This window comes from Massilia sp. MS-15 (assembly GCF_020176695.1).
Lineage (GTDB): Bacteria > Pseudomonadota > Gammaproteobacteria > Burkholderiales > Burkholderiaceae_D > Telluria > Telluria hydrophila.
In genome coordinates this window covers 1-57,525 of record NZ_JAIWIA010000025.1, presented here as the reverse complement: position 1 = coordinate 57,525, position 57,525 = coordinate 1, and the positions used below count along the sequence as shown (strand labels likewise).

Annotated in this window: 49 protein-coding genes (1 of these 49 only partly in view); 26 read left to right on the top strand and 23 right to left on the bottom strand. The window is 67.4% G+C overall.

All coding sequences use genetic code 11. The features are described from left to right. The 10 genes from LCI23_RS11155 to crtB all read left to right on the top strand — a co-directional run. A protein-coding gene (locus LCI23_RS11155; protein WP_224946536.1) for a nitronate monooxygenase crosses the window boundary here: on the top strand, positions 1–834 show its 3' portion. 435 nt of this gene lie to the left of the window's left edge; the window shows 834 of its 1,269 coding nt (coding positions 436–1,269); the start codon falls outside the window, past its left edge; its stop codon occupies positions 832–834. A gap of 141 nt (positions 835–975) precedes the next feature. Continuing rightward, entirely contained in the window at positions 976–3,345 is a 2,370-nt protein-coding gene (locus LCI23_RS11150; RefSeq protein WP_224946535.1) for an EAL domain-containing protein, read from the top strand. A 211-nt stretch (positions 3,346–3,556) separates the two neighbouring features. Beyond that, a complete protein-coding gene (locus LCI23_RS11145; RefSeq protein WP_224946534.1) occupies positions 3,557–4,843 on the top strand; it encodes a sensor histidine kinase in 1,287 nt (428 codons plus the stop codon). A gap of 79 nt (positions 4,844–4,922) precedes the next feature. Next, on the top strand, positions 4,923–5,696 hold the full coding sequence (locus LCI23_RS11140) for a LytTR family DNA-binding domain-containing protein (RefSeq protein WP_224946533.1): 774 nt from the start codon (positions 4,923–4,925) through the stop codon (positions 5,694–5,696). A 187-nt stretch (positions 5,697–5,883) separates the two neighbouring features. Continuing rightward, positions 5,884–7,092, top strand: coding sequence for a histidine kinase (locus LCI23_RS11135; protein ID WP_224946532.1), 1,209 nt, complete (start codon positions 5,884–5,886; stop codon positions 7,090–7,092). A 267-nt stretch (positions 7,093–7,359) separates the two neighbouring features. Next, on the top strand, positions 7,360–8,418 hold the full coding sequence (locus tag LCI23_RS11130) for a polyprenyl synthetase family protein (protein WP_224946531.1): 1,059 nt from the start codon (positions 7,360–7,362) through the stop codon (positions 8,416–8,418). Positions 8,419–8,428: 10 nt separating this feature from the next. Then, complete coding sequence (locus tag LCI23_RS11125) at positions 8,429–9,745, top strand: glycosyltransferase (protein WP_224946530.1); 1,317 nt, start codon at positions 8,429–8,431, stop codon at positions 9,743–9,745. A gap of 4 nt (positions 9,746–9,749) precedes the next feature. Further along, positions 9,750–10,919 carry a lycopene beta-cyclase CrtY gene (crtY, locus tag LCI23_RS11120; RefSeq protein WP_224946529.1) on the top strand — a complete coding sequence of 390 codons (1,170 nt, stop codon included), beginning with the start codon at positions 9,750–9,752 and terminating at the stop codon, positions 10,917–10,919. After that, positions 10,916–12,457, top strand: a complete 1,542-nt coding sequence (locus tag LCI23_RS11115; protein ID WP_224946528.1) for a phytoene desaturase — start codon at positions 10,916–10,918, stop codon at positions 12,455–12,457. The genes crtY and LCI23_RS11115 overlap by 4 nt, the downstream gene beginning before the upstream one ends. Then, on the top strand, positions 12,454–13,434 hold the full coding sequence (gene crtB, locus LCI23_RS11110) for a 15-cis-phytoene synthase CrtB (protein WP_224946527.1): 981 nt from the start codon (positions 12,454–12,456) through the stop codon (positions 13,432–13,434). The genes LCI23_RS11115 and crtB overlap by 4 nt, the downstream gene beginning before the upstream one ends. Here crtB and LCI23_RS11105 read toward each other — a convergent pair. Then, positions 13,331–13,864, bottom strand: a complete 534-nt coding sequence (locus LCI23_RS11105) for a sterol desaturase family protein (protein ID WP_224946526.1) — start codon at positions 13,862–13,864, stop codon at positions 13,331–13,333. The genes crtB and LCI23_RS11105 overlap by 104 nt on opposite strands. Before the next feature lie 138 nt (positions 13,865–14,002). Between LCI23_RS11105 and LCI23_RS11100 the strand changes: the two genes are divergently transcribed. The 3 genes from LCI23_RS11100 to nhaA all read left to right on the top strand — a co-directional run bounded on the left by LCI23_RS11100 (position 14,003) and on the right by nhaA (position 17,491). Next, the gene (locus tag LCI23_RS11100; protein WP_224946525.1) at positions 14,003–14,416 is read left to right on the top strand and encodes a DUF2141 domain-containing protein; all 414 of its coding nucleotides are present in this window, start codon (positions 14,003–14,005) and stop codon (positions 14,414–14,416) included. A 211-nt stretch (positions 14,417–14,627) separates the two neighbouring features. Beyond that, a complete protein-coding gene (locus LCI23_RS11095; RefSeq protein WP_224946524.1) occupies positions 14,628–16,115 on the top strand; it encodes a sodium:alanine symporter family protein in 1,488 nt (495 codons plus the stop codon). Between the two features lie 149 nt (positions 16,116–16,264). Next, positions 16,265–17,491, top strand: a complete 1,227-nt coding sequence (nhaA, locus tag LCI23_RS11090; protein ID WP_224946523.1) for a Na+/H+ antiporter NhaA — start codon at positions 16,265–16,267, stop codon at positions 17,489–17,491. Between the two features lies 1 nt (position 17,492). Here the strand turns inward: nhaA and LCI23_RS11085 are convergent, their stop codons facing one another. The 4 genes from LCI23_RS11085 to LCI23_RS11070 all read right to left on the bottom strand — a co-directional run bounded on the left by LCI23_RS11085 (position 17,493) and on the right by LCI23_RS11070 (position 20,429). Continuing rightward, positions 17,493–17,999: a hypothetical protein gene (locus LCI23_RS11085; protein WP_224946522.1), complete on the bottom strand. Its 507-nt coding sequence runs from the start codon at positions 17,997–17,999 to the stop codon at positions 17,493–17,495. A gap of 184 nt (positions 18,000–18,183) precedes the next feature. Continuing rightward, positions 18,184–18,723 (bottom strand): hypothetical protein, encoded by a 540-nt coding sequence (locus tag LCI23_RS11080; protein ID WP_224946521.1) that lies wholly within the window; start codon positions 18,721–18,723, stop codon positions 18,184–18,186. A gap of 67 nt (positions 18,724–18,790) precedes the next feature. Then, positions 18,791–19,474 carry a class I SAM-dependent methyltransferase gene (locus LCI23_RS11075; protein WP_224946520.1) on the bottom strand — a complete coding sequence of 228 codons (684 nt, stop codon included), beginning with the start codon at positions 19,472–19,474 and terminating at the stop codon, positions 18,791–18,793. 16 nt (positions 19,475–19,490) lie between these two features. Continuing rightward, complete coding sequence (locus tag LCI23_RS11070; RefSeq protein WP_224946519.1) at positions 19,491–20,429, bottom strand: CysB family HTH-type transcriptional regulator; 939 nt, start codon at positions 20,427–20,429, stop codon at positions 19,491–19,493. A 187-nt stretch (positions 20,430–20,616) separates the two neighbouring features. Here LCI23_RS11070 and LCI23_RS11065 point away from each other — a divergent pair, with 187 nt between their 5' ends. The 6 genes from LCI23_RS11065 to cobA are packed head-to-tail and all read left to right on the top strand — an operon-like array spanning position 20,617 to position 26,616. After that, a complete protein-coding gene (locus tag LCI23_RS11065; protein WP_224946518.1) occupies positions 20,617–22,305 on the top strand; it encodes a nitrite/sulfite reductase in 1,689 nt (562 codons plus the stop codon). Further along, positions 22,298–22,855, top strand: a complete 558-nt coding sequence (locus LCI23_RS11060) for a DUF934 domain-containing protein (protein ID WP_224946517.1) — start codon at positions 22,298–22,300, stop codon at positions 22,853–22,855. The genes LCI23_RS11065 and LCI23_RS11060 overlap by 8 nt, the downstream gene beginning before the upstream one ends. Before the next feature lie 10 nt (positions 22,856–22,865). Further along, the gene (locus tag LCI23_RS11055) at positions 22,866–23,597 is read left to right on the top strand and encodes a phosphoadenylyl-sulfate reductase (protein WP_224946516.1); all 732 of its coding nucleotides are present in this window, start codon (positions 22,866–22,868) and stop codon (positions 23,595–23,597) included. Positions 23,598–23,607: 10 nt separating this feature from the next. Next, entirely contained in the window at positions 23,608–24,546 is a 939-nt protein-coding gene (gene cysD, locus LCI23_RS11050; protein WP_224946515.1) for a sulfate adenylyltransferase subunit CysD, read from the top strand. Next, a complete protein-coding gene (locus LCI23_RS11045) occupies positions 24,546–25,886 on the top strand; it encodes a sulfate adenylyltransferase subunit 1 (RefSeq protein WP_224946514.1) in 1,341 nt (446 codons plus the stop codon). Before cysD ends, LCI23_RS11045 begins: the two co-directional genes overlap by 1 nt. 13 nt (positions 25,887–25,899) lie before the next feature. Then, entirely contained in the window at positions 25,900–26,616 is a 717-nt protein-coding gene (gene cobA, locus LCI23_RS11040) for a uroporphyrinogen-III C-methyltransferase (RefSeq protein ID WP_224946513.1), read from the top strand. 28 nt (positions 26,617–26,644) lie between these two features. On the opposite strand, the gene LCI23_RS11035 is transcribed toward cobA, so the two are convergent. From LCI23_RS11035 to lptF, 3 genes are read right to left on the bottom strand one after another with little or no spacing between them, the layout of a single operon-like run. Beyond that, positions 26,645–27,022 (bottom strand): sirohydrochlorin chelatase, encoded by a 378-nt coding sequence (locus tag LCI23_RS11035; protein WP_224946512.1) that lies wholly within the window; start codon positions 27,020–27,022, stop codon positions 26,645–26,647. A gap of 11 nt (positions 27,023–27,033) precedes the next feature. Next, complete coding sequence (gene lptG / locus LCI23_RS11030) at positions 27,034–28,218, bottom strand: LPS export ABC transporter permease LptG (RefSeq protein WP_224946511.1); 1,185 nt, start codon at positions 28,216–28,218, stop codon at positions 27,034–27,036. Continuing rightward, positions 28,215–29,390, bottom strand: coding sequence for an LPS export ABC transporter permease LptF (lptF, locus tag LCI23_RS11025; protein ID WP_224946510.1), 1,176 nt, complete (start codon positions 29,388–29,390; stop codon positions 28,215–28,217). The genes lptG and lptF overlap by 4 nt, the downstream gene beginning before the upstream one ends. 89 nt (positions 29,391–29,479) lie before the next feature. Here lptF and LCI23_RS11020 point away from each other — a divergent pair, with 89 nt between their 5' ends. Beyond that, positions 29,480–30,982, top strand: coding sequence for a leucyl aminopeptidase (locus LCI23_RS11020; RefSeq protein ID WP_224946509.1), 1,503 nt, complete (start codon positions 29,480–29,482; stop codon positions 30,980–30,982). Positions 30,983–31,076: 94 nt separating this feature from the next. Here the strand turns inward: LCI23_RS11020 and LCI23_RS11015 are convergent, their stop codons facing one another. Genes LCI23_RS11015 through LCI23_RS11005 form a run of 3 tightly spaced genes read right to left on the bottom strand, consistent with a single transcriptional unit; the run spans position 31,077 to position 32,179 of the window. Next, positions 31,077–31,562 carry a hypothetical protein gene (locus LCI23_RS11015; protein WP_224946508.1) on the bottom strand — a complete coding sequence of 162 codons (486 nt, stop codon included), beginning with the start codon at positions 31,560–31,562 and terminating at the stop codon, positions 31,077–31,079. A 48-nt stretch (positions 31,563–31,610) separates the two neighbouring features. Further along, positions 31,611–31,826: a DUF1653 domain-containing protein gene (locus LCI23_RS11010; RefSeq protein ID WP_224946507.1), complete on the bottom strand. Its 216-nt coding sequence runs from the start codon at positions 31,824–31,826 to the stop codon at positions 31,611–31,613. Between the two features lie 2 nt (positions 31,827–31,828). After that, complete coding sequence (locus LCI23_RS11005) at positions 31,829–32,179, bottom strand: hypothetical protein (protein ID WP_224946506.1); 351 nt, start codon at positions 32,177–32,179, stop codon at positions 31,829–31,831. A 500-nt stretch (positions 32,180–32,679) separates the two neighbouring features. Here LCI23_RS11005 and xth point away from each other — a divergent pair, with 500 nt between their 5' ends. Next, on the top strand, positions 32,680–33,465 hold the full coding sequence (xth, locus tag LCI23_RS11000) for an exodeoxyribonuclease III (RefSeq protein WP_224946505.1): 786 nt from the start codon (positions 32,680–32,682) through the stop codon (positions 33,463–33,465). Here xth and LCI23_RS10995 read toward each other — a convergent pair. The 7 genes from LCI23_RS10995 to LCI23_RS10965 all read right to left on the bottom strand — a co-directional run bounded on the left by LCI23_RS10995 (position 33,442) and on the right by LCI23_RS10965 (position 44,545). Further along, positions 33,442–36,123: an EAL domain-containing protein gene (locus tag LCI23_RS10995; RefSeq protein WP_224946504.1), complete on the bottom strand. Its 2,682-nt coding sequence runs from the start codon at positions 36,121–36,123 to the stop codon at positions 33,442–33,444. The genes xth and LCI23_RS10995 overlap by 24 nt on opposite strands. A 136-nt stretch (positions 36,124–36,259) precedes the next feature. After that, positions 36,260–37,462 carry a 2-methylaconitate cis-trans isomerase PrpF gene (prpF, locus tag LCI23_RS10990; RefSeq protein WP_224946503.1) on the bottom strand — a complete coding sequence of 401 codons (1,203 nt, stop codon included), beginning with the start codon at positions 37,460–37,462 and terminating at the stop codon, positions 36,260–36,262. Between the two features lie 125 nt (positions 37,463–37,587). Continuing rightward, the gene (acnD, locus tag LCI23_RS10985; RefSeq protein WP_224946502.1) at positions 37,588–40,194 is read right to left on the bottom strand and encodes a Fe/S-dependent 2-methylisocitrate dehydratase AcnD; all 2,607 of its coding nucleotides are present in this window, start codon (positions 40,192–40,194) and stop codon (positions 37,588–37,590) included. Positions 40,195–40,255: 61 nt separating this feature from the next. Beyond that, positions 40,256–41,416, bottom strand: coding sequence for a 2-methylcitrate synthase (gene prpC / locus LCI23_RS10980; protein WP_224946501.1), 1,161 nt, complete (start codon positions 41,414–41,416; stop codon positions 40,256–40,258). Positions 41,417–41,439: 23 nt separating this feature from the next. After that, positions 41,440–42,330, bottom strand: coding sequence for a methylisocitrate lyase (prpB, locus tag LCI23_RS10975; RefSeq protein WP_224946500.1), 891 nt, complete (start codon positions 42,328–42,330; stop codon positions 41,440–41,442). A gap of 206 nt (positions 42,331–42,536) precedes the next feature. Further along, positions 42,537–44,198, bottom strand: coding sequence for a cation acetate symporter (locus LCI23_RS10970; protein ID WP_224946499.1), 1,662 nt, complete (start codon positions 44,196–44,198; stop codon positions 42,537–42,539). After that, the gene (locus tag LCI23_RS10965; RefSeq protein WP_224946498.1) at positions 44,195–44,545 is read right to left on the bottom strand and encodes a DUF485 domain-containing protein; all 351 of its coding nucleotides are present in this window, start codon (positions 44,543–44,545) and stop codon (positions 44,195–44,197) included. The genes LCI23_RS10970 and LCI23_RS10965 overlap by 4 nt, the downstream gene beginning before the upstream one ends. Before the next feature lie 171 nt (positions 44,546–44,716). Between LCI23_RS10965 and prpR the strand changes: the two genes are divergently transcribed. The 4 genes from prpR to LCI23_RS10945 all read left to right on the top strand — a co-directional run bounded on the left by prpR (position 44,717) and on the right by LCI23_RS10945 (position 49,639). Beyond that, positions 44,717–46,342 carry a propionate catabolism operon regulatory protein PrpR gene (prpR, locus tag LCI23_RS10960; RefSeq protein ID WP_224946497.1) on the top strand — a complete coding sequence of 542 codons (1,626 nt, stop codon included), beginning with the start codon at positions 44,717–44,719 and terminating at the stop codon, positions 46,340–46,342. A gap of 140 nt (positions 46,343–46,482) precedes the next feature. Continuing rightward, entirely contained in the window at positions 46,483–47,862 is a 1,380-nt protein-coding gene (locus tag LCI23_RS10955; protein ID WP_224946496.1) for a pyridoxal-phosphate dependent enzyme, read from the top strand. Continuing rightward, a complete protein-coding gene (locus tag LCI23_RS10950; RefSeq protein WP_224946495.1) occupies positions 47,859–49,031 on the top strand; it encodes a PLP-dependent aspartate aminotransferase family protein in 1,173 nt (390 codons plus the stop codon). The genes LCI23_RS10955 and LCI23_RS10950 overlap by 4 nt, the downstream gene beginning before the upstream one ends. A gap of 131 nt (positions 49,032–49,162) precedes the next feature. Continuing rightward, the gene (locus LCI23_RS10945; RefSeq protein WP_224946494.1) at positions 49,163–49,639 is read left to right on the top strand and encodes a 2TM domain-containing protein; all 477 of its coding nucleotides are present in this window, start codon (positions 49,163–49,165) and stop codon (positions 49,637–49,639) included. A gap of 1 nt (position 49,640) precedes the next feature. On the opposite strand, the gene LCI23_RS10940 is transcribed toward LCI23_RS10945, so the two are convergent. The 4 genes from LCI23_RS10940 to LCI23_RS10925 all read right to left on the bottom strand — a co-directional run bounded on the left by LCI23_RS10940 (position 49,641) and on the right by LCI23_RS10925 (position 54,042). Continuing rightward, on the bottom strand, positions 49,641–50,366 hold the full coding sequence (locus LCI23_RS10940) for an SDR family NAD(P)-dependent oxidoreductase (RefSeq protein WP_224946493.1): 726 nt from the start codon (positions 50,364–50,366) through the stop codon (positions 49,641–49,643). 3 nt (positions 50,367–50,369) lie between these two features. After that, entirely contained in the window at positions 50,370–51,677 is a 1,308-nt protein-coding gene (locus LCI23_RS10935) for a family 1 glycosylhydrolase (RefSeq protein ID WP_224946492.1), read from the bottom strand. A gap of 78 nt (positions 51,678–51,755) precedes the next feature. Beyond that, a complete protein-coding gene (locus LCI23_RS10930; protein ID WP_224946491.1) occupies positions 51,756–52,391 on the bottom strand; it encodes an SAM-dependent methyltransferase in 636 nt (211 codons plus the stop codon). A gap of 70 nt (positions 52,392–52,461) precedes the next feature. Continuing rightward, positions 52,462–54,042, bottom strand: coding sequence for a methyl-accepting chemotaxis protein (locus LCI23_RS10925; protein WP_224946490.1), 1,581 nt, complete (start codon positions 54,040–54,042; stop codon positions 52,462–52,464). A gap of 419 nt (positions 54,043–54,461) precedes the next feature. Between LCI23_RS10925 and LCI23_RS10920 the strand changes: the two genes are divergently transcribed. Next, on the top strand, positions 54,462–54,713 hold the full coding sequence (locus LCI23_RS10920; RefSeq protein ID WP_307727724.1) for a hypothetical protein: 252 nt from the start codon (positions 54,462–54,464) through the stop codon (positions 54,711–54,713). Positions 54,714–54,768: 55 nt separating this feature from the next. On the opposite strand, the gene LCI23_RS10915 is transcribed toward LCI23_RS10920, so the two are convergent. Next, positions 54,769–57,525: S41 family peptidase (locus LCI23_RS10915; RefSeq protein ID WP_224946489.1), on the bottom strand; the 2,757-nt coding region annotated here is incomplete at its 5' end.

Below are 57,525 nucleotides of genomic sequence, written 5' to 3'. Positions count from 1 at the left end.
TCGGCCGGCCTGCACCTCGGTTCCTTCGAGCTGATCAAGGACCACCCGCGCTTCCGCGATACCAAGCTGGGCATCATCGTGTCCTCGGTGCGCGCGCTGCAGCTGTTCCTCAAGAAAGTCTCACGCCTGGACCGCCTGCCCGACTACATCATCGTCGAAGGCCCGCTGGCCGGCGGCCACCTGGGCTTCGGCATCGACGACTGGAAGCAGTACGACCTGCACACCATCATGGACGAGATCCATGGCTTCATGCGTGCGCAGGGGCTGGACATTCCGGTGATCGCCGCAGGCGGCATCTTCACCGGTTCGGACGCGGTCGGCTTCCTGGAAAAAGGCGCCGGCGGCGTGCAGGTGGCGACCCGCTTCACCGTCACCCACGAGTGCGGCATGCCGGACCACGTCAAGCAGGAATACTTCCGCGCCAGCGAGGAAGACATCATCGTCAACGGCGTCTCGCCCACCGGCTACCCGATGCGCATGCTGAAAAGCACGCCGGCGATCGGTTCCGGCATCCGCCCGGGCTGCGAGTCCTATGGCTACCTGCTGGACGCGACCGGCAACTGCGCCTACATCAACTCGTACAACCGCGAAGTGCAGGCCAGCCCGGACGGCAAGAACATCGCCGTGTTCGACAAGACCTGCCTGTGCACCCACATGCGCAACTTCAACTGCTGGACCTGCGGCCACACCACCTACCGCCTGAAGGACACCACCCACCGCCTGGCCGACGGCAGCTACCAGATCCTGTCGGCCCAGCATGTGTTCGAGGACTACCAGTTCAGCGTGGACAACGCGATCGCGCTGCCGCCGAAGCAGGAAACCGCCGCCGCCTGAGGCGCGGGCAGTAACTGTTCCGTATCCCCGAAGCCACGGTTCGCCGTGGCTTTTTTGTGCTGCGCCTGCCGCCGCCGAACCCGTGTAAGCTAAAAGCCCGACGAATCTCGACGAGCGCTTTTTTTCGCGAAGGGTGCCGGCATGTCCACCATCGAACCGTCCGCGCAGGTGTGCTTCCTGACCGATGACGAGGGCAAGGTCGTGACCTGGAATCCCGCCTGCGCCGACCTGTTCGGCTGGACACCGGAGAGCGCGCCGGGGCACCTCCTGACCGAGCTGGTGGCCGGCGAGGCCCGCTGGCCCGTCCTGGCCGCCGCTGGCGGCGGACGGCTGCAGATGCGCTTTGCCGGTGGGCATGAAGCCGCCGCCACCCTCAGCCTGCTGCGCCAGTACGGCACCGGTGGCGCACCGCAGGGCTGGAGCGCCAGCATCGCCATCGCTCCCGCCGATTCGCTGTCCGAAGCCGAACGCATCGGTAACACCCCGCTGGCCGAGGTGGTGGACCTGCTGCCCGGCACCTTCTATGCGCTCAACCGCGAAGGCCGGCTGCTAGTCTGGAACCACAACCTCGAACGCCTCACCGAAATGACGCCGGACGAGCTGGCCGCGGCCCGGGTCACCGACCTGCTCGAGCCGCACGAGCGCGCGCAGGCGCTGGAGAACATCCGCCGCGTATTCGACGAGGGCGCGGAGGTGTCGATGGAGATCAGCTGCGTGTCGCGCAGCGGTCGCGAGACCCCGACCGTGCTGGGCGGCGCGCGCGTGGCCTGCAACGGCGACCACTACCTGTTCGGCATGGGCATCGACATCAGCCGGCGCCGCGAGAAGGAGCGCCAGCTGCGCCTGAGCGAGCGGGCGCTGCACGCGGCCAGCAACGGCATCGTGATCACCCGCTGCAGCGGGCGCGACAATATCATCGAGTACGTCAACCCGGCCTTCGAGCACATCGCGGGCTATGCGGCCGACGAGGCGATCGGGCGCGATCCGCGCTTCATGGCCGCACCCGGTTTCGACGCCCACGAGCGCAGCCAGTTACGCCAGGCGATCGCCGAGCGGCGCCCGGTCAGCGTGGTGTTCCGCAACATGCGCAAGAGCGGCGAGATCTTCTGGAACGACCTGCGCATCACGCCGGTGCGCGACGAGCATGGCGAGGTCACCCACTTTATCGGCATCCTGCAGGACGTGACCGCGATCAAGCAGCGCACCGAGCACCTCGAGCACGAGGTCAACCACGACCCCCTGACCGGCCTGGCCAACCGCAACCTGCTGTGGGACCGGCTCGACCACGCGGTGCACCTGGCCCAGCGCCACGGCGCGATGGTGGCGGTGATCCTGGTCGACCTCGACAATTTCAAGGCGATCAACGATACCTTCGGCCACGAGGCCGGCGACGTGGTGCTCAAGGTGGTGGCGCGCCGCCTGCAGGCTGCGGTGCGCGACAGCGACACGGTGGCGCGCATGTCGGGCGACGAGTTCGTGCTGGTGCTGGTCGACCAGCCCTCGGTGCGCTTCACCCTGCGCATGGCCGAGCGCCTGCGCCAGGCGCTCGTCATGCCGGTGGCCTTTGGCGGCAACGAGATCCCGGTCGGCGCCAGCCTCGGGGTGGCCGTCTTCCCCCAGGACGGCACCGTCGGAGCCGAGCTGGTGCGCTGCGCCGACATGGCGATGTACCACGCCAAGGGCAATGGCGGCGGCGTGCATTTCTATTCGGCCGAGATGCGCAGGGCCAGCGAGCAGCGCGCCGCCCTGGCCGACGGCATCCGCAGCGCGCTCGAGCACGACGAGCTGTTCCTGCTGTTCCAGCCACGCATGGATGCGCGCGGCGGCCAGGTGCGCGGCTTCGAAGCCCTGCTGCGCTGGCGCCACCCGCGCCACGGGATCATGCTGCCGGCCGCCTTCCTGGCCGAGGCCGAGGAATCCGGCAAGATGATCGACATCGGCAACTGGGTGCTGGACCAGGCCTGCGCCTTCCTGCGCGAGCTGCGCCAGCTCGGCTATACCGGCCTGCCGGTATCAGTCAACGTGTCGCACCGCGAATACAGCCAGCATGGCTTCGTTTCCGGCATTGCCGCGCGCATCGCGCGCCACGGACTGGCCCCGGGCAGCCTGGAAATCGAGATTCCCGAAGGCGACCTGATCCGCAATCCGGTGCTGGGCCGCGAGCTGTCCACGCAGCTGCGCGAGGTCGGGGTGGCGCTCTCGCTCGACGAGTTTGGCAAGGGAATGTCCGACATTGCCTTCCTGCGCCAGTTGTCGGTGCGCCAGGTGAAGCTGTCGAAGGCGGCGGTGCACGAGATCGCCGCCGAGGGCAGCGGCAATCCGCTGGCCAAGACCCTGATCGACCTCGGCCACAATCTCGACCTGGCGGTAGTCGGCGAAGCCGTCGAGACCGAGGCGCAGGTGGACTTCCTGCGCTCACACGGCTGCGACCAGCTGCAGGGACAATGGTTCAGCGAACCGCTCGCGCCCGACGCGGTGCGCCAGATGCTCGACCAGCGCCACCACACCTAGGCAGCACGCCCTGGCGTTCAACCCCGGCCCGGCAGGACGCAATCCATACCTCCAATCGTGCAGGCTGTCGCAGTCGACTGGCGGCCGGGATGCGCACGGGGTAAAGTTGCATCATCCCAACAGTCATTTTGCCTGGGATCTTGTATTCCAGGCATGAACAGGCAGCGGCGCGGTACACTCGCCGCTTGCACCGAGAGCGAAACGAATGACCATGCAAGCAAGGAACACCAGCCCCCACTTTCTGTCGAGCGTCCTGTCGTGGCTTTACCGCGGCTTCGACGCCGTGGCGACCTGGGTGACCCAGCTGTCGTGGTGGAAGTTCTTCCTGTTTGCCATCCTGACCCTGATGGCCGGCGCGATCCTGCAGGAAGAGCTGTTTTCCGGCCCCGCCGAGGAAGAGATCAGCCGCGCCGAGCGCGAGGCCGGCCGGCGCGGCGAGGCCGCGATCCTGATCGACGAGAGCGGCATCCGTTTCCATCCGCGCAACCGCCCGCGCGGCGCTGCCGTCCCCAGTCCCGTCCCGGCTGATCCGCCCCCCGTCGACGGCGCGCCCGATGCGCCGGTCACACCGGATGCGCCGGCCGCACCGGTGCCCCCGGCGCCCCCGGCACCATCCAGCACGCCGGCCGTCGGCGCCAACGGCGAATCGGTGCACATCGAACTGCCGCCGCAGATTGGCGAGGAATTGTCGAATGCCATCGAAGCGGCGGTCGAAGACGCGGCCGAACAGAAGGTCTCGCGCTACCACAAGCAGGCCTCGACCTGGTTCATGAACTTCGTGGTGCTGTTCGTGCTCGCCCTGTTCGGCACCAAGGCCCTGGTCGGCGGCAAGAAGCGCGCGGAAGCGCAATCGCAAATGGCGAACGCGGCCGCCGAACGCGAGGCGATGCAGCGCCAGCTGTCGGAAACGAAGATGCAGATGATGCAGGCGCAGGTCGAACCGCACTTCCTGTTCAACACCCTGGCCTCGGTCGAGCACCTGATCCAGGTCGATCCGCCACGCGCCTCGGCCATGCAGCGCAGCCTGATCCAGTACCTGCGCGCGGTGCTGCCGCAGATGCGCGACAACGCCGTCGTCACCGGCCTCGGGCGCGAAGTGGACATGGTCACGGCCTACCTGAACCTGCTCAAGATGCGCATGGAAGAACGCCTGACGGTCGTGATGGAAGTGCCGGACGGCCTGCGCAGCGCGGCCTTTCCGCCAATGATGCTGCAGTCCATGGTCGAGAACGCGATCAAGCACGGCCTCGAATGCAAGCCGGAAGGCGGCACCCTGAAGATCCATGCCGACGTGGCCGACAACAAGCTGCGCGTGACCGTCACCGACGACGGCGTCGGTTTCGGCGTGGTGCCCAGCGACGGCACCGGCCTGGGCCTGCAGACCATCCGCGACCGCCTCAAGCTGCTGCATGGCGACGCCGGCCAGCTGCACATCGCGGCCAATAGCCCGAGCGGGGTGATCGCGATGATCGAGGTGCCCTACCAGCTGTCGAAGTGAAACGCCGCAGCTTGCCTGCCGCGCAGTTTCATTGAATAATTATTAAAGTCATCCACCTTTCAACCTGACCGAGACGCCCATGCCGAACGCCGCACCGACCGCGATCATTGCCGACGACGAAAGACTGATGCGCGACCAGCTGCGCCTGCGCCTGTCTGAAGTCTGGCCGGAACTGCAGATCCTCGGCGAAGCCAAGAACGGCGAGGAAGCGGTGGAACTGGTCGAGCAGCTCAAGCCCGACCTGACCTTCCTCGACATCCGCATGCCGGGCAAGACCGGGATGGAAGCGGCGCGCGACATCGGCGAACGCAGCCAGATCGTGTTCGTCACCGCCTACGACCAGTACGCGGTGGAAGCCTTCGAGCGCGGCGCGATCGACTACGTGCTCAAGCCCACCGAACCGGAGCGCCTGAAAGTCACCGTGGACCGCCTCAAGGCGCGCCTGGAACGCCCGGCCGAGAAGGTCAACGACAGCGTGCAGGCCATGCTGTCGCAACTGGCCGAGAAGATCGCCGCGCCCAAGCACAAGCACCTGCAGTGGATCCAGGCCAGCATCGGCCAGGACCTGCGCATGATCCCGGTGGAAGACATCCTGTTCTTCCGTTCCGACGAAAAGTACACCTGCGTGCAGACGGCCAGCTTCGAGGCCCTGATCCGCAAGCCGGTGCGCGACCTGGCCGAGGAACTCGATCCTTCCCTGTTCTGGCAGATCCACCGCGCCACCCTGGTCAACGTCAACGCCATCGAGGGCGTGACGCGCGACATCCGTGGCCGTCACCTGGTCCTGGTCAAGGGCCGGCCGGAAAAGCTCGAAGTGAGCCGCAGCTTCCTGCACCTGTTCAAGCAGATGTAGGCAGTGCGTGTGCGGCGCTTGCGCCGCTGGCCCACCACCGTCTGCGCTTTCGCATCGACTCCCTGAGGCTGCGACACCGGCGCCCCCCCCGGGCGCCGGCCGCTCCTTGTCTCGCCTCAAGCCAGCTCCTGCCCCCAGGCCGTAATGTAGAGTTCCCGGCCCACGGGCCAGCTTCTAGCGTTTCCGCATGACACCACAACGACGCCAGCGCCGGCACAGATCCGGCAAGGCGGTTCTCGTCTTTTCCTTCCTGGGCGGCTATTGCGCCGGCCATGCAGCGGCCGCTGCCGCATTGCGGCCCGCGCGCAGCGTGCACCGTCCGGTGCGCGAATTCGACGGCCGCCGCATCGTCCACAGCGCCAGCGATGCCATCCTGACGCTCGACGAAGAGGCCGTGATCCTGTTCGCCAACCCGGCCGCGGCCAACATGTTCGCCAGCAGCGTGGCGGCGATGCAGGGCAGCCCGCTGGCGCGTTTCATCCAGGCGCGGGCGGCCAATGCCAGCTCGCCCTACGACTACTTCCCGGCCGGCGGCAGCCGCGCTGGACGGCGCGCCACCGACTACGCCGTCACCGGCATCCGCGCCAACGGCCAGCTGTTCCCGATCGAAGGCTCGGTCTCCACCATCGAGCACGGCGGACGCCAGCTGTGCACCGTGATCCTGCGCGACGTCTCCGAGCGCCACCTGGTGCAGCAGAAGCTGTCGCGCTCGCACGACCAGCTGCGCCAGCTGTCCGCCGCACTGCAGACCATCCGCGAAGAAGAACGCACCCACATCGCGCGCGAGCTGCACGACGACCTCGGCCAGCTGCTGGCCTCGCTGCGCATGGATCTCACCCTGCTGCAGGGAAACGACCGCCTGCCCGAACCGAGCCGGCGCCTGATCGCGGGCATGGAAACCAACCTGCTCACCGCGATCACCTCGCTGCGCCGCATCGCCACCAACCTGCGTCCGCGCGCCCTCGACGAGGGCGGCCTGTATTTCGCGCTGCAGGTCCTGCGCGACGAATTCACCGAGCGCCATGGCATCGCCTGCACCCTGCTGGCCGACGAGGCCGGTCTGCGCCTGGACGATACCGCCAGCACTGCCATCTTCCGCATCGTGCAGGAAGCCTTGACCAACATCGCGCGCCACGCCGGCGCGACCCGGGTCCTGCTCAGCCTCGAGCGCAGCGGGGACCAGTTGCAGGTGCGCATCAGCGACGATGGCCGCGGCATCCGCAACGAAGACATGGAGAAAAAGGAATCGCTCGGGCTGGTCGGCATGCGCGAGCGCGTCTGGGGCATGGGCGGCGAGATCGCCATCGGCTGCGAAGGCGGCAAGCATGCCGGCACCCGCATCGACATCACACTGCCGCTGGCCGCCCACCTGATCGGCGAAGTAGCGACAAGCTGAATCGCGCCCGGGCGCAGCCGCGGCGCGCAAGACGCGACCCTGGTTTGTCCCGCTGGCCTGCGTGCAACACGCGAAGATGGTCAGATAATCAAGTCTAATACCGCCTTTGGCCGATTCCCGCGCCGGCAGGACGGCGCGCGGGCGGCTGTCGATCGCCATGGCGCGCACGATTGAAAAAAATTGGCGATTACTCAATATTGCTTCCGGTATGATCGTCGGCAAATCTGGCAATTCTTGTTCTCAACTTTCGACCAATGGGGGCAGCGCATGAAAACGATGGCAGGGCGGCTCGATAGAGCGCGCAACCCGACACGCGGCGTCGGAATGGATGGCTACGAACTGGCGCGCGACGACGCCTTGCGCGCCGGCGGCCTGGACGACCTGCGTGCACTGATCGAAGCGCGCATGGCGGCGCTGCTGGCCGACTCCGGCGACGGCAAGGACCTGCTGGCCGCGGCCATGCGCGCTGGCGCGCTCGGCGCGGGAAAGCGCATGCGGCCGATGCTGGTGATGCTGGTGGCGCGCGACCTTGGCTGCACGTCGCCAGGCCTGGTGGACGTCGCCTGCGCGGTCGAGATGGTGCACGCCGCCTCGCTGGTGCTGGACGACCTGCCCTGCATGGACGATGCCCAGCTGCGCCGCGGCCAGCCGACCATCCACGTGCAGTTCGGGCAAGACGTCGCCATCCTGGCCGCCGTCGCCCTGCTCAGCCGCGCGTTCGGCGTGCTGGCCGGCGCCGCCGACATCGCACCCGTGACGCGCTCGCGCCTGGTGGCGCGCATGAGCGAGACGGTGGGCAGCCAGGGCCTGGTGCGCGGCCAGTTCCAGGACCTGCGCGGCGGCGCACGCAGCCCGGACGCCATCGCCACCACCAACGAACTCAAGACCGGCGTGCTGCTCGGCGTGGCGGCCGACATGGCCGCCATCGTGGCCAATGCCGGCGAGCGCGTGGCCCAATCGCTGCGCGCTTTCGCGCTGGCGGCCGGCCATGCCTTCCAGATCCGCGACGACCTGATCGACCTGCCCGGCAAGGACATCGTCCTGACCGGCACGGCCAGCGGCAAGGACAGCAACAAGGACCTCGGCAAGGCCACCCTGCTGGCCACGCTCGGCCTCGAGGAGACCCAGCACCAGCTGGCGCGCCACCTGGCCGATGCGCAGCGCCACCTTGATGCGGCGCTCGGCCCGCGCTCGGGCACCCGCCAGTTCCTCGACAGCCTGTTTGCGCAGGGCCGGGTCCGTGCGCGTGCCGCCGAGGCCGCCCCTGCCGCCGCCCCGCTACTGGCGGCCGAGGACGCGCGCAGCCGCGCCCTGCTGGTCAGCTGAGGACGCTCGCATGGCGCATTTCGGGATCGTCGCACCCGCGTTCTACAGCCACTTCAGCGCCCTGAGCGCCCTCGCCGGCGAACTGGTGGCGCGCGGGCACCGCGCCACTTTCCTGCACCGTCCCGACGCCGCCGCCTTCGTGCGCGACCCGCGCGTCGGCTTTCACACCGTGGGCGCGGACAGCCATCCCCCCGGCTCGCTGGCGGCCGTACTGGAACGCGCCGCGAATCCGGGCGGGCCGCTCGGCCTGCGCCGCGTGATCCTCGACATGGCCGGCAGCACCGACATGCTGTGCCGCGAACTGCCGCCGGCCATCGCGGCGCTCGGCATCGACGCCCTCATCGCGGACCAGATGGAAGCGGCCGGCGGCCTGGTCGCCGAGGCCATGGCGCTGCCCTTCGCCTCGGTGGCCTGCGCGCTGCCGGTGAACCGCGAGCCCGGCATCCCGCTGGCGGTGATGCCCTTCGACTATGCCGAGGACGAGCGCGCGCGCCACATGTACGAAGGCAGCACCCGCGTCTACGACTGGATGATGGGCCCGCACCGGCGCAGCATCGCCGCCAATGCGCGCAGGCTTGGCCTGGGCGCGCGCGACGGGCTACACGAATGTCTGTCGCCGCTGGCCCAGGTGAGCCAGACCGTGGCGGCCTTCGACTTCCCGCGCCACGCGCTGCCGCCCCATTTCCACCACGTGGGGCCCTTGCGTCCGACCGGCCAGCCGCAGGGTCCGGACGGGCGCAGCATGCCCGCCATCGCCGCCGGCCGCCCGTTCGTGTTCGCCTCGCTCGGCACCATGCAGGGCGGGCGCTTCGGGCTGTTCCGGCGCATCGCGCGCGCCTGCCGCGCGCTCGACGCACAGCTCCTGGTCGCGCACTGCGGCGGGCTGGATGCGCGCCAGGAAGCGCGGCTGCTGGAAGCCGGCGCCACCTGGGTGTGCGCCTTCGCCAACCAGGAAGCGGTGCTGGCGCGCGCCGACGCGGTGGTCTCGCACGCCGGCTCGAACACGGTCATGGACGCGATCGCCGCGCGCACCCCGATCCTGGCGCTGCCGATCGCCTTCGACCAGCCGGGCATCGCGGCGCGCGTGGCCCATGCCGGCATCGGCCTGAAGGCGTCGGCCCGCTTCACCGGCAGCGCCCGCATCGCCAGCCTGCTGCGCCGCCTGCTCGACGAGGACAGCTTCGCCGCGCGGCTGGAAGCACTGTCTTCCGGCGTGGCGCAGGCCGGCGGCACCCGGCGCGCGGCCGACATCATCGAAGCGGCGCTGCCCCTGCAGCAGCCGGCACCAGGCAGCAAGGCCGCCCGGGCCGCCTACGCCCTTGGATAAAGCAATGTACGACTACGACCTGGTACTGGCCGGCGGCGGCCTGGCCAACGGCCTGCTGGCCTGGCGCCTGCGCAGCCTGCGGCCGGAACTGCGCATCCTGCTGCTGGAGGGCGGCGAGCATATCGGCGGCAACCATACCTGGTCCTTCCATGACAGCGACCTCACGCCCGCCCAGCGCGCCTGGATCGCGCCGCTGGTGTCACACCGCTGGCCACGCTACCAGGTCGCCTTTCCGGAGCGCGCACGCACGCTCGAAGGCGGCTACGCCAGCATCGCATCGAACGACTTCGCGCGCGTGATCCAGGGCGCGCTCGGCGCCGCCCTGCGCACCCATGCCCGCATCGACAGCCTCGGCCCGACCACGGTACGCCTGCACGACGGCGCGACCCTGCGCGCGCGCGCCGTCATCGACGGGCGCGGCATGCGGCACAGCAGCCGCCTCTCGCTCGGCTACCAGACCTTCCTCGGCCAGGAACTGCGGCTGGCCGCGCCGCACGGCCTGGACTGCCCGGTGATCATGGATGCCACCGTCGCCCAGCAGGGCGGCTACCGCTTCGTCTACCTGCTGCCCTTCGGGCCCGACCGGATCCTGGTCGAGGACACGCATTACGTGGACAGCCCGGCCTGGCAACCCGAGCGCCTGCGCGCCAACATCGCCGCTTATGTCCAGGCGCGCGGCTGGCAGGCAAGCGAAGTGCTGCGCGAAGAACAGGGTTCGCTGCCGATCGTGCTGGCCGGCGAGTTCGAGGCCTTCTGGGACGAGCTGCACGGCCAGCCCAGCAGCGGCCTGCGCGCCGGCCTGTTCCATCCGACCACCGGCTACTCGCTGCCGCACGCGGTGCGCCTGGCCGACCGCGTGGCCGCCCTGCCCGAGCTCGATGCGGCGCCGCTGTTCGCCGCGATCCGCGCCGAGGCGAACAGCGCCTGGCGCGCACAACGCTTCTTCCGGCTGCTGAACCGCATGCTGTTCCTGGCCGGCGAGCCGGACCGGCGCTGGCGCGTGATGCAGCGCTTCTACGGCCTGCCCGCGCCCTTGATCGCGCGCTTCTATGCAGGCCAGCTGGGCCTGCTCGACAAGGCGCGCCTGCTCAGCGGCAAACCGCCGGTGCCGGTGGCGCAAGCCATGGCAGCGGCATGCAAGATCCACCCCGACCAGATCAGGAAACCCGCATGAACCCGTCCACTTCGCAACAACAACAGGCTGTCGTGATCGGCGCCGGCTTCGGCGGACTGGCGCTCGCCATCCGCCTGCAGGCCGCCGGCCGCCAGGTGACGCTGCTGGAAAAGCGCGACAAGCCGGGCGGCCGCGCCTACGTCTACGAAGACCAGGGCTTCGTGTTCGACGCCGGCCCTACCGTGATCACCGATCCGTCCTGCATCGAGGAGCTGTTCACGGTGGCCGGCAAGCGCATGCGCGACTACGTCGAGCTGCTGCCGGTCGCGCCCTTCTACCGCCTGTGCTGGGAAGACGGCAGCCACTTCGACTACGCCAACGACCAGGAGGCGCTGGACCGCCAGATCCACGCGCGCAACCCGCGCGACGTCGAAGGCTACCGCCGCTTCCTCGCCTATTCGAAAGCCGTGTTCGACGAAGGCTACCTGAAGCTGGGCGCGGTGCCTTTCCTCTCGTTTCGCGACATGATCGCGGCCGGCCCGCAGCTGGCCCGGCTGCAGGCCTGGCGCAGCGTGTACGGCATGGTGGCGCGCTTCATCGAAGACGAGCAGCTGCGCCAGGCCTTTTCCTTCCATTCGCTGCTGGTGGGCGGCAACCCGTTCGCCACCAGCGCGATCTACACCCTGATCCATGCGCTGGAACGCCAGTGGGGCGTGTGGTTCCCGCGCGGCGGCACCGGCGCCCTGGTGCGCGGCCTGGTGCGCCTGTTCCAGGACCTGGGCGGGCGCATCGAGCTGAACGCCCCGGTGGCGCAGATCGAGGCTTCCGGCAACCGCGTCACCGGCGTGCGGGTCGAGGACGGACGCCTGTTCGCTGCCGACGCGGTGGCTTCCAACGCCGACGTGGTGCACACCTACGACAAGCTGCTGGCCCGGCATCCGCGCGGCCGGGCGGAAGGCGCGGCGCTGCAAAAGAAACGCTTCAGCAATTCGCTGTTCGTACTCTACTTCGGCCTGGACAAGCACCACGAACAGCTGCAGCACCACACGGTGTGCTTCGGCCCGCGCTACCGCGAGCTGATCAAGGACATCTTCCAGGGCCAGCAGCTGGCCGACGATTTCTCGCTCTACCTGCACGCGCCCTGCGTCACCGATCCGTCGCTGGCGCCGCCCGGCTGCGGCAGCCACTACGTGCTGGCGCCGGTGCCGCACCTGGGCAATGCGCCGATCGACTGGACGGTGGAAGGTCCGCGCTACCGCGACCGCATCCTCGACTACCTCGAGCGGCGCTACATGCCGGGCTTGCGCAGCCAGCTGGTCACCAGCAGCTTCTTCACGCCGCTGGACTTCCGCGACCAGCTCAATGCCCACCTCGGCTCGGCCTTCTCGCTCGAGCCGGTCCTGACCCAGAGCGCCTGGTTCCGCCCGCACAACCGCGACAGCGAACTGTCCAACCTCTACCTGGTGGGCGCCGGTACCCACCCCGGCGCCGGCGTGCCGGGCGTGATCGGCTCGGCCAAGGCGACCGCCGGGCTGATGCTCGGCGCGGCCGCGCAGGCGCCCGCGTTCTCCCCGTCGGTGCAGGAGCTGCGCGCATGAGCGAAGCGCTGATGGAGCACGCCACCCGCAGCATCGAGGTCGGGTCGAAAAGCTTCGCCGCGGCGGCGCGCCTGTTCGACCCGGCCACGCGGCGCAGCGTGCTGATGCTGTATGCCTGGTGCCGCCACTGCGACGACGTGGTCGACGGCCAGGAACTCGGCTTCAATACCGCGGCCGGCGCGCCGCGCGATGCCGCCGCCAAGCTGGCCATGCTGGAAGAACAGACCCGGCGCGCCTATGCGGGCGAGCCGATGCGGGACCCGGCCTTCGCCGCCTTCCAGGAAGTGGCGCTGCGCCACCGCATCGCGCCGCGCTACGCGCTCGACCACCTGGCCGGCTTCGCCATGGACGTGCGGGAAACCCGTTATGAGACCATCGACGATACCCTGCGCTACTGCTACCACGTGGCCGGCGTGGTCGGCCTGATGATGGCTTCGATCATGGGCGCCCAGGACCCGCGCGTGCTGGACCGTGCCTGCGACCTGGGCCTGGCCTTCCAGCTGACCAATATCGCACGCGACATCGTCGAGGATGCCCGCATGGGCCGCTGCTACCTGCCGGCCCAGTGGCTGCGCGAGGCCGGCATTCCCTTGCAGGAACTGGCCGAGCCGCGCCACCGCGCGCAGCTGGCGACGCTGGCGGCGCGCCTGGTGGACCATGCGGAACCGTACTATGACTCGGCCGCCGCCGGCATCGCGGCCCTGCCGCTGCGCTCGGCCTGGGCCATCGCCAGCGCGCGCAATGTCTATCGCCAGATCGGCATCGAAGTGAAACGGCGCGGCGCCCACGCCTGGGATACGCGCGCCGGCACCAGCAAGGCGGCCAAGCTGCTGTTGCTGGCACGGGGCGCCGGGATGGCGCTCGGCTCGCGTTTCAGTGGGCGTGATCCTGCCGGGCAGGAGCGTGATCCGACCCTGTGGCGGCGTCCGGACGGCGCGGCGGGCGGCCACCGTGCAGCGCATGCAACTGCTGCTTGAGCCGGGCGACTGGAGGCGCATACAGGAAACCGAAGGACACGGCGCCCTCCTTGCCCTCGACCGCATGGTGCATCCGATGGGCCTGGTACAGGCGCTTGAGGTAGCCGCTGCGCGGCGTATAGCGCAAGGGCCAGCGCCCGTGCACCAGGCCGTCGTGGGCGACGAAGTACAGGGCGCCATAGGCGGTCATGCCGGCGCCGATCCACTGCAGCGGCCAGGCGCCCTCGGTGCCGAACCAGATCAGGGCGATCGCCACGCCCGCGAACACCACGGCGTACAGGTCGTTCTTCTCGAACCAGCCGGTGCGCGGCTCATGGTGCGAGCGATGCCAGCCCCAGCCGAAGCCATGCATCACATACTTGTGCGCGAGAATGGAAAACACTTCCATCAGCACGACGGTGAGCAGGACGATGAAGGCATTGAGCAGCATGGCGGGTGCAAGGTAAACGGAATACGCCGAGACTACCACAGGCGGCATGCCACGCAAGGGCCGCACGGGCGCGAAGACCGCCCGGGCGCGGTTCAGCGGCGGTACACATCAACGATCAACATCTACGAAAGGACATCCATGCGTCACCTCCTGCTTTCCTGCGCCCTGCTGCTGGCGGCCCTGCCTCTTGGCGCCGCCAGCGCGGCCACCATCGAGGTGCGGGTCACCAATGTCGGCGCCACGGGCACGCTCAGGGTCGCCGTGTGCGACCGCGAGCGCTACCTCAAGGCCTGCCCCTACAGTGCCTCGGTCGCGCCCCAGGCCGGCCAGACCACCGTCACCCTGAAGGACATCCCGCCCGGCACCTGGGCCGTGCTGGCCTACCAGGACGAGAACGAGAACAAGCAGCTCGACCGCAACTTCATCGGCATTCCTACCGAAAACTACGGCTTCAGCCGCGATGCCGTCGGCCGCTTCGGGCCGCCGGAATTCGAGGAAGCCGCCATCGAGGTGCGCGATGGCACGACGGTGGCGCCGATCGCGCTGCATTGAGGCGGCATTCAGGCACTCCCTCCACCGGAAACGTGCGCGGCGCGCACCACGGCCAAGCCGACCGGACCGCCCAAAAAATAACGGTAGGAATCGCCCAAGGCTTCATGTATCTTTGCTATCCACGAGAGGCCGGGCAGCGTTTCCGGCCGTGTCCACAACACGAAAGCGGGGTCGCACGGCCCGCGTCTCCTAGCTACGGGGAACCAAGTACATGAACGAGTTGGTCAACACCTTGAATGAATATGTCTGGAGCACGGCACTGATTGCGCTGTGCCTGGGCACCGGCCTGTATTTCTCCATCCGCTCGCGCTTCCTGCAAGTGCGCCACCTGCGCGAAATGACGCGCCTCATGATGGACGGGAAAAGCTCCGACCAGGGTGTCTCTTCCTTCCAGGCCCTGACCATGACCCTGGCCGGCCGCGTCGGCACCGGCAACATCGCCGGCGTCGCCACCGCCATCACCTTCGGCGGCCCCGGCGCCGTGTTCTGGATGTGGATGGTGGCCTTCCTCGGCGCCAGCTCGGCCTTCGTCGAATCCACCCTGGGCCAGGTCTACAAGGAATCGATCAACGGGCAGTACCGCGGCGGCCCCGCCTTCTACATCGAGAAGGGCCTGGGCATGAAGTGGTATGCCCTGCTGTTCGCCTTCGTGACCATCTTCGCCACCGGCCTGCTGCTGCCCGGCGTGCAGGCCAACTCGATCGCCGAAAGCCTGAAGACCGCGGCCGGCGTCGACACCACCATCACCGGCGTGCTGCTCGCCATCGCACTGGCCTTCATCATCTTCGGCGGCGTCAAGCGCATCGCCACCTTCGCCGAAGTCGTCGTGCCCTTCATGGCGCTCGGCTACATCGTGGTGGCCTGCATCATCGTCGCCCTGCACATCGAGCAGCTGCCGTCGGTGCTGGCGCTGATCTTCAAATCGGCCTTCGGCCTGGAAGCCGGGTTCGGCGCCATCCTCGGCCTGGCGATCCAGTGGGGCGTCAAGCGCGGCGTGTACTCGAACGAAGCCGGCCAGGGTACCGGCCCTCACGCGTCCTCGGCCGCGGAAGTCAGCCACCCGGCCAAGCAGGGCCTGGTGCAGGGCTTCTCGGTGTATGTCGACACCCTGTTCGTGTGCTCGGCTACCGCCTTCATGCTCCTGATTACGGGCCAGTACAACGTGCAGGCGCCGGACGGCAGCCCGATGTTTACCGGCATCCAGGGCGTGGCCGCCGGCCCCGGCTATGTCCAGACCGCGCTGGAGAACATCCTGCCGGGCTTCGGCTCGCTGTTCGTCGCCATCGCCCTGCTGTTCTTCGCGTTCACCACGATCGTCGCCTATTACTACATCGCCGAAACCAACATCGCCTACATCAACCGCACTGTCGGCCGCCCATGGCTGACCTTCCTGCTGAAGATCGCGCTGGTCGGCTCCACCTTCTACGGCACCATCCGTACCGCCGACGCGGCCTGGGCACTGGGCGACCTGGGCGTCGGCCTGATGGCCTGGCTGAACATCGTGGCCATCCTCCTGATGCGCAATACGGCCTTCAAGTGCCTGCGCGACTACGAGGCGCAGAAGGCCCAGGGCAAGGACCCGGTCTTCGATCCGGTGGCGCTGGGCATCAAGAATGCCGACTACTGGGTCGGGCGCAACGCCGGCCTGCAGCAGGGCAAGGCCAACGGCGGCACGGTCACGGCCGAAACCACCAGCTGAGCAGTGCCATCGGCGTGGCCGCGCCTGCCGGGCGTGGCCACCCAGCCATTCCTGTTATACTGCCTGCGGGTGTTCGTACCATGCGGGTACGACAGGATGTGCGAAGGTCGGGCCGCCTCGCGGCTTTTTTGCGCCCCGGCGCGACCACCATGCACATCGAACGCCGCCTCTCCCTGTCTTTCAAGGAATTCTTCGAATCGAGCAAAGCGGGTGGCATCGTCCTGATCGCCTGCACCCTGATCTCGCTCGCCCTCGCCAATTCTTCCTTCGGCCCCGCCTGGCTCGGCCTCTGGCAGCACTACGTCGCCGGACTCAGCATCGAGCACTGGGTCAACGACGCCCTGATGGCGATCTTCTTCCTCTTGATCGGCCTCGAACTCAAACGCGAACTGGTCAACGGCGAGCTGTCCGACCTGCGCAATGCCATGCTGCCGATACTGGCCGCCGTGGGCGGCATCGCGGTGCCGGCCCTGATCCACTTCAGCCTGAACGGCGGCACGCCGACCCAGGCCGGCGTCGGCATCCCGATGGCGACCGACATCGCCTTCGCCCTCGGCGTGCTGGCCCTGCTGGGCAGCCGGGTGCCGGCCTCGCTGAAGATCTTCCTGACGGCGCTGGCCGTGATGGACGACCTTGGGGCAATCATTGTCATCGCCCTGTTCTACACCAGCGAGCTGTCCTTCCTGTACCTGCTAGGTGCGCTGGGCGTGTTCGCCGCGATGCTGGCGCTGAACCGCGTGCTGCGCGTGATGGCGCTGCTACCCTTCCTGCTGGGCGGCGCGCTGATGTGGTTCCTGATGCTCAAGTCCGGCGTGCACGCGACCATCGCCGGCGTGCTGCTGGCGTTTGCCATTCCCTATTCGAGCAGGGAAGACGACGCCGCCTCGCCCTCGCACCGGCTCGAGCACATCCTGCACAAGCCGGTGACCTTCCTGATCCTGCCGGTCTTCGCGCTGGCCAACACCGGGATCGTGATCGGGGACGGCTGGGCCACGGAACTGCTGGGCGCAAACAGCCTGGGCATCATCGCGGGCCTGGTCCTCGGCAAGCCGGTGGGGATCTTCCTGTTCAGCTTCGGGGCGGTAGCGCTCGGCCTGTGCCGCCTGCCGCTGGACCTGGCCTGGCGCCACGTCGTCGGCGCCGGCCTGCTGGGCGGGATCGGCTTCACCATGTCGATCTTTATCACCAACCTGGCCTTCACCGGTGCCGCCGAGACCATCAACGCGTCCAAGATGGCGATCCTGGCCGCTTCCCTGGCGGCCGGCGTCGCCGGCTTCACCTGGCTCAAGCTATGGGGCGCGCCGCTGGCGAGCGACCGCGATACCGATACGCTGGACTATATGCTGGATGACAGGGCGCCGGACGGCACCCGCTGAATCAGGCGTAGGTCCGTTGCAGCGCGGTGCGCCCGTGCGCGCGCTGGCCGCTGGTCGACAGGGCCACGATCGCGCTGCCCGCGGCGACGACCAGCGCATCTTCAATCAGTCCGCTGCGGGTCTGGCCCATTTTCGCCATCGCCTGCTTGCGGCCAGCCAGCGTGAGGTAGGCGAGCGGCACGGCGGTGGCGACGGCCAGCGCCGCGCCCGCCTTTTCATTGCCGCGCGGCGCCAGCGCGGCGCCGGCGATGCCCGCACTCATCACGCGCGCCAGCAGTCCCAGGAAGACGGTGCGGTCGGGCGCCGACTTCATCTTGTCGCCATACAGCTCGCCGGCGCCCATCGCCAGCGCGCCGTACTTGAACAGGGGACGGTCGAGCAGGAACAGCTCGCCGGGGGTGCGGCGGCCCGCGAGACGGGCGGTGGCGATGGTCGCCATCGGCGTCATCGAGCGCGCGCTGGCGACGGCGCCGATCAGTACGGAAGAAAGCAGGCTGCGAAAGTTCATCTGGCGACTCCTGTGCAAGTGAAGGTTGCCCGAGGCGCCGCACCCGGGGGTGCGCATGTGGCAGCCTCGGCCGTTTAAACGCTTGCTCGACTGTAGTCAATCCTGCGGCGCCGTGTCGCCCGCCACGTTCACCTGAAAATGCCGCAAGCCGCCGCGGGTGCGATGCAAGCCCGCACGGCTGGCCTCAGCGCTTCTCGGCCAGGATCTTCTGCAGCAGCTTGAAGGCTTCGCGCTCGATGAGCGGCGCCGCATCCGCCAGTTCCTTGCTGGCCTTCACGTAGGCGGCGCGCTTGCGTTCCTTTTTCTCTTCCGGCGGCACCACCGACTTCATGCCCGGCATCTGGATCTGGGCCGCGCTGTTGTACTTCTCGTGCAGCACACGCTTGCCATACGGCGTCTGGTAGAAGCGCGTCATCTCGGCCGCGGTGTCGGCGGAGATGACCGGTGCCAGGGCCGGGGCCAGGCGCCGCGCCACCTCGGCCGGCGGGGTCTGGCCGATGCGGGCGAACACCGCCTGGCGCTGGGCTTCACTGGCATAGCGGCTGCGCGCGGCGACGCTGCGCAGGACTTTCTCGACCTGCATCGTGGCGAGCAGGTCCTGCACCGCCTGCACGTGGGCGGGGGTGGGTGCTGCGGCATGCGGTGCGGGCACGGCGGCGGCGCTGGCGGCCGGATTGGCAAAGACCAGCGACAGGCCCAGTACGGATGCGGTGACAAACTTCATGGACGTCCTTTCGGATGGGATGGGTTTAATAGCCGCAGTATATTGTGCTGATAGCAAAAGGCGCGTCCTACTTCAGGCGGCAGGTCAGCGCCCAGCAGCTGTCCCAGCGCCCGATCTTGATCTCGCGTACCGCCGTGCCGAGGCGCTTGCGCAGCGCGCTGTCGGTCGGGTAGTTCTTCGGCAGCTCGTGGCGCCTGCCCTCGGCATCCGTGAACTGGGCCCAGGTATTGCCTTGCGCGTCGGTGCGCGCCACCGTCGGGCTGGCGCCTTCCACGTATTCGTCGTCGATCAGCACCAGCAGCGCGTTGGCACCGACCCGGGCGCGCAGGCCGGCGAGGAAGGCATCCTGCTCTTCTTTCCTGAAATGCGACCACAGGAAGCCGGCGAACACGGCCGTGATTTTCCCGACTTCGTTGCCGAGGTCGGTGGGCAGGTTCAGCGCGTCCACCACGCGGTACCGCACGTTCTCCAGCCCTTCCCCATGTTCGCGCGCCACGGCCAGCATCGCTTCGCTGATGTCGGTGGCCAGCACCGACTGCGCCGTCTCGGCGATCACGTCGGTGAAATAGCCGGTGCCGCAGCCCAGCTCCAGCACCGTATGCCCCCGCATCAGCTCGGCGACCTGCTCGGCCACGTCGTCCAGGTCGTCCTGGCGTTCCTCGTCGCTCTCGTCGTGGAACTGGGCGTCGTAGTGCTCGGCGATGGCGGTGTAGAAGTCGGCAACCGGGTTGTTGCCAGGGATGTTGCTCATGGTGTTTCCTTGTTGATTACAGTTCGTAGTTGTCGCCGCCGCGCATGGCGGACTCGACCATCTTGCGGTTGAGGGTCGGGGCGAGCAGTTCGATGAAAGTATAGATATAGCTGCGCAGGTAGGCGCCCTGCTTCACCGCCACCCGCGAGACGTTCATGCCGAACAGCTGGCCCACGGGAATCGCGCGCAGGTTGCGGTCGCGTTCCGGGTCGAAGGCCATGCCGGCGATGATGCCCACGCCCATGCCCAGCTCGACATAGGTCTTGATGACGTCGGCGTCGATCGCTTCCAGCAGCACGTCGGGTTTGAGGCTGCGCAGGCCGAAGGCGTGGTCGATCTTGCTGCGGCCGGCAAAGGCGGCGTCGTAGGTGATGACCGGATAGCTGGCGATCTCTTCCAGCGACACCGCCTTCGAGCGCAGCAGCGGATGTTCCGGCGGCACCACCACCATGTGCTCCCACTGGTAGCAGGGCAGCGTGATCAGGCCGTCGACGGCGGCGATCGCTTCGGTGGCGATGGCCAGGTCGGCCTGGTCGTTCTTGACCATGTCGGCGATCTGCTTCGGGTTACCCTGCAGCAAGGACAGGCGCACTTTCGGAAACTTCTGCATGAAGGCCTGCACCACCTTGGGCAGCATGTAGCGCGCCTGGGTGTGGGTGGTGGCGATGGTGAAGCTGCCGCTGTCGTGGGCCGCATATTCCTTGCCGATGCGCTTGAGGCTGTCGATCTCCTGCATGATCAGTTCGACCGACTGCAGCACCAGGCGGCCCGGCTCGGTCAGCCCGCGGATGCGCTTGCCATGCCGGGTGAAGATGTCGACCCCGAGCTCTTCCTCCAGCTCGATGATGGCTTTCGAGACCCCGGGCTGGGAGGTAAACAGTGCCTTGGCCGCATCGGTCAGGTTGTAGTTCTGGCGGACGGCTTCGCGCACGAAGCGCAGCTGGTGGAGATTCATTGAATGGTTCGGTTCCTGGAGTTCTTGTTAAAGCGGCAGCAGACGACATTCTAAGATGCTTATTCAAGTTGCGCATATAAGCAAATGAAATCTCCGTAGTTTGGAATATAAGCACCCCACCCTACACTGGCCGCACCCTTTCATGGGTGGACAATGTTGCCAGGGTCCGCCCCCATCGGACGAGACCATGTACCGCTACGACCACTACGACCACCTCATCGTGCGCGAGCGCATCGCGCAATACCGCAGCCAGGTGGAACGGCGCCTGAGCGGCGAACTGACGGAAGAAGAATTCATCCCGCTGCGCCTGCAGAACGGCCTCTACATGCAGCGCCATGCCTACATGCTGCGCGTGGCCGTGCCCTATGGCCTGCTGGCCTCGAGGCAGATGCGCATGTTCGCCCACATCGCGCGCAAGTACGACCGCGGCTACGGCCACTTCACCACGCGCCAGAACATCCAGTACAACTGGATCGACCTGGAAGACACCCCGCAGATCCTGGAAGACCTGGCCTCGGTCGAGATGCACGCCATCCAGACCTCGGGCAACTGCATCCGCAACATCACGACCGACGAATTCGCCGGCGTCGCCGCGGACGAGATCATCGATCCGCGTCCCTTTGCCGAGATCCTGCGCCAGTGGAGCACCTTCCATCCCGAGTTCATCGCCCTGCCGCGCAAGTTCAAGGTGGCGATCAATGGCGCTTTAGAGGACCGCGCCGCGATCGCCATCCACGACATCGGCCTGACCCTGGTGAAGAACGACGACGGCGAAGTTGGCTTCAAGTTCATGGCCGGCGGCGGCATGGGCCGTACGCCGATCCTGGGCTCGGTGATCCGCGAGTTCCTGCCCTGGCAGCACATGCTGACCTATACCGAAGCCGTGATGCGCGTGTACAACCAGCATGGCCGCCGCGACAACAAGTACAAGGCGCGCATCAAGATCCTCTTGAAGGCCCTCGGCGTCGAGGAATTCACGCGCCAGGTCGAAGAAGAGTGGAAGGACCTGAAGGATGGTCCGGAGACCCTGACCCAGGAGGAATTCGACCGCGTCGCCCAGTGGTTCCAGCCGCATGGCTACGCTGAACTGGACGACATCGACCCGGCCGCGGCCCACGCCGACAACCGCGCCTTCGCCAACTGGGTCAACCGCAACGTCAAGCCGCACAAGGTGCCCGGCTATGCCGCCGTGGTGCTGTCGCTGAAGAAAACCGGCGTGCCGCCGGGCGACGCCACCGCCGAGCAGATGGACTTCGTGGCCGACCTGGCCGACCGCTACAGCTTCGGCGAACTGCGCGTGACGCACGAGCAGAACCTGGTGCTGGCCGACGTCGAGCAGAGCAAGCTGTTCGAGCTGTGGCAGCTGGCCAAGAGCCGCGGCCTGGCGACGCCGAACATCGGCCTGCTGACCGACATCATCGCCTGCCCCGGCGGCGACTTCTGCTCGCTGGCGAACGCCAAGTCGATCCCGATCGCGGCCGCCATCGCCGAGCGTTTCGACAACCTCGACTTCCAGCACGACATCGGCGACATCGAACTGAACATCTCGGGCTGCATCAACGCCTGCGGCCACCACCACGTGGGCGCGATCGGCATCCTCGGCGTCGACAAGGACGGCAGCGAGTGGTACCAGGTGTCGATCGGCGGCGCCCAGGGCAACCTGTCCGCCATCGGCAAGATCATCGGCCCGTCCTTCTCGGCCGTGCAGATGCCGGAAGTGGTGGGCCGCCTGCTGGAAGTCTATGTGCGCGAGCGCTTCGAGGGCGAGCGCTTCGTCGACACCGTGCAGCGCCTGGGCATCGCGCCCTTCAAGGAACACGTCTATGCCACGCCGATCGCGGCTGGCCAACCCGTGGGAGAAGACCAATATGCTTAATGCGCACAAGCAGATCATCAGGCATCGCGAAGTGGTCGACGACGACTGGTCGGTGCTGCGCCTCGAACCGGAGCAAAGCGCCGAGACCGTCGAGGTCCCGGAAGGCAGGATCATCGTACCGCTGGGCGTGTGGCTGGCGCAGCGCGCCGCGCTGTCGGCGCGCGCCGAGATCGGCGTCTGGCTCGCGCCCGACGAGCAGGCCGCCGCGATCCGCGACGACCTGCCGCGCTTCCAGGTGGTGGCGGTGGACTTCCCGAAGTTCTCGGACGGGCGCGGCTATTCGACCGCCTTCAACCTGCGCAGGCGTCTTGGCTACACGGGTGAGCTGCGCGCCATCGGCGACGTGCTGCGCGACCAGCTGTGGCCCCTGTCGCGGGTCGGCTTCGATGCCTTCGCCACCCGTCCGGACCGCAGCATCCACGACGCCCTGAAGGGCTTGACCGTGTTCTCGGAAACCTACCAGGCTTCCGTGGACCAGCCGCTGCCGCTGTTCCGACGCGCGCCGCGCGGCACGCCGCCGGAACTGACGGACGTCGGCGCGGGCATCTAAGGAAAACACCATGAGCGATCTTCACCATCGCGTCGAAGAAACGGGGGCCATCCTGGCGCGCATCGCGCGCGACTACTCGCCCGCCGTGTTCGCATCGAGCCTGGCGGCCGAAGACATGGTCTTGCTGGACCTGATCCTGAAAGCGGCACTGCCGATCGGGATCTTCTCGCTCGAGACCGGCCGCCTGCATGCCGAAACGCTCGACATGCTGGACCGCGTGCGCGCGACCTATGGCATTGATATCGCCCTGTTCAAGCCGCAACCGGAAGCCGTGCAAGCCTACGTCGCCAACAACGGCCTGAACGCCTTCTACGACAGCGTCGAGATGCGCAAGGAATGCTGCCGCATCCGCAAGGTCGAGCCGCTCGGCCGCGCCCTGGCCGGCAAGCGGGCCTGGATCACCGGCCAGCGCCGCGCCCAGTCGAGCACGCGTGCCGAACTCGCGGTGCAGGAGATGGATGCCGCGCATGGCATGCAGAAGTTCAACCCGCTGGCCGACTGGTCGGAGCAGGATGTCTGGGAATACCTGCGCACGCACCATGTCCCGTACAACGCCCTGCACGAGCGCGGCTTCCCGTCGATCGGCTGCGAACCCTGCACCCGCGCGGTCCAGCCCGGCGAGGACGTGCGCGCCGGCCGCTGGTGGTGGGAAAACCCCGAATCGAAGGAGTGCGGCCTGCACGTGGTCGACGGCAAACTCGTACGCATCCAATCCGTGGCGGCCCGGGCCTCCACTCCATGACGGAACACACATGACCACACTTCTCGACAATCCGGCCGTGCTCGGCGACATGCAGGCACGCCACCTCGACGCCCTGGAATCCGAGGCCATCCACATCCTGCGCGAAGTGGCGGCCGAATGCAGCCATCCCGCCCTGCTGTTCTCCGGCGGCAAGGATTCGGTCGTGCTGCTGCGCCTGGCCGAAAAGGCTTTCCGCCCGGGCAGGTTTCCCTTCCCGCTGGTGCACATCGACACCGGCCACAACTTCGACGAAGTGATCGCCTTCCGCGATGCGCGCGTCGCCGAACTGGACGAGCGCCTGATCGTCGGCTCGGTCGAGGAGTCGATCCGGCGCGGCACGGTACGCCTGCGCAATCCGGCCACCGACTCGCGCAACGCGGCCCAGGCCGTGACCCTGCTGGAAACCATCGCCGAGCACGCTTTTGATGCCTGCATCGGCGGCGCCCGCCGCGACGAGGAAAAGGCGCGCGCCAAGGAGCGCATCTTTTCCTTCCGCGACGAGTTCGGCCAGTGGGACCCGAAGGCCCAGCGGCCGGAACTGTGGGACCTGTATAACACCCGGGTCCACCCGGGCGAGAACATGCGCGTGTTCCCGATCTCGAACTGGACCGAGCTCGACGTGTGGCAGTACATCGCCCGTGAACGGCTGGCCCTGCCCCCGATCTACTTTGCCCACGAGCGCCAGGTGATCCCGCGCAATGGCCTGCTGGTGCCGCTGACGCCCCTGACGCCGCCGCGCGAAGGCGAGCAGGTCGAGACCCGCAGCGTGCGCTTCCGCACGGTGGGCGACATCTCCTGCACCTGCCCGGTGGCGTCCAGCGCCGCCACCGTGGAACAGATCATCGCCGAAACCGCGATCACCGAGGTGACCGAGCGCGGCGCGACCCGGATGGACGACCAGACCTCCGAAGCCTCGATGGAAAAACGCAAGAAGCAAGGATATTTCTGATGAACGCACCCACCCAGCACCTCGACCATCCAAACCCGCCCCAGGCGGCCGACGCCGGCATGCTGCGCTTCATCACCGCCGGCTCCGTCGACGACGGAAAGAGCACCCTGATCGGCCGCCTGCTGTACGACAGCAAGGGCATCTTCGCCGACCAGCTGGCCGCCGTCTCGCGCTCGAAGCACAAGCGCACCGTGGGCGACACCATCGACCTGTCACTGCTGACCGACGGCCTGGAAGCCGAGCGCGAACAGGGCATCACGATCGACGTCGCCTACCGCTACTTCGCCACCCCGAAGCGCAAGTTCATCATCGCCGACACCCCCGGCCACGAGCAGTACACCCGCAACATGGTCACCGGCGCATCCACCGCGGACGCCGTGGTCATCCTGGTGGACGTGTCCAAGGTGAAGCTCGACGAAGATGGTTCGGTCACGCTGCTGACCCAGACCAAGCGCCACTCGACCATCGCGAAGCTGCTGCAGATCGAGCACGTAATCGTCGCCGTCAACAAGATGGACCTGGTCGGCTACGACCAGGCCGTGTACGAGCGCATCGTCGCCGCCTACCGCGCCTTCGCCGACACGCTCGGCCTGCGCGACGTCACCGCGATCCCGCTGTCGGCACTCAGCGGCGACAACGTGGTCGCCGCCTCCGGCAACATGCCCTGGTACCGCGGCCCGACCCTGATCGAACTGCTGGAGAGCCTGTCGGTATACAACGAAGCCCACGCCGCGCCCTTGCGCTTCCCGGTGCAGCTGGTGGCGCGCCACAACGGCCATGAGGCGAACGACTTCCGCGGCTACATGGGCCGCATCGAGTCGGGCAAGGTCTCCATCGGGGACAAGCTGATCGTGCAGCCCTCCGGCCAGCAGGCCACCGTCAAGGACATCGTCACCTTCGACGGCTCGCTGCAAACGGCCGTCGCCGGCCAGTCGGTGACCCTGCTGCTCAACGAATACCTGGACATCTCGCGCGGCGACCTGCTGGCCGGCAGCGAGCAGCCGGCCACCCTGCTCAAGCAGGTGGTGGCCGACCTGTGCTGGATGTCGGACGAGCCGCTCGATGCGCGCCGCAAGTACTGGATCAAGCACGGCACGCGCCAGAGCGCGGCGAAGCTCAAGCAGATCGACAGCATCCTCGACGTCAACACCCAGCAGCGCACGCCGGGAACGCCGGGCACGGGACTGACGCTCAACGACATCGCCACCGTGCAGCTCAGCGTGCAGCAGCCGCTGGCGGCCGACGCCTATGCCGACAACCGCGCCACCGGCGCCTTCATCCTGATCGACGAAGTCACGCACCAGACCGTCGCAGCGGGTATGATCCGCCTGGACCGATAAGCGAAGGGGACGTATGGCGGGGCTGGGCAAAGTCTATCTGGTGGGTGCCGGTCCCGGCGCGGCCGACCTGATCACGGTGCGCGGCGCGCGCCTGCTGGCCCAGGCCGAGGTCGTGCTCTACGACGCCCTGGTCACGCCCGAGATGCTGGCCCTGTGCGCCCAGGCCGAGCTGATTTCGGTCGGCAAGCGCTCGGGCCAGCGCTCGACCGCCCAGGTCCTGATCAACCAGCAGCTGGTGGACTGCGCCCACCGCTACCGCCTCGTGGTGCGCCTGAAAGGGGGTGATCCGATGCTGTTCGGCCGCGCCGACGAAGAATTGCGCGCGCTGGAAGCGGCCGGCATCGAGGTCGAGGTCGTCCCCGGCATCACCACCGCGGTGGCGGCGGCGGCGGCATCGAAACAGCCGCTGACCAAGCGCGGCGTGGCGCGCAGCGTCGCCTTCTTCACCTCCAGCACCGCGCCCGACCAGCCCGACCATCCAAGCTTGCCCGAAACCGACACCCTGGTGCAGTACATGGGCGGACGCGAAGCGGCGGCCACCGCCGAGCGCCTGCTGGCCGAAGGCCGGCGCGCGGACCTGCCCGTGGTGGTGGTGGAGAACTGCAGCCGGCCGGACCAGCGCATCCTGCGCATGCACTTGAGCGACCTGGCGCGCGGCCTGGAACCGGGCCACGGGCCGGTGCTCGTGATGCTGGGCGAGGCGCTGGCCAGGCGCGCGCACCAGGCCTGATCCAGGCTGGCCGCAAGGCCGGCGCCGCTCAGCCGAGGGCGCGCACGCAGTAGTCGCTCATCGCCGCCTGCACGCCCGGATCTTCGCCGATCGCGCCCGCTACCTGCAGCCGCAGGCCGGGATGGGCGGCGCGGATGCCGTCCGCCAGCAGCGGCAGGTCGCGCAGCAGATGGCCGCCCTGCCCCAGGAACACGGGCACCACGGTGATGTCTTCGACGCCCTCCTCCACCAGCGCGGCGACCGCCTGCGGCAGGCGTGGCTCCATCAGCTCGAGGAAGGCCAGGCGTACGCGCACGTCCGGCAAGCGCGCCGCGGTCTGCTCGCGCAGGCGCTCGAAGGGTGCGGCCCAGGATGCGGCGCGCGCGCCGTGCGCGAACAGGACCAGGGCGCGGGTGGTGGAATGCACGGGAAGCGCCATCAATGCCGCTCCACCCACCACAGGGCGCCGATCGCCAGCAGCAGGAACAGCAGGCTGGGCGCGGCCGCCGTGAAGAAGGCCGGCAGCGCGGTGAGGACGCCCAGGTGCGAGAACAGCGCGTTGAGCAGCAGGAAGCTCACGCCGATCATGATGCCCACAAAAATCTTCAGGCTCACCCCGCCGCTGCGCGTGTGCAGGTAGGCGAAGGGCAGCGCCAGCGCCATCAGCACCAGGATCGACAGCGGGTCGATTATCTTCTTCCAGAACGCCACCTTGAAGCGGTCGGTCTCCTGGCGGTTCTCGGCCAGGTGGCGGGTGTACACGGCCAGCTCGTTGGCCGACATGCGTTCCGGATCCGAGCGCGACACCGACAGGATCTTGGGGGTGATCTCGGAGGCCAGTTCGAGCGTGTCGAGCTTGCGCGTGGACACGGCCGCGGTCTCCTGGCCGAAGCTGGCCGCCACCGACTGCCCTGCGGGCACCGGGCTGCCGGGCGCCGGCAGCGTGCGGCTGTTGGAGAACATGGTCTCGGTGACCCCGGTGAGGCGCCAGGTATTGTCGCCGCGGTAGGTGCCGCCGCTGGCCGTGATCAGGGAACGCATGCGCATGTTGGCGTCGAACTCGTACAGGCGCACGTCCACCAGCTGGCCGTCGTTGCGGATCTGGCGCACGTTGAAAAAGCGGGTGCCGACCACCGGGCCCTTGATGCCGTCGGTGTGCACGCTGTCCTTGGTCCACATGCCGGAGCGGAAGTCGGTCGACAGGGTCGAGCCCTTGGCGGCCAGGCGCACCCGTTCGGCCAGGGGCGCCGTGCGCGGGGTGATCAGTTCGCCGAACACGAAGGTGATCAGGACGAACACGACGCCGATCCGGAACAGCATCCAGGCCGCCATCCGGGTCGACATCGAGGAAGCGCGCATGATGGTGAATTCGGAACTCGAGGCGAATTGCGCCATCGTGTAGATGGTGCCGATCAGGGCCGCCACCGGCATCACCTGGTACACGTTGCCCGGCACCAGCAGCAGCGCATACATCAGCGCATGCTGGAATTCATAGCCGCCCTTGCCCACCGAGGGCAGCTCGCCGGTAAGGTCCATGAAGGAGATCAGGGCCAGGAAGGCGACCAGCACGAAGGCGACCGCCTGCGCGATGTTCACCGCGAAGTAACGCTGCAGGACGCTCATTCGGCCTCCGCCCTGGCCGGCGCCGTCGCTGCCGCGGCCGCGGCCGGGGTGCGGCGCTGGCCGCGGCGCCGCTTCCAGGCGCCCAGCAAGGCCAGCGGATGCCAGCGGTGATTGACGTTCAGGCGCCAGGCGAACAGCGCCAGCACGGTCAGCGCGGCCGCCAGGTGCAGCGGCCACCAGGCCATGTCGAAATCGAGCTTGGCGCGCTTGACGCTGTTTTCCATCAGCTTGTTCAGGTTCAGGTAGGTAAAGAAGATCAGCAGCGCCAGGATCATGTTGGCCGAGCTGCCGGCACGCGGATTGACGAAGCCGAGCGGGATCGCCAGCAGCATCAGGACCAGGCAGATGATCGGCGCGGAGATGCGCGCCAGCAGTTCGGCGCGCGTGTACTGGTTATCGTATTGCAGCAGCACCGAGGTGGGCAGCGCGTTGCTGGGGGCGTCCGTGCCGAGCACCGGGGCGCGGGTCGCCACGCGCATCTTGTAGCGTTCGAACTCCATCGACTGGAAGTCGGCCTGGCCGGGCTTGCCCTGGTAGCGCCGCCCATTGCTCAGCACCAGGTACTGGCCGCCCTTGGCATCGGTCTCGATCACGCCTTCCTTGGCCACCACCACCGCGGTGTTGCCGTTCTTGTCCTGCGAGTTGACGAACACGTTCTGCACCACGGTCGCGCCGGTGGTCGAGCGTTCGACGAAAAAGACGCGGTCCGCCGAGGAAGACTCGCGGAACTGGCCGGGGGCGACCCGCTTGAGGTCTTCGCGGTTCTGGAAGCGCTCCACGAACTCGATGCGCTTCATGGCCGCCCACGGCGCCACCAGCAGCGACAGCGCCGCCACCACCACCATGACCGGCAGGCCGAAGCTCAGCACCGGGCGGATCCAGCGGCTCAGCGACATGCCGGAGGCGAACCACACCACCATCTCGGAATCGCGGTAGCTGCGCGTGACCGCGCCCAGCACCGAGATGAACACGGTGAGGGTGAGGATGGTGGGCAGGTAGTTCAGGATGGCGAAGCCGATCAGGGCCAGCACGTCGCCGGAATCGACCTTGCCGCCGGCGGCCTTGCCGAGGACCGTGATCAGGGTCCAGGTGACCAGGATCGTGAACAGCACCGTGAAGGTGGCGCCGGCCGAACTGGCCAATTCACGTTGCAGGGCGCGTCGAAAGATCATTCAATAAGTAGCTATAATTGCAGGTTAGGCACGGCAGTATGGAAATCGACATCACTGCGGCACCGCGAAAACGAACCGGAGAACCAAAAATGGACTTTAGCATAAAAGCATTCGACACCAAGAACACCCTGTCCGCCGCAAAAACCGGCGTGCTGGCCGTGGCCGTGTTCGAGAACAAGAAGCTGTCGCAGGCCGCCCAGGCACTCGATGCCGGCGGCGCCATCAGCGCGGCGGTGAAGTCCGGCGACATCAGCGGCAAGCCCGGTTCGACCCTGCTGCTGCGCGGCGTGAGCGGCGTCGCGGCCGCCCGCGTGCTGCTGGTGGGCATGGGCGCCGACGACACGGTGAGCGAAAAGAACTACGGCACCGCCGTCGGCGCGGCCCTGAAAGTCTTCGGCACCCTGGGCAGCGCGGATGGCATTATCGCATTCCCGCTGGCCGATGTGAAAGACCGCGACGTCAACTGGGCGGTGCAAAGCCTGGTGATCGCCGCCAACGAGACCGAGCACCGCACCGATACGCAAAAGAGCAAGAAGGATCCCGTGCCTTCCGGCGTGCGCAAGATCGTGATCGCCGCCGACGCCGCAAACGCCGCCACCGCGCTCAAGCCGGTCCTGGCCCAGGCGCTGGCCATCTCGAACGGCATGGCCCTGACCAAGGAACTGGGCAACCTGTCGCCCAACGTGTGCACCCCGACCTACCTGGCCAACACCGCGCGCCAGCTGGCCGACGCGTATGGCTTCGAGATCGAGGTCCTGGAGCGCAAGCAGCTCGAAGCCCTGAAGATGGGCAGCTTCCTGGCGGTGGCCAAGGGCAGCGAAGAGGCGCCGAAGTTCATCGTCCTGAAGCACATGGGCGGCAACAAGAAGGATGCGCCGACCGTCCTGGTGGGCAAGGGCATCACCTTCGACACCGGCGGCATCTCGCTCAAGCCGGGTCCGAACATGGACGAGATGAAGTACGACATGTGCGGCGCCGGTTCGGTACTGGGCACCTTCCGCGCGATCGGCGAGATGAACCTGAAGCTGAACGTGATCGGCATCGTGGCCGCCTGCGAGAACATGCCCTCGGGCCGCGCCACCAAGCCGGGTGACATCGTGAGCTCGATGAACGGCCTCACCATCGAGATCCTGAATACCGACGCCGAAGGCCGCCTGATCCTGTGCGACGCCCTCACCTACGCCGAGCGCTTCAAGCCGGCCGCGGTGGTCGACATCGCCACGCTCACCGGCGCCTGCATCGTGGCCCTGGGCCACCACACCAGCGGCCTGTTCACCCGCCACGACGACGCGCACGACGCGCTGGCCCAGGAACTGCTGGACGCCGGCAAGCAGGCGGGCGACGTGGCATGGCGCTTCCCGCTGGGCGAGAACTACAACGAGCAGCTCAAGTCGAACTTCGCCGACCTGGCCAACATCGGCACCCCGGGCGCGGCCTCGATCACGGCGGCCTGCTTCCTGGAGAACTTCACCCGCAAGTACACCTGGGCCCACCTGGACATCGCCGGCACCGCCTGGAAGTCGGGCGCGAACAAGGGCGCCACCGGCCGTCCGGTGCCGCTGCTGACCACCTTCCTGATGAACCGCGTGTAACCGCGGAAGCCGCCGTGAAATAATATTTCACGGCGGCTTTTAAAATGAAAGATTATTTCACCGCTCCCGGGCAGGTTCGCTTACCCGGCAATACTCAGAACACCCGCGTCTCCACCCGCTGCAGCGCATTCACCTCGGCCGCCACGTTCGCCGGCGCCATCAGCACGGTCAGGTTGACCGGATAAGCCCAGCTTGCCCCCGCCCAGCGGTCGAGCGCGATGCCCATGCCGGCGCTGATGACCGCGTTTCCGATCAGGCTCATCGCATCGGGACGCGAGCCGAAGATCTCCTGCCCGCTTGCCGCGCCCGCCTTCTTGCAGTCGACCACCAGTGGCGCCGCGCTGCGCGTGATCGTGACCCGGCCGGGCGCGACCACGAACCAGCGTCCCATGTCATTGGTCAGCACGCAGCCGACGCCGGCCACCTCCTGGTAGTCGAGCACCGCGTGCACTTCCAGCATCTGCTGCAGCGGTGCGTCGGCAATGGTGGCGCAGCCGCCCAGCAGGAACGGGGCAGCCAGCAGGGAGAGGATGGAAGGGGAGAAACGACGCGGCATGGTGGCGGGGAATAGATGTTTCATCCCACCATTAACGGCAGCGCAGGCCACATGCTGAAGGGTCGGGATACTTCAGTCGGAGCCGGGATCGTCGAGCGCGCGAAAGCGCGGCTGCGCCACGCCGTCGGCATGGACGGTTTCGAAGAAGGCGGCGCGCGGGCGCACCCAGACCTTGCCGTCCTGGCCGCGGTAGACCATCACGGGCGTGTGGTCCGCTTCCAGCACGGCCTCGACGAGCAGTTCGTAGAGGCCGCCCTTGTAGTGGCGGTAGTGCCTGGCTGCGGACAAACTCAGGCCTTGCTGTCCTCGAGGCTCTTCTGCTTCTTCTTCAGGCCCTGGATGACCTTTAGCACGCCTTCCATGCCGGCGGCTTCATCCAGTTCGCTGAACGCATCCAGCACCTCGTTGAGCACGCGGTTGCGTACCGTTGCCTCGTCCTGGGTCAGCGCAGGCTTCTGCCCGGCGTCCTTCGCGAACTTGGAAGGCGCCTCGGCCGCGGCCTTGGCACCGTGCGTCAGGGCGGCCTGCCAGATCACCCAGCGGCGCTGGGTCTCGTACACGAGGTATTCCTCGGGCTTGTCCTCACGGCGGCGGGTGATATGCCCTTCGCGCTGGGCCCACGCTTCGAATGCAGTGCGCATTTCAGTCCTTTGTAAATCGGCGTTCGGATTCATCGCTATCGAAAGATACGGTGGCGAATCGGTTATTACCATGCACCAGGCGGGCCCGGCTGCCATGCATGCAGCCATTGGGACAGCCCCGAACATCTGTCTTCATTTCCGTAGATAGTACAAGATTAGTTGCACCATCACAACTATTGTAATGCTTGCGTAGAAACAGTGTTAAATACTGTGGCGCTAGTTTAATTCTTTTGCGAACGTTTTTACAGCCCCTGAAGACGGTAATTGCACATTTTTTTAATAATATATGAATTTATTTTAGCATAGCCAATTGTTTCACACACAATTGTGTGGGCTAATTAGCAACGGTTTTTCAGTGTGGGGACGATCCCCGTAAGTGTTTTCCACAATTCATGCGTTTGCGCGGCATCAAATGAAAATGTTGCATTTCGCGCTTAGCCGTGTGCCGCCGGACAGGATCGCAAGCGGTTATCATGCCGGTTTTGTTTACAGACCTGCTCATGAAGATCGCCACCTGGAACGTCAATTCCCTGAAAGTCCGCCTCCAGCACCTGCTCGCCTGGCTGGAGGCCAATCCAGTGGACATCCTCTGCGTCCAGGAGACGAAGCTGACCGACGACAGGTTTCCCACCGCGGAGCTGGAGGCGATCGGCTACGAAGCCGTATTCAGCGGCCAGAAGACCTACAACGGGGTGGCCATCCTGTCCCGGCACCCGATCGCGTCGGTGCAGAAGAACAATCCGCTGTTCGCCGACGAGCAGCAGCGCATCCTGGCCGCCACCATCGGCGGCATGCGCATCGTGTGCGCCTACATGCCGAACGGCCAGGAGATCGGCAGCGACAAGTTCGCCTACAAGATGGCCTGGCTGGATGCGCTGCGCGCCTGGATCGCCGACGAGATGCGCGCCCATCCACGCCTGGCCCTGCTGGGCGACTACAACATCGCGCCGGAGGCGCGCGACGTGCACGATCCGGCCGAATGGGAGCACCGCATCCACTTCACGGCGCCGGAACGCGCGCAGATGGCGGCGCTGATGGAACTGGGACTGCTTGACGCCTTCCGCCTGTTCGCGCAGCCGGAAAAACAGTACAGCTGGTGGGACTACCGCCAGATGGCATTTCGCCGCAACCGCGGCCTGCGCATCGACCACATCCTGCTCAGCCGCGAACTGGCGGCGCGCTGCACGGCCTGCCATATCGACCGCGAGACCCGCAAGTGGGAACAGCCGTCCGACCACGCGCCGGTGGTCGCCACGCTCGATTCAGGCAACCTGCTGCAGGGCTGAACCGCGCAGCAGGCGGGCGGCCTCGCTGGCCGGCAGCGGGCGCGCGAACAGGTAGCCCTGGGCCAGCTGGCAGCCCTGCCCGCCCAGCAGCTGGTACTGGCCCTCGGTCTCGACGCCTTCGGCCACCACCGACAGCTGCAGGCTGTTGGCCAGCGCCATCACGGCCGCCACGATGGCGCGGTCTTCGGAACTGGCTTCGAGCTCGCGCACGAAGGCGCGGTCGATCTTGATCTTGCGCACCGGGAAGCGCTTCAGGTAGGCCAGGCTCGAATAGCCGGTGCCGAAATCGTCGATCGACAGACGCATGCCCATGTCGTTGATCTGGCGTAGCGTGTCGAGGGTCTGGCCGCCGTGCTGCATCAGCGCGGTCTCGGTGATCTCGAATTCCACCAGTGCCGGGTCGATCCCGGTCTCGCCCACGATGCGGCGGATCGATTCCACCAGGCCGTCGTGCATGAACTGGCGTGCCGACAGGTTGATCGCCAGCGGCACCGCCGGCAAGCCCTGGCGCTGCCAGGCCATGCTCTGTTCGCAGGCGGTCCGGATCACCCATTCGCCCACCGGCACGATCATCCCGTTTTCTTCGAGGATGGGGATGAATTCGTCCGGTCCCACCAGCACCGTATTGCCGTCCGCGCCGCCCGCGCCGCCTTCGCTGCGCCGGCGCCAGCGCAGCAGCACTTCGAGCGCGTGCAGGCGCCGGGTGGCGGTGCAGATGATCGGCTGGTAGTGCAGCTCGAACTCGCTGCGCAGCAGGGCGCCGCGCAGGTTCGATTCCAGCTCGAAGCGGCGCGCCGCGGCCTGGTTCATGCGCTGGTCGAAGAACTGGTAGTTGTTGCGCCCCAGCGCCTTGGCGTGGTACATCGCGGCGTCGGCGTGGCGCATCAGGGTCTCGACGTCGTCGCCATCGTCCGGGCACAGGCAGATGCCGATCGAGGGCGAGATGTGCAGGCTGTGCCCTTCCAGCGGGAAGGGCGTGGCCAGCGCCTCGATGACCTTGTCGCCCACCAGCGCGCACTCGGCCGCGCCGCCGACATCGGGCAGCAGCACCACGAACTCGTCGCCGCCCAGGCGCGCCACGGTATCGCTGGCGCGCACCGCCGCGCACAGGCGGCGCGCCACTTCGCGCAGCAGGTGGTCGCCGGTGGCATGGCCGAGCGAATCGTTGATGGTCTTGAAGCGGTCCAGGTCGAGGAACATCACCGCCAGGGCGCGCCCGCCCTTCCTGCTGTTCCTCTGCGCGGCGCGCAGCGCGCACTCGAGGCGGTCGGCCAGCAGGGCGCGGTTGGGCAGGCCGGTCAGGCTGTCATGGTAGGCCATGTGGTGCACCCGCGCCTCGGCCTGGCGGCGCTCGACGATCTCTTCCTGCAGCAGCGCGTTGGCCCCGGCCAGCTCGGCGGTGCGCTCGGCCACCCGGATCTCCAGCTCGTCGCGCGCGCGCCGGATCGCGTCGGCCGCCTCGCGCTGGGCGGTGACGTCGTCCAGCAGCCAGACGCTGCGCCCGGCCTTCTCGGCCACGTCGAACAGGCGTCCCGACAGGCGCGCCCAGAAGCGGCTGCCGTCGCGCCGCACCATCTGGTGTTCCGCGCTGTGCACCGGCCCTTCGCGAAAGCTGCACGCCGTATCGCGGCGCGCCTGGCGCCAGGTGACGTCGTCCGGATACAGGTCGCGCACCGGGCGGCCGTCCATGCCGCCGGCCGGGCTGCCGAACAGCTCCTCCATCTTGGCGTTGCAATGCAGGGTGACGCCGTTTTCCACCACGGCGATGCCAAGCACCGCGTTGTCGAGGATGGCGCGGTTTTCCATCAGCGCGTTGCGCAGCTGGATCTCGTCGGCCCGCTCGCGGGTGCGGTCCTCGAACATCCAGATCGCGCCCAGCGCCGGATCCTCCGGATTGAACAGGTAGCCGTTCAGCTGGCCCCAGATGCGGGTGCCGTCCTTGCGCACCAGCTCCGTCTCGGCGCGGTAGGGAATGCCGCGCGCCAGCTGCGGGTAGGCGTGCACGCTGAAGTCGTGCCAGGACTGCTCGTCCGGATGGACGATGCGGGTCGAGCGCCCCAGCGCTTCGCCGTCGCGGTAGCCGAACATGGCGCCGAAGGCCGGGTTGTAGCGCTGAATGATGCGGTTGCGCGTGTACATGATGCCGATCGTGGCGTTGTTCATGATCGCCTGCATCTCGAACAACGTCTGGCGCACCTCGGTCACGTCCTCGACGATCCAGATGGTGCCGGCTTCGCGCGTAGCCGGATCGACCGCGCGCCCGCGCAGCCGGGCCCAGATCATCGAACCGTCCCGGCGCCGGAACGGGTGTTCCCCCTTCTCGTACAGGCCGCCCGTGGCCAGCACCGGATAGGCTTCCGCGGTCAGTGCCTGGTAATCCTCGGGCGTGCCGAACACCTCGGCCGGATGCAGCCGGCTCAGCTCCTCGTGGGAATAGTCGAGCATCTCGCAGATGCGCGGATTGCAGGACTTGAAGGCGCCTGGCAGCGTGAAGACGATGCCGACCGGCGCGTTTTCCAGGATCGCGCGCTGCTCGCGCAGCGCGATGCGCAGCATCTCGTGGTCGAGATCGCGGGCGTCCCGCTGCGCGCAGGCGTCGGCGGCAGTGGCGGAAGCAGGGCTGGCTGCAAGCATCGGCTCGCTGGAAAGTCGGGGCATGGAATCTTGGTTGTTTCTTGGCTAACTTGCCATTAAGCAATCATAAACCACAAACCTGTGACGTTCCAAAACTAAAAAGCACAAAAACGGGCCGTGTTGTTGTGGCCCGTCAAAGTAGCAACGTCAATGTCCCGTATTAGAGGCAGTCTCCGGGGACGCGCACCCAGCCTTCCATCAGTACCCGCGCACTGCGGCTCATGATGGCCTTGGCCACGCTCCACTGGCCATCGCGCAGCACCGCCTCGGCGCCGACGCGCAGGGTACCGGACGGGTGGCCGAAGCGCACCGCGCTGCGCTCGCCGCCACCCGCGGCCAGGTTGACCAGGGTGCCGGGAATCGCCGCGGCGGTGCCAATCGCCACGGCGGCCGTGCCCATCATGGCGTGGTGCAGCTTGCCCATCGAAAGCGCGCGCACCAGGAGGTCGATGTCGCCGGCGTCGACCTGCTTGCCGCTCGAGGCCTGGTAGCTGGCCGGCGGGGCAACGAAGGCCACCTTGGGCGTGTGCTGGCGCCGGGCCGCTTCCTCGATGCTCGAAATCAGGCCCATGCGCAGGGCGCCGTGGGCGCGGATGGCCTCGAACATGGCCAGCGCGCGCGGGTCGCCATTGATGGCCTCCTGCAGTTCGGTCCCCATGTAGCCGATCGCTTCGGCCTGCACGAAGATGGTCGGGATGCCGGCGTTGATCATGGTCGCCCTCAATGTGCCGACTCCGGGCACCTCGAGCTCGTCGACCAGGTTCCCGGTCGGGAACATGGCAGTTGCCACGCCGGCGCCCGCGCCCTCTTCTTCCGCGGCCGGGTCGAGGAATTCGAGCTGCACTTCGGCCGCCGGGAAGGTCACGCCGTCCAGTTCGAAGTCGCCGGTTTCCTGCACTGCGCCGTTCGTTACCGGGACGTGGGCGATGATGGTCTTGCCGATATTGGCCTGCCAGATGCGCACCGTGGCCATGCCGTCCTGCGGAACGCGGGCCGGATCGAGCAGGCCGCTGGCGATCGCGAAGGATCCGACCGCCGAGGACAGGTTGCCGCAGTTGCCGCTCCAGTCCACGAAGGGCCTGTCGATCGCGACCTGGCCGAACAGGTAGTCGACGTCGTGGCCGGGCTGGTCGCTCTTGGCGACGATCACGGCCTTGCTGGTGCTGGAGGTGGCGCCGCCCATGCCGTCGATCTGCTTGCCGTAGGGGTCGGGGCTGCCGATCACGCGCAGCAGCAGCGCGTCACGCGCCGGGCCAGGGACCTGGGCGGCTTGCGGGAGGTCTTGCAGGCGGAAGAACACGCCTTTGCTGGTGCCGCCACGCATGTAGGTGGCGGGGATCCTGATTTGGGGGGTGTATGCCATATGAATCCTTATGGGCTATTCAAACCCTGCTTGACCGCGTGGGCGGGAAACCCGCCCACCCTACGGACACCGCTTCAGGTAGGGTGGGCGGCTTCGCCGCCCACGCGGTCAAATCACGTATGAAATTACGCGGCCGCTTTCGGGGCCGACGATTCCAGGAAATCCTGCGCGAAACGCTGCAGCACGCCGCCGGCCTCGTAGATCGCCACTTCCTCGGCGGTATCGAGGCGGCAGGTCACCGGCACTTCCACCCGCTCGCCGTTGCGGCGATGGATGACCAGGGTCAGGTCGGTGCGCGGCGTGCGCTCGCCACGCACGTCGAAGGTCTCGGTGCCGTCGATGCCCAGGGTGAGGCGGTTCACGCCCGGCTTGAACTCGAGCGGCAGCACGCCCATGCCGACCAGGTTGGTGCGGTGGATGCGCTCGAAGCCTTCGGCCACGATCGCTTCCACGCCCGCCAGGCGCACGCCCTTGGCCGCCCAGTCGCGCGAGGAGCCCTGGCCGTAGTCGGCGCCGGCGATCACGATCAGCGGCTGCTTGCGCTCCATGTAGGTCTCGATCGCTTCCCACATGCGCGTCACGGTGCCTTCCGGCTCGATGCGCGCCAGCGAGCCGGCCTTCACGTTGCCCATCGCGTCACGCACCATCTCGTTCTTCAGGGTCGGGTTCGCAAACGTCGCGCGCTGCGCCGTCAGGTGGTCGCCCCGGTGGGTCGCGTAGGAATTGAAGTCCTCTTCCGGCAGGCCCATCTTCGCCAGGTATTCGCCGGCGGCGGAATCGAGCAGGATCGCGTTCGACGGCGACAGGTGGTCGGTGGTGATGTTGTCGCCCAGGACCGCCAGCGGACGCATGCCGGCCAGGCCGCGCGCACCGGCCAGCGCGCCTTCCCAGTACGGCGGACGGCGGATATAGGTGCTCTGCGGGCGCCAGTCGTACAGCGGGCTCACCTTCGCGCCATCGTCCGCCACGCGCGCGAACATCGGCGTATATACCTTGCGGAACTGTTCCGGCTTGACGCTGCTCTCCACCACCGCATCGATCTCTTCGTCGGACGGCCACAAGTCGGCCAGGCGGATGTCGCGGCCAGCGGCGTCCGTACCCAGCACGCCCTTCTCGATGTCGAAGCGGATGGTACCGGCGATCGCATAGGCCACCACCAGCGGCGGCGAGGCCAGGAAGGCCTGCTTGGCATACGGGTGGATGCGGCCGTCGAAATTGCGGTTGCCCGACAGGACCGCGGTCGCGTACAGGTCGCGCTCGATGATCTCCTGCTGGATGCTCGGATCGAGCGCGCCGCTCATGCCGTTGCAGGTGGTGCAGGCAAAGGCGACCACGCCGAAGCCGAGCTTTTCCAGCTCCGGCATCAGGCCGGCCTCTTCCAGGTACAGGGCGACCGCCTTGGAACCCGGCGCGAGCGAGCTCTTGACCCAGGGCTTGCGGGTCAGGCCGGCACGGTTGGCGTTACGTGCGATCAGGCCGGCCGCGATCATGTTGCGCGGATTGTTGGTATTGGTGCAGCTGGTGATCGCCGCGATGATGACGGCGCCGTCCGGCATCAGACCCGGCTCGTTTTCCACCACGCCTGAAATGCCGCGCTCCGCCAGTTCCGAAGTCGGCACGCGCTTGTGCGGATTCGATGGACCAGCAATGTTGCGCACCACCGTCGACAGGTCAAAGGAGAGCACGCGCTCGTACTGCGCTTGTGCGAGGCTGTCGGCCCACAGGCCGGCCTGCTTGGCATAGGTTTCGACCAGCTGCACGGTCTCTTCCTCGCGGCCGGTCAGGCGCAGGTACTTGATGGTCTGTTCGTCGATGTAGAACATCGCGGCGGTGGCGCCGAATTCCGGCGCCATGTTCGAGATCGTCGCGCGGTCGCCCAGCGTCAGGCTGGACGCGCCTTCGCCGTAGAACTCGAGGTAGGTGGAAACGACTTTCGACTGGCGCAGGAATTCGGTCAGCGCCAGCACGATGTCGGTGGCGGTGATGCCCGCCTGCGGCTTGCCCGTCAGCTCGACGCCGACGATGTCCGGCAGGCGCATCCAGGAGGCGCGGCCGAGCATGACGCTTTCCGCTTCCAGGCCGCCCACGCCGATCGCGATCACGCCCAGCGCATCGACCATCGGAGTGTGCGAGTCGGTGCCGACCAGGGTATCCGGATAGGCCACGCCCTGTTCCTGCTGGATGACCGGCGACATGCGCTCCAGGTTGATCTGGTGCAGGATGCCGTTCCCCGGCGGGATCACGTCCACGTTCTGGAAGGCCTTCTTGGTCCAGTCGATGAAGTGGAAACGGTCTTCGTTGCGGCGGTCCTCGATGGCGCGGTTCTTGGCGAAGGCATCCGGATCGAAGCCGCCGCATTCGACCGCCAGCGAGTGGTCGACCACCAGCTGGGTCGGCACCACCGGATTGACCAGGGCCGGATCGCCGCCCTGCGCGGCGATGGCGTCGCGCAGGCCGGCCAGGTCGACCAGGGCGGTCTGGCCCAGGATGTCGTGGCAGACCACGCGCGCCGGGAACCAGGGGAAGTCGAGCTCGCGCTTGCGCTCGATGATCTGCCTGAGCGAGTCGGTGAGCGTGGCCGGGTCGCAGCGGCGGACCAGGTTCTCGGCCAGCACGCGCGAGGTATAGGGCAGCGTGTCGTAGGCGCCCGGCTGGATCGCATCGACCGCGCTGCGCGTGTCGAAATAGTCCAGCGCGGTGCCGGGAAGGGGTTTGCGGTGATTGGTGTTCATGGCGGTACTCGTGTGATTGGCCGGCGCGGGAGCATGCCCGGCCGGCGCATTCTGTTGACGCTCAGGTGCGGTCGGCGATCGGGACGAACTGCAGGTCTTCCGGACCGACGTAGTTCGCGCTCGGGCGGATGATCTTGTTGTCGATGCGCTGCTCGATGACATGGGCCGACCAGCCCGAGGTGCGCGAGATCACGAACAGCGGCGTGAACATGGCGGTCGGCACGCCCATCATGTGGTACGACACAGCCGAGAACCAGTCCAGGTTCGGGAACATCTTCTTGACTTCCCACATCACCGATTCCAGGCGCTCGGCGATGTCGAACATCTTCATCGAGCCGGCTTCCTGCGACAGGGTGCGCGCCACTTCCTTGATCACCACGTTGCGCGGGTCGCTGATGGTGTACACAGGGTGGCCGAAGCCGATCACGACTTCCTTGTTGGCGACGCGGTTGCGGATGTCGGCTTCGGCCTCGTCGGCGTTTTCATACCGCTTCTGGATGTCGAGCGCGACTTCGTTGGCGCCGCCGTGTTTTGGTCCGCGCAGTGCGCCGATCGCACCGGTGATGGCCGAGTGGATGTCGGAACCGGTGCCGGCGATCACGCGCGACGTAAACGTCGATGCATTGAACTCATGTTCGGCGTACAGGATCAGCGAGGTGTGCATCGCGCGCACCCACGAGTCGCGCGGCTTTTCGCCATGCAGCATATGCAGGAAATGGCCGCCGATCGAATCGTCATCCAGCTCGACCTCGATGCGTTTGCCGTTATGGCTGAAGTGGTACCAGTACAGCAGCATCGAGCCGAACGACGCCATCAGGCGGTCGGCGATGTCGCGCGCGCCGGCGATATTGTGGTCGTCCTTCTCGGGCAGGGTGCAGCCCAGCACCGACACGCCGGTGCGCATCACATCCATCGGGTGGGCGCCGGCCGGCAGCGCTTCCAGCGCGCTCTTCACCGCTTGCGGCAGGCCGCGCAGCGATTTCAGCTTGGCCTTGTAGCCCTTCAGTTCTGCCTGGGTGGGCAGCTTGCCGTGTACCAGCAGGTAGGCGATTTCCTCGAACTCGCAGGTGTTCGCGACGTCCAGGATGTCGTAGCCGCGGTAGTGCAGGTCGTTACCCGACTTGCCCACCGAGCACAGCGCGGTATTGCCAGCGGCGACGCCGGACAGGGCCACCGATTTCTTCGGCTTGAACGTTGGGGTCTCGTTGTTCTGGGTGCTCATGCGTGGATTCTCCTGAGTCTGTGTTATGTGGTTTTCTTCTGGGCGAACAGCGCGTCCAGTTTCTGCTCGTAGCGATGGTAGTCGATGCGGTCGTATAGTTCGGCGCGGGTCTGCATCGTCTCTAACACGTTCTTCTGGGTGCCGTCGCGGCGGATCGCCTGGTACACGTTCTCTGCCGCCTTGTTCATGGCGCGGAAGGCCGACAGCGGATACAGCGCGATGGACACGTTGGCGCTGCGCAGCTCGTCGAGCGTGAACAGCGGGGTCGAGCCGAACTCGGTGATGTTGGCCAGCACCGGCACCTTGACGGCGTCGGCGAACTGCTTGTACATCTCCAGGCTCGTCATCGCTTCCGGGAAGATCATGTCGGCGCCCGCTTCCACGCAGGCGACGGCGCGCTCGATGGCGGCGTCCAGCCCTTCCACGGCCAGCGCGTCGGTCCGCGCCATGATCACGAAGTCCTCGTCGTGACGGGCATCGGCGGCGGCCTTGACGCGGTCCACCATCTCGTCCTTGCCGACGATTTCCTTGCCCGGACGGTGGCCGCAGCGCTTGGCGCCGACCTGGTCCTCGATGTGGCAGGCGGCGGCGCCGGCCTTTTCCAGGCTGCGCACGGTGCGCGCCACGTTGAAGGCCGAGGCGCCGAAGCCGGTGTCGATATCGACCAGCAGCGGCAGGTCGCACACGTCGGTGATGCGGCGCACGTCGATCAGCACGTCTTCCAGGCCCGAAATGCCCAGGTCAGGCAGGCCCAGCGAGCCGGCGGCCACGCCGCCGCCCGACAGGTAGATGGCGCGGTAGCCGGCGCGCTTGGCCAGCAGCGCGTGGTTGGCATTGATGGCGCCGATGACCTGCAGCGGGGATTCTTCCTGGACGGCCTTGCGGAAGGCGGCGCCAGCGGAGGTGAGACTCATGCTTGTCCTTTCGAGTGATGCGTTGAGCGAATACGGCTTAGCTAATGCAAGTGGCGTGCCAGTCACGCTTTCGCCCGAATTTCAAGGACTTGGCGAAGTTTGCCCCACCCGCGCGTTTCAATCGAACGCAACATGGAACATCAAATGAAACATTGTAGCAACAAAAAACCCCGCCGGAGCGGGGTTCGGTGATCGAAGCGCGGGCTTCAGTGGGCCGAGGCGGCCGCAGCGCCGATGCCGGTCTCCGAGCGCACTTCCTGCGCTTCGAAGCCGGCCTTGTCGATCGCGGCGCGCGGGCTCTTGTCGGTGACCGAGAAGAACCAGATACCGAAGAAGCCGACCGCCATCGAGAAGATCGCCGGCGAGGTGTACGGGAAGATCGCTTGCGCATTGCCCAGCACATCGACCCAGACCGACTTCGACACCAGGGTCAGCACGACGGCCGTGGCCAGGCCCAGGAAGCCGCCGACGGTGGCGCCACGGGTGGTGCAATCCTTCCACAGCACCGACATGAACAGGACCGGGAAGTTGGCCGAGGCGGCGATCGCGAAGGCCAGCGACACCATGAAGGCGACGTTCTGCTTCTCGAACGCGATCCCGAGCAGCACCGCGATGACGCCCAGCGCGATGGTGGTGATCTTCGACACCTTCAGCTCATCGGCGCTGTTGGCCTTGCCCTTCTTGAACACGGTGGCGTACAGGTCGTGCGACACCGCCGAGGCGCCCGACAGGGTCAGGCCGGCCACCACCGCCAGGATGGTCGCGAAGGCCACCGCCGAAATGAAGCCGAGGAAGATGTCGCCGCCCACGGCATTGGCCAGGTGCACCGCCGCCATGTTGTTACCGCCCAGGAGCTTGCCGGCGGCGTCCTTGAAGGCCGGATTGGTACCGACCAGCACGATCGCGCCGAAGCCGATGATGAAGGTGAGGATGTAGAAGTAGCCGATCCAGGTGGTGGCCCACAGCACCGACTTGCGCGCTTCCTTCGCGCTCGGGACGGTGAAGAAGCGCATCAGGATGTGCGGCAGGCCGGCGGTGCCGAACATCAGCGCCATGCCGAAGGAGATCGCCGAGATCGGGTCTTTCAGGAAGGTGCCCGGGCCCATGATCGATTCGCCCTTGGCATGCACCTCGGTGGCGGCCGAGAACAGCTGCTCGGGGCTGAAGTTGTACTGCGCCAGCACAGCAAACGCCATGTAGGACGCGCCCGACAGCAGCAGCACGGCCTTGATGATCTGCACCCAGGTGGTCGCGGTCATGCCGCCGAACAGCACGTAAACCATCATCAGGAGGCCCACGATCACCACCGCGATCCAGTATTCCAGGCCGAACAGCAGCTTGATCAGCTGGCCGGCGCCGACCATCTGCGCGATCAGGTAGAAGGCCACCACCACCAGGGTGCCCGACGCCGCGAACACGCGGATCGGTTTCTGGTGGAAGCGGTAGGCCGCCACGTCGGCGAAGGTGTAGCGGCCCAGGTTGCGCAGGCGCTCGGCCATCAGGAAGGTGATCACCGGCCAGCCGACCAGGAAGCCGATGGCGTAGATCAGGCCATCGAAACCGTCCAGGAACACGGCGGCGGAAATGCCGAGGAAGCTGGCTGCCGACATGAAGTCGCCTGCGATCGCCAGGCCGTTCTGGAAGCCGGAGATGCCGCCCCCGGCGGTGTAGAAGTCGGAGGCCGAGCGGGTCTTGGCGGCGGCCCACTTGGTGATGAACAGGGTCAGCACCACGAAGATCGCGAACATGCTGATCGCGGTCCAGTTGGTGGCCTGCTTGGTGGCCTGGCCGAGGTCGGGCGCGGCCAGGACGGCGCCGCTGGCGGCCAGCAGCGCCGGCGCCAGGACGATACGGTTCAGGGTGTTCATGCGGCCACCTTCCTTCCGCTGCCGTTGCTGCTGCCGTTGCCGCTGGCCGCATTGGCCTTGATGGCGTCGGTCAGGCGGTCGTACTCGCCGTTGGCGCGGCGCACGTAGATGGCGGTGACCACGACGGTAAACAGGATCACGAACAGGCCCAGCGGAATGCCCCAGGTCATGACGCCGTCGCCGAAACGGCTGCCCATGAATTCCTTGTCGAAGGCGCAGAGCAGTGTGAAGCCGTAGTACACGACCATCATGCTCCAGGTGAGGATCCAGCCGAAGCGCGAGCGCGCCCTGACCAGCTTGCGGTAATTGGGGTCGGCCTTGACCCGCTGTACGATGTCTTGTTCCACTTCTGTCTCCGGTAGTTATCGTGATGCCTTTTTTTACAGGCTGGGGCCCATCCTACGGGTGCGGCCTTACCGCATTCTTACGACCGCTTACTTGCGACCGCTTGGGCGTAGCTGACCGCGCCGCAGGCACTGGCCGCAAGCACGGTGCACGAATCGGCTACACTTGCCGCCATGAGTGATCCCTCCCGCAGCCCCGCCGACGGCGGCGACAAGCCCGTGATCTGGACGGTGTCGGTATCGCGCCTGTCCGACCTGTTCCGCGACATCACCCTCGAGTACGACCACCTGGCCACGATCGAGCCGCTGCACCTGGGCTTCGACGAGGCGGCGCGCCGTATTCGCGAACGCATGGCCACCGAGCGCTGCGACGTGGTGATCGCGGCCGGGTCCAACGCGGCCTACCTGAAGGGCCGGGTGGCGGCGCCGGTGGTGGTGGCCAGGGCCAGCGGCTTCGACGTGATGCAGGCGCTGGCGCGGGCGCGCCGGGTGTCGGCACGCATCGGCGTGATCAGCTACGGCACACCCTTGCCCGAACTGGCCGACTTCGCCGCGACGTTCGGTCTCGACATCGCCCAGCGCACCTACGTCACGGAAGAAGATGCGCGCGCCGCCATCCATGAACTGAAAGCCGCGGGCATTGCCGTGATCGTCGGCGCCGGCCTGGCCACCGACCTGGCCGAGGAAGCGGGGCTGGCCGGGGTGTTCCTGTATTCGGCCGCCTCGATCCGCCAGGCCTTCGACGACGCGCTCGAAATGGCGCGCCTGACCCGGCTCGAAGAGAACCACGGCCGGCGCAGCGCCTCGCTCGAGGCGCGCCGCGCGCGGCGCGGCCTGCACGACCTGCGCGGCGATTCAGGCGCGATGGAGCGCCTGCGCCAGACCGTGGTGCTGTATGCGCGTTCGCCGGCCACGGTGCTGATCCAGGGCGAGACTGGCAGCGGCAAGGAACTGGTGGCCCAGGCGATCCACCGCGAGGGCTTGCGGCGCGCGCTCAACCGCCCTTTCGTGGCGGTGAACTGCGGCGCGATCGCCGAGTCGCTGCTGGAATCGGAACTGTTCGGCCACGAGGAAGGCGCCTTCACCGGGGCCCGGCGCGGCGGCCATGCGGGCCTGTTCGAGGCCGCCAACGGCGGCACCCTGTTCCTCGACGAGATCGGCGAAATGCCGCTCGGCCTGCAGACGCGCCTGCTCCGCGTGCTGGAAGAGCGCGAGGTGATGCGCGTGGGCGGCACCCGGCCGGTACCGATCGAGGTGCGCGTGATCAGCGCCACCCATTGCGACCTGGAAGCGCGCGTGCGCGAGGGGCGCTTCCGGGCCGACCTGTTCTACCGACTGGCCGTGCTGCGCCTGGCCCTGCCGCCACTGCGCGCGCGGCGCGCCGACATCGTGCCGCTGGCCGAATGGTCGCTCAAGGGCGCGCTGGCCACGCTCGACGCGCGTCCGCATCCGAACCTGCGCGCCGAGATCGGGGCCTGCGCCGCGCTGCTGGAAGCCTACCCCTGGCCCGGCAACGTGCGCGAGCTGCGCAACCTGATGGAGCGCCTGGCCCTGTTCATGGCGGCCGAGCCGCTGCAGGCGCTGACCCCGGCCTTCCTGCTGGCGATCGCGCCCGAGCTGGCGCAGGGGGCGGCCGGATCACCGTCCCTTTCCCCTGCCCTCCCGACTGCATCCGGGGAAAGCCTGGACGAGGTGCTGGCCCGCTTCGGCGGCCAGCGCGACGCCGCGGCCCGGCACTTGGGCATCAGCCGCACCACCCTCTGGCGGCGCCTGAAGAAGCGCCAGGCCGGCCATCGGTAGCGGGATCAACACCGGCGCGGCTATTCGCCGTATCATGGCATTTTTGTATGGCCTGGCGCCGGAGGAGCGCCAGCTCGTCGACCAGCGTCCGCCCACGAAGCGGCGCGCCAACCGGGCCCGGCCCGGCCTTCGGAGGCACTATGCAACATGCGTCGCAAGCTGCACTGTTTTCCCTGATCGGTGACACCCCCTTGATCGAAGTGACCCGGATCGACACCGGTCCCTGCCAGCTGTTCCTGAAACTCGAATCGCAAAACCCCGGCGGCTCCATCAAGGACCGCATCGGCCGCGCCATGATCGAACAGGCCGAGCACGACGGGCGCCTGGCGCCCGGCGGCACGGTGGTCGAAGCCACCGCTGGCAACACCGGCCTGGGCCTGGCCCTGGTGGCGCGCATCAAGGGCTACCGGGTGGTGCTGGTGGTGCCCGACAAGATGGCGGCCGAGAAGATCCTGCACCTGAAGGCGCTCGGCGCCGAGATTCACCTGACCCGGTCCGACGTCGGCAAGGGGCATCCCGAGTATTACCAGGACTATGCGGCGCGCCTGGCCAGGGAGATTCCCGGCGCCTGGTTCGCCGACCAGTTCAACAACCCGGCCAATCCGCGCGCCCACGAGACCTCCACCGGACCCGAGATCTGGGACCAGGTCAACCACCGGCTGGACGCGATCGTGGTCGGCGTCGGCTCTTCCGGCACCCTTACCGGTCTGTCGCGCTATTTCAGGAAGGTGCAGCCGAACCTGGAATTCGTGCTGGCCGACCCCAAGGGTTCGATCCTGGCCGACTATGTGAATACCGGCGTGCTGCGCACCGACGCAGGTTCATGGGCGGTGGAAGGCATCGGCGAAGATTTCATTCCCGGCATCGCCGACCTGTCGCGCGTGAAGAAGGCCTACACCATCGACGACGAGGAAAGCTTTTCGAGCGCGCGCCTGCTGCTGCAGCAGGAAGGCATCCTGGGCGGTTCGTCCACCGGCACCCTGCTGGCAGCAAGCCTGCGCTACTGCCGCGAACAGACCCGGCCCAAGCGCGTGGTCAGCTTCGTGTGCGACACCGGCACCCGCTACCTGAGCAAGGTGTACAGCGACGGCTGGATGGTCGACCAGGGCCTCATCACGCGCCCCAGGACGGGTGACCTGCGCGACCTGATCGGGCGCCGCCACGACCAGGGCGAGGTGGTGACTGTCGCCCCCACCGACACCCTGCTCACCGCCTTCAACCGCATGCGCAACGCCGACCTGCAGCAGCTGCCGGTGATCGACGCCGCGGGCCGGCTGACTGGCCTGATCGACGAATCCGACCTGCTGCTGCACGTGACCGGCAAGGGCGGCGACTTCCACGCCCCGGTCTCGGCCACCATGACTTCCTCGCTGCAGACCCTGCCGCCCACCGCCGGCATGGGCCAGCTGCGCGAGATCCTCGACCGCGGGCTGACCGCCGTGATCCACGACGGCGAGCGCTTCTACGGCCTGATCACCCGCTACGACCTGCTCAACCATCTTCGTAGGACGCTCTCATGACCGACCAGCACAAGCACATCGCCACCCGCGTCATCCACGGCGGTCAGGCGCCGGAACCGGCCACTGGCGCCGTGATGCCGCCGATTTTCGCCACCTCGACCTTCCGCCAGGAGAGCCCGGGCGTGCACAAGGGCCTGGACTACGGCCGCTCGCACAACCCGACCCGCTGGGCGCTGGAACGCTGCGTGGCCGACATCGAAAGCGGCAGCGCCGCCTTCGCCTTCGCTTCCGGCCTGGCCGCGATCGCGGCGGTGCTGGAACTGCTGCCGGCAAACTCGCACGTCGTGGCCGGTGACGACATGTACGGCGGCACCTATCGCCTGTTCGAGCGCGTGCGCCGGCGCAGCGCCGGCCATGCGTTCAGCTACGCCGACCTGACCGACCCCGATGCCCTGGCCAGGGCCCTCACGCCCGAGACGAAGCTGGTGTGGGTCGAGACCCCGACCAACCCGATGCTCAAGCTCGCCGACCTGGCGGCGATCGCGGCGTTGTGCCGCGCGCGCGGCGTGATCACCGTGTGCGACAACACCTTCGCCAGCCCGATCGTCCAGCGCCCGCTGGAACTGGGCTTCGACATCGTGGTGCACTCGACTACCAAGTACATGAACGGCCACTCGGACGTGATCGGCGGCGTGGCGGTGGTGGGCCGCGAGGAGCGCCACGCGGCCCTTGCCGAGGGGCTCGGCTTCATCCAGAACGCCGTGGGCGCGATCCAGGGTCCGTTCGACAGCTTCCTGGTGCTGCGCGGGATAAAGACCCTGGCCCTGCGCGTGGAGCGCAGCAGCGCCAACGCGCTGGCCCTGGCCCGGTGGCTGGAGCAGCAGCCGAAGGTGCGCAAGGTGTTCTACCCGGGCCTGGAATCGCACCCCCAGCATGCGCTGGCGCGGCGCCAGATGAACGGTTTCGGCGGCATCGTCTCGATCGACCTGGCGACCGACCTGGCCGGCAGCCGGCGCTTCCTCGAAGCCTGCGAGGTCTTCACCCTGGCCGAAAGCCTGGGCGGGGTCGAGAGCCTGATCGAGCACCCGGCCCTGATGACCCATGCGACCATCCCGCCCGAGCAGCGCGCCGGACTGGGCATCGGCGACGGCCTGATCCGGCTGTCGGTCGGCATCGAACACCTGGAAGACCAGCGCGACGACCTGCGCCGCGCGCTGGCCGCGATCTAGGGGATGCCTCCACCCATGGGGAACGTGTCCCTGTCGTGTCCCTGTCGTGTCCCTGTCGTGTCCCTGTCGTGCCGCTGTCGTCGCGTTGAAAGTGCGAAGATCCCATACTTGGGGCTCCGCACAAGGAGAAGATGATGTCGATTCAAAAAATGCGTCTCAAGCGAGGCTGGTCGCAACAGCAACTGGCCGACGCCAGCGGCCTGAGCGTCCGTACCGTCCAGAGAATCGAGTCCGGACAAGCTGGCAGTGTCGAGTCGATCAAATCCATCGCTGCGGTATTCGGAGTCGATTTCTCAACCCTTTCCAGCGAGGCGATCATGGCGGACAAACAGAGCGGTGCGGAGGCAATCCGCGAACGAATGGCATTCATGCGGGTACAGCGCATCCGCGGCTTTTATATGCACCTGATGCTGTATCTGGTCGTGACGGCTGGATGCGGCGTCATCGATTTATTCACGTCGCCGGGCATCCTCTGGTTCGTCGGCCTGGCGCTGTTCTGGGGCCTTGGCGTTCTGATGCATTCCCTGACGGTGTTCGTCTTCGAACGCTACTTTGGCGGCCCATGGGAACTGGACGAGGTCGAGAAACTACTGGGACGCCCTCTCTAGCCTAGAGCTGGCACAGGCGGCCGCCGTCGACCAGCAGCGAGGCGCCCTGGATGAAGCCCGCGTCGCCCGACGCCAGGAAGGCGATCGCGGCGGCGACCTGCGCGGGCTTGCCCACCTCGGCGGGACCGAGGTGCTCGGTGCCAGATTTCACCTGCGGGTTATTCCACAGCATCGGGGTGTCGACGGCGCCAGGCAGGATGGCGTTCACCCGGATGCCCTTCGGGATGCCTTCGATCGCCGCCGAGCGCGTCAGGGAAAGCAGCGCTGCCTTGGCGGCGGCGTAGGGTGCGACGTTCGGCTCGGTTTCCAGCGCATGCACGCTGGCGACGTTGACGATCGCGCCGCCGGGCCGCATATGCAGGAAGCCCTGCTTGATGAAATAGAATGCGCCCAGCAGGTCGACCCGCAGTACCTTGTTCCAGTCCGCGCCGTCCAGTTCCTCGATCGGCCGGAACATCATGAGTCCGGCGTTGTTGACGACGACATCCAGCCGGCGGTAGCGCTGCATGACCTGGTCGACGGCAGCGGCCACCTGGCCCTCGTCGCCCACGTCGCACACCACCTGCAGCGTGTTGCCGGGGACCTGCGCGGCGGCTGCCGCCAGCGCCTGCTCCTCCTGGTCGACCAGCGCAACCGCCGCACCCTCGGCGCCGAAGCGCTGCGCCGTGGCGAGGCCGATGCCGCCGGCAGCGCCGGTAACGATCACGACCTGGTTCGAAAAGCGCATGGCCTAGTCGGTATTCCTGGGCGCGCCAGTGGCTGCCACCGGGTCGGATATCGTGCGCGGCCGGGAACCGCAGCACTCCGGATAATCCTCATCGATCGCCAGCGGTACCTGCAGGCACACGCTTTGGGTCGGCAGGACTTCGGTCCAGTCGCGGATCAGGTCGCGGTAGGCCAGGCCCACCGGCCGCAGCTTGCGCTCAAGATCGGCCAGCCCGAGCGCATTGACGTGGCCCCTGTCCTCGCGCAGGCCGCTGTCCCAGTCCACCTGGTCGGTCAGCGAATACCAGGTGAAGCCGACCAGCGGGACGCCATTGTTGCGCACCCGCAGCACGTTGGCCCATTCCTTGCGCAGCCAGCGCACCGCTTCGTCGCCGCACGGACCTTCGCACAGATTGGTCTCGGTGTGCATGACCGGCAACTGGTAGCGGTTGTAGTACTGGTGGGTGATGACCGCGTAGCCGAAGATCTCCCCTGAAGCCGTGCTGGTTCCAGCATCCGTTACCAGATGCTCGTTGGTCTGGTAGTAGTCGTTTCCCATGATGCAGTGGTGCTTCAGGTTATTGTTGAGGAAAAAGTGGTACTCCTCGCGCGTCATGCCGTTGTCCAGCAGGTACTCGTACATGGTGGAGTCGACCCGGCGCCCGTAGTTCAGGTCGAGCGACAGGAAGCGGCGCGCGTTCATGGTTTCCGCCGGCCTGATCGCCGCCGGCGACCTGGCATGGAAGTACTCGGTCGATTCGCTCTGCACGAACAGCGCGTCCGGGCGCACTTCCAGGATCGCGCGCATGGCCAGCAGGTTCGCCTTCACCACGTGCTTCATGGCCGTGACGAAGGCGCGGTCGCTGCGCAGCTGCTCGTTCCACCAGCCATACAGGGCCGAGAACAGCGCACAGATCGACATCTCGTTGACCGGCGTGTACATCTGGATCCAGGGATAGCGCAGCGCGAAGGCGCGCGCGTAGTCGGCGAAGATGGCGGGGAAATCCGGATTCTGGAAGTTGCCGAGGAAGTCGGGCAGGCCGAAGTGGCACAGGTCGACGATGGCGACCAGGCCGCGCCGCCGCAGCGCGGGAAAAGTATCGTCGGCGAAGGACCAGTCGTAGCGCCTGGGGCCGACCAGGGTAGTGTGCAGCGGCGGGCCGTAGCGCAGGAAGCGGATGCCGAGTTCCTCGACCAGGTCGAAGTCGCGCCGCCAATGGCGGTAATGGCCGCACTTGTCCATCTCGTCCATGCGATGCCTGCCGCCATCGATGGTCGGGATGCTGTTCTCGATTCCGGTGGCAAACAGGAACCCCGGTTGGTTCGTGACCATGCGCTGTCTCCCCGCACGACGCCGACAATGCATTGTCGGCGATCGGCGGCAGAAGTCAACGGGCGCGCGTGCCCGTGCTCAGCGCGGGTAGGTGAAACCGGTGCGGATGTCCATCGGTACCAGGCGCGCGCCCTCGCGCACCATCAGGCGTTGCGGCGGCTCCTCGCCGGCCAGCACGCGCCGGGTGATCGGCAGCCCTTCCGCCTTGCGCACCAGCTCGTCGCTGCGCTCGTAGACGTTGGGGCAGCCGGTCGCCTTGAGGAGCGCCTGCACGATGGTGACTTTCCACAGGTCGACGCCGGCGGCATTGAACTGGCACACCAGGTAGCCGGCCGGGCCGCCGTAGGCGTGCACCAGCAGTCCGGACAGGCCATCCTGCTCGCCATCGACCAGCTGGACCAGGGCCTGCGGGTCGGCTTGCGCCAGCATGGGAGCGCGGCGCTCGACGGCGGCCTGCACCCGGCGCTTGATCAGCGCATGGTCCACCGGCTCGCTTTCAACCAGGGTCCAGACCCGGGCCGCGATCTGCGACTTGGCGTTGTAGGCGGCGCGCGCCAGGAAGCGCCGCGCCGAGGACTGCACCAGCGCGGTGGCGCCCGGCTTGCCGCGTTCCATGGGCTTGCCCTCGACCTTCTCGATCGCGGACAGGTAGATCCAGGGGTCGCCGGACAGCAGGGCCTGTTCCTTGCCCTGTTTGATGGTGATGATGAGCATGCGCGGCTTTCGTTTTCAAGGTCGGCATGATACAGCAAGCCGCGCCCCTGCCGCTTGCTTGTCGCCCGCTTCAGGCGGCGGCCAGTGCGCGCGGCGCCTGCGCGCCCGTGCGCAGCTTGAAGGTCGCCACCAGTTGCGACAGCTCGGCCGCCTGCCGGCGCATCGATGCCGCGGCGGCTGCGGCCTGTTCGACCATGGCCGCGTTCTGCTGCGTCGATTCGTCGATCTCGGCGATCGCCTGGCTCACCTGGGCCACGCCGCTGGCCTGCTCGCTGCTGGCGTCGTGGATGGTGTCGAGCAGCCCGGCCACGTCGTGCACGTGGGCCAGTACCGCACGCATGGTTTCGCCCGCGGTACCGGCGATATCGGTGCCGGCCGCGACCTCCTGCGCCGATGCGCCGATCAGCTGCTTGATTTCCTTCGCCGCCGTCGCCGAGTGCTGGGCCAGGCTACGTACCTCGGCCGCCACTACCGCGAAGCCGCGTCCTTCGGCACCGGCGCGCGCCGCTTCCACCGCCGCGTTCAGCGCCAGGATGTTGGTCTGGAAGGCGATGCTGTCGATCATGGCGGTGATGTCGACGATGCGCGCGCTCGAGGCCTTGATCGCGCCCATGCGCGCCACCACCTGCTCGACCGCCTCCGCGCTGCGCACCGCCACGCTGGAGGCCGAGCGGGCCACGGCATGGGCCGAGCGCGCACTGGCATTGTTGCGGGCGATGGCCGCGCCCAGTTCGTCCATCGCCCCGACGGTCTGGCGGATCGCCGCAGCCTGGCGTTCGGTACGGCGCGCCAGGTCCTGGTTGCCCTCCGCGATATCGCCGGACGCCATGTCGATCTCCCGTGCACCCTGCATCACCTGGGACACGGTGGCGGACACGCCGCCCGTCATGCCGTTGAGCGCATCGAACAGGCGGCCTATCTCGTCGTGGCGGCCGTGGCGGATCACCGGACGCAGGTCGCCGTGCGCCACCTGCTCGGCCAGCATGGCGGCCTGGCGCAACGGGCCGACGATGTTCCGGGTCAGGATCCAGGCCATGGCGGCACCGATCGCAAGCGCGCCGGCGCCCAGGGCCAGCACCAGCGACTTGCCGGCCAGCGAGGCGGCAGCCGACTCCGCGGCGAGACGGCGCGCCTCTTCCGTCTCGTGGGCCAGCAGGGCCTCCAGCGCGCCGGCATACGCCCGGTAGCCCTGTTCCCAGTCGCCGGCCACGAGACCCTCGACGACCTGGGTCTGGCCGAACTCCTTGGCCTGGAACAGCGCGGCCTGGATCCTGGCCAGTGCCGCCTTGCGCCTGCCCGCTTCGGCGACCAGCCCGGCCTCGCGCGCCGACAGCGGCAGCCTGGCCAGCTTCGCTTCGAGCACGGACGCGGCCTGTTTGCCCTGGGCCAGCTGGGTGCCGAAGTAGTCGGCCAGCTCCAGGCTGTCGCTGCGCGCGATGGCGACTGTGCGCGAGCCGTTCAGGCGCTCGACGCCGAGCAGGTCGGCGCTCAGCTGCTGCTTGGCCAGCTTGTCGTAGACGAGGTCATGGGTGAGCCCGTCAGTGGACTGCATGCGCCACAGCGCCACGGCCGACAGGATCAGGATCAGGAGGGAGACGATACCGAAGGCGCCAAGGAGCTTGGTGCCGGTCTGCAGCTTCTTAAGTGGCATTGCACGTATCCGAGTGAGTGGAATACTTGCAGTGTAGAAATTATATGTGACAGCGTGATGAATGTTGACACGACGGCGGCGCTGAACGGTTCCGGCCGTCGCGCAAGCAGGCGCGACAGCCGTTGCAGACCTGCCTCACGCTCAGGTCGATGCAGGAAGCGCGCTCCGCCCTGCGCGGCCAGGCGCGGCAGCTAGACTGGCGGATGCGGATCTTGCATGGCTTTCAACTGGGACATTTTGTCTCGATGTATGGACATTGCTTTTGAGTAGAATGCCTCAACAGCGCCATCGGCACCATCGGCACCATCGCCGCATGGCCGAGCGCTGACGTTTTCTTCTCACTCCTCTTCGAATGACACTGCCCGGCGCCGTGGTGAACCGCTGCTCCTCAGTCCAAGTAATAGCCTGGAAATACGCAAATGATGGATATGGAATGGTTCCCCGTGGTCTTCTTCACGTTCAAGGTCGTTGCGCTCAGCATCGGCATGTTCTTTGCCGTCAAGTGGCACTACGATCAAGGGAAGAAGCATCCGGACCGCAAGAAGGAGATGCGGGCGGTGATGGGAACCGGCGCCAGGGTGGCCGTGCTGTTCGTGCTGCTGGTCGTGATCCTGGGCTTCGTCACCTACCTGCTGGCCACGAAGCTGGGCCTGGACTTGCGCCTGCCGTGATGGCAAGGCGCAGGCGTGGGGGTAAACCGGCTGCGGTTTCGCCCACGCCCCGGGCTTACTTGCCGCCTGGCGCTACCTTGCCGGAAGCTTCTCCCGCTTCCCACTGGCGCTTGAGCGCCGGAATCGCCGCCGGCTTCCATGGCTTGACCGGCTGCTCCTTCATCTTCTTCTCCAGTACTTCGAGCGCCACTTCCAGCTGGCGGTCACGGCCCTCGAAGGTCTCGTGCGGCAGGTTGTCGACCTCGATGTCCGGGCTCACGCCCACGCCTTCGATCAGCCACTCGCCGTCGGCCGCGAACTGGCCGAACTCGGCCACCCGCGCCATGCCGTTATCCAGCAGGCTATTGCCGTCGCTGAGCCAGACGCCGGCGCCGGCGGTGCGCTTGCCGACCAGGGGACCCAGCTTCAGGGCCTTGATGCCGGCGGCGAAGGTTTCGCCGTCGGAATAGGTCAGCTCGTCCATCAGCACCACCAGGTGGCCGCGGAAGGTGTTCTGCATGTTCGACTGCGGCAGGTTGCCGTTCGCGCTCCAGAACGCCCATGAGCGGCGCAGCAGCTTCTCGATGATCCAGCTGTCGATGTTGCCGCCGTTGTTGCGGCGCACGTCGATGATCAGGCCTTCCTTGTTGATGTTGGCGTAGAAGTCGCGCGCGAAGGCGTTGATGTCGCGCGCGGTCATCGCGCGCAGGTGCAGGTAGCCGATCCTGCCCTTCGAGGCGCGCTCGGCCTGTTGCGCCCTGCCCTGCTCCCAGTCGGCGTAGCGCAGGCTGGCATGGCGCGCCATGCTGACCGGGGTGACGATCACGGCGCGCGGCTTGCTGTCCGGCTTCGCGCCCGCGCTCTTCACGTGCAGCAGCACCTGCTTGTCGGCCTGGTCCAGCAGCAGGTCGGCGATGTCGCGCGCCTCGACCAGCGACTTGCCATTGACGGCGGTGATGATGTCGCCTTCCTTCACCCCCACGTCGGGCTGGGCCAGCGGGCCGCGCTCGGACGGCAGCTCCGGCTCGCTGCGGTAGACGCGTTCGACCCGGAAACCGTCCGCCACGCGCGTGAACACCGCGCCCAGGCTGGAAGGCGCACCCTCGCCCGGCGCGCGGCGCACGTCGCCCGGCCGGATCTGCGAATGCAGCGCCCCGACTTCGCCCACCATCATGCCCAGCACGTCGTCCAGTTCGGCGCGGTCGGTGACGCGCTCGACCAGCGGCGCGTAGCGCGCGCGGGCGGCGTTCCAGTCCACGCCGCGCATGTTGGCGTCGTACAGGAAGTCGCGGTGCATGCGCCAGGCATCGTTGAACATCTGCTTCCATTCCAGGCGCGGGTTGGTGCTCACCGCCCAGTCGTCGAGCTTGACCTTGGCCTTGCCCAGGTCGGCCGGGGCCTTGGCGCCGGCCGCCACGATCAGCATGTCGCCCGGCCCGCTGCCGGCGCTGCGGTAGAAGATGTGCTTGCGGTCGGCGCTCAGGCCGAACTCGCGCACGTTGGTCACGAAGGTTTCCAGGGACGGGCTGTTGCGCGAGATCTCCAGGGTCTTCAGCGCACTGCTGCGGCCACCCTCCGTGTCCAGCACGTACAGGCGCTTGTCGTCGACCGCCAGCGCGCGGTAGTTGCCCGGCGCGACCGGTACTTCGTACAGGCGCTCGCGCAGGCCGGCGTAGTCGACCGGCGGCGTCGGCACGGCTTTGGCCTTGCCCTTCGCATCGTCGGCGGCCGCAGCGGCGGCGCTGGCGGCAGCCACCGCGGCGACCGCGGCGCTCCTGTCGCCGTCGTCCTTGCCCGGCGCCTGCACGGCGGCGCGGGCAGCCGCTTCCGGCGTCTTTTCTTCCGGCTTGGTCAGCTCGTCCTCGGGCTTGAACGGGAAGCGCACGCCGGGCTGCAGGGCCAGCGCATAGATGCCGACGCGGCGGTCGAACACCGGGCCCATGTTGCGGTCGCCCCAGGGGCCGCCGTTGGCGACGTTGAAGTGGCGGGCGGACAGGAAGTACAGCCACTTCCCGTCCGGCGAGAACACCGGCGAATCGGCCGTGTAGCGGTCGGTGGTGACGAAGTCCTTGGTCTTGCTCGGCAAGTGGTACATGCCGATCTGGTTGCGCTGCTCGCTGCTGCCGACCCGCACGAAGGCCAGGTTGCGGCTGTCCGGCGACCACACCACCTGGTCGGGACCGTCGGCGCCGACCTGCTTGGCGTCGTCGATGATGAGGTTGGTGCGCGCCTGCAGGTCGAGCAGCCAGGTACGGCCCTTCTTGTCGGTATGGGCCAGGTACTTCCCGTCCGGCGACGGGTAGATGCCGGAACGGTGGCTGGCGCCGTCCAGCGTCAGGCGCTCGCCCTTGCCCGAGCCGTCGGCCGCGAAGCGCCAGATCTCGTTCTCGCCGGTGCTGTCCACGAAAGCGTACACCCACTTGTCGTCGTGGCTGAACACGGCGGAGCGCGCGCGCGCGCCTTCCGGCACCGCGATCTCGACCCGGCGGTAGCTGCCGGTACCGGCAATGGTGACCTTGCCACGCGCGGTCAGCACGATGCGCTGGGCCTTGTTGGCCAGCTCGATGCTGGTCAGCGCGTCGAGCGGCGAGCGCACGCGGCGGGTGCGCTGCTGGTCGAAGTCCGATACCAGGCTGGCGGACAGGCGCGTGTCGGCCCCGCTGGCGATGTCGTAGATGCGCAGGTCGGCCCCGAGCTGGTAGGCGATGCGGCCGTCGCCCAGCGAGGCGGTACGCACGTCCCACTCGGTGTGCCGGGTATGGACCCGGCGGTCGCTGCCGTCCGGCAGCACGCGGCGCACCAGCCTGGCCGGGTCCAGTGCGGCGACGATGCG

Bases quoted from the DNA above. Each gene is read 5' to 3' on its own strand.
- lptG (WP_224946511.1), bottom strand. From the start codon at position 28,218: ATGAGCGTCCTGCAGCGTTACTTCGCGGTGAACATCGCGCAGGCGGTC.
- LCI23_RS11015 (WP_224946508.1), bottom strand. From the start codon at position 31,562: ATGAAACATCTATTCCCCGCCACCATGCCGCGTCGTTTCTCCCCTTCC.
- xth (WP_224946505.1), top strand. From the start codon at position 32,680: ATGAAGATCGCCACCTGGAACGTCAATTCCCTGAAAGTCCGCCTCCAG.
- LCI23_RS11055 (WP_224946516.1), top strand. From the start codon at position 22,866: ATGAGCGATCTTCACCATCGCGTCGAAGAAACGGGGGCCATCCTGGCG.
- cysD (WP_224946515.1), top strand. From the start codon at position 23,608: ATGACCACACTTCTCGACAATCCGGCCGTGCTCGGCGACATGCAGGCA.
- prpF (WP_224946503.1), bottom strand. From the start codon at position 37,462: ATGGCATACACCCCCCAAATCAGGATCCCCGCCACCTACATGCGTGGC.
- cobA (WP_224946513.1), top strand. From the start codon at position 25,900: ATGGCGGGGCTGGGCAAAGTCTATCTGGTGGGTGCCGGTCCCGGCGCG.
- LCI23_RS10945 (WP_224946494.1), top strand. From the start codon at position 49,163: ATGATGTCGATTCAAAAAATGCGTCTCAAGCGAGGCTGGTCGCAACAG.
- lptF (WP_224946510.1), bottom strand. From the start codon at position 29,390: ATGATCTTTCGACGCGCCCTGCAACGTGAATTGGCCAGTTCGGCCGGC.
- nhaA (WP_224946523.1), top strand. From the start codon at position 16,265: ATGCACATCGAACGCCGCCTCTCCCTGTCTTTCAAGGAATTCTTCGAA.
- prpB (WP_224946500.1), bottom strand. From the start codon at position 42,330: ATGAGTCTCACCTCCGCTGGCGCCGCCTTCCGCAAGGCCGTCCAGGAA.
- acnD (WP_224946502.1), bottom strand. From the start codon at position 40,194: ATGAACACCAATCACCGCAAACCCCTTCCCGGCACCGCGCTGGACTAT.
- LCI23_RS11070 (WP_224946519.1), bottom strand. From the start codon at position 20,429: ATGAATCTCCACCAGCTGCGCTTCGTGCGCGAAGCCGTCCGCCAGAAC.
- LCI23_RS11005 (WP_224946506.1), bottom strand. From the start codon at position 32,179: ATGCGCACTGCATTCGAAGCGTGGGCCCAGCGCGAAGGGCATATCACC.
- LCI23_RS10940 (WP_224946493.1), bottom strand. From the start codon at position 50,366: ATGCGCTTTTCGAACCAGGTCGTGATCGTTACCGGCGCTGCCGGCGGC.
- LCI23_RS10955 (WP_224946496.1), top strand. From the start codon at position 46,483: ATGCAACATGCGTCGCAAGCTGCACTGTTTTCCCTGATCGGTGACACC.
- LCI23_RS11145 (WP_224946534.1), top strand. From the start codon at position 3,557: ATGCAAGCAAGGAACACCAGCCCCCACTTTCTGTCGAGCGTCCTGTCG.
- LCI23_RS10920 (WP_307727724.1), top strand. From the start codon at position 54,462: ATGATGGATATGGAATGGTTCCCCGTGGTCTTCTTCACGTTCAAGGTC.
- prpC (WP_224946501.1), bottom strand. From the start codon at position 41,416: ATGAGCACCCAGAACAACGAGACCCCAACGTTCAAGCCGAAGAAATCG.
- LCI23_RS11130 (WP_224946531.1), top strand. From the start codon at position 7,360: ATGAAAACGATGGCAGGGCGGCTCGATAGAGCGCGCAACCCGACACGC.
- LCI23_RS11080 (WP_224946521.1), bottom strand. From the start codon at position 18,723: ATGAAGTTTGTCACCGCATCCGTACTGGGCCTGTCGCTGGTCTTTGCC.
- crtY (WP_224946529.1), top strand. From the start codon at position 9,750: ATGTACGACTACGACCTGGTACTGGCCGGCGGCGGCCTGGCCAACGGC.
- LCI23_RS11100 (WP_224946525.1), top strand. From the start codon at position 14,003: ATGCGTCACCTCCTGCTTTCCTGCGCCCTGCTGCTGGCGGCCCTGCCT.
- LCI23_RS11135 (WP_224946532.1), top strand. From the start codon at position 5,884: ATGACACCACAACGACGCCAGCGCCGGCACAGATCCGGCAAGGCGGTT.
- prpR (WP_224946497.1), top strand. From the start codon at position 44,717: ATGAGTGATCCCTCCCGCAGCCCCGCCGACGGCGGCGACAAGCCCGTG.
- LCI23_RS11140 (WP_224946533.1), top strand. From the start codon at position 4,923: ATGCCGAACGCCGCACCGACCGCGATCATTGCCGACGACGAAAGACTG.
- LCI23_RS11095 (WP_224946524.1), top strand. From the start codon at position 14,628: ATGAACGAGTTGGTCAACACCTTGAATGAATATGTCTGGAGCACGGCA.
- LCI23_RS11060 (WP_224946517.1), top strand. From the start codon at position 22,298: ATGCTTAATGCGCACAAGCAGATCATCAGGCATCGCGAAGTGGTCGAC.
- LCI23_RS11115 (WP_224946528.1), top strand. From the start codon at position 10,916: ATGAACCCGTCCACTTCGCAACAACAACAGGCTGTCGTGATCGGCGCC.
- LCI23_RS11085 (WP_224946522.1), bottom strand. From the start codon at position 17,999: ATGAACTTTCGCAGCCTGCTTTCTTCCGTACTGATCGGCGCCGTCGCC.
- LCI23_RS10970 (WP_224946499.1), bottom strand. From the start codon at position 44,198: ATGAACACCCTGAACCGTATCGTCCTGGCGCCGGCGCTGCTGGCCGCC.
- crtB (WP_224946527.1), top strand. From the start codon at position 12,454: ATGAGCGAAGCGCTGATGGAGCACGCCACCCGCAGCATCGAGGTCGGG.
- LCI23_RS10935 (WP_224946492.1), bottom strand. From the start codon at position 51,677: ATGGTCACGAACCAACCGGGGTTCCTGTTTGCCACCGGAATCGAGAAC.
- LCI23_RS11125 (WP_224946530.1), top strand. From the start codon at position 8,429: ATGGCGCATTTCGGGATCGTCGCACCCGCGTTCTACAGCCACTTCAGC.
- LCI23_RS10950 (WP_224946495.1), top strand. From the start codon at position 47,859: ATGACCGACCAGCACAAGCACATCGCCACCCGCGTCATCCACGGCGGT.
- LCI23_RS11045 (WP_224946514.1), top strand. From the start codon at position 24,546: ATGAACGCACCCACCCAGCACCTCGACCATCCAAACCCGCCCCAGGCG.
- LCI23_RS11065 (WP_224946518.1), top strand. From the start codon at position 20,617: ATGTACCGCTACGACCACTACGACCACCTCATCGTGCGCGAGCGCATC.
- LCI23_RS11150 (WP_224946535.1), top strand. From the start codon at position 976: ATGTCCACCATCGAACCGTCCGCGCAGGTGTGCTTCCTGACCGATGAC.
- LCI23_RS10925 (WP_224946490.1), bottom strand. From the start codon at position 54,042: ATGCCACTTAAGAAGCTGCAGACCGGCACCAAGCTCCTTGGCGCCTTC.
- LCI23_RS10995 (WP_224946504.1), bottom strand. From the start codon at position 36,123: ATGCCCCGACTTTCCAGCGAGCCGATGCTTGCAGCCAGCCCTGCTTCC.
- LCI23_RS10930 (WP_224946491.1), bottom strand. From the start codon at position 52,391: ATGCTCATCATCACCATCAAACAGGGCAAGGAACAGGCCCTGCTGTCC.
- LCI23_RS11020 (WP_224946509.1), top strand. From the start codon at position 29,480: ATGGACTTTAGCATAAAAGCATTCGACACCAAGAACACCCTGTCCGCC.
- LCI23_RS11075 (WP_224946520.1), bottom strand. From the start codon at position 19,474: ATGAGCAACATCCCTGGCAACAACCCGGTTGCCGACTTCTACACCGCC.
- LCI23_RS11105 (WP_224946526.1), bottom strand. From the start codon at position 13,864: ATGCTGCTCAATGCCTTCATCGTCCTGCTCACCGTCGTGCTGATGGAA.